The organism is Porcincola sp. LCP21S3_C12 (assembly GCF_052118625.1).
Lineage (GTDB): Bacteria > Bacillota > Clostridia > Lachnospirales > Lachnospiraceae > Porcincola.
Genome location: NZ_JBQKGW010000016.1, coordinates 1 through 57671 on the forward strand (window position 1 = coordinate 1; position 57671 = coordinate 57671).

48 protein-coding genes (1 of these 48 running past the window's edge) are annotated in these 57671 nt (G+C 53.7%); 5 read left to right on the top strand and 43 right to left on the bottom strand.

Annotated elements, in window-relative coordinates:
* Positions 1–92 precede the first annotated feature (92 nt).
* The 12 genes from ACTQ1N_RS09170 to ACTQ1N_RS09225 all read right to left on the bottom strand — a co-directional run bounded on the left by ACTQ1N_RS09170 (position 93) and on the right by ACTQ1N_RS09225 (position 15315).
* Positions 93–347 (bottom strand): response regulator, encoded by a 255-nt coding sequence (locus tag ACTQ1N_RS09170; protein WP_441956464.1) that lies wholly within the window; start codon positions 345–347, stop codon positions 93–95.
* 37 nt (positions 348–384) lie between these two features.
* Positions 385–2292, bottom strand: a complete 1908-nt coding sequence (locus tag ACTQ1N_RS09175) for a sensor histidine kinase (protein WP_441956465.1) — start codon at positions 2290–2292, stop codon at positions 385–387.
* A 133-nt stretch (positions 2293–2425) separates the two neighbouring features.
* Positions 2426–3043, bottom strand: a complete 618-nt coding sequence (locus ACTQ1N_RS09180) for a DUF624 domain-containing protein (RefSeq protein WP_441956466.1) — start codon at positions 3041–3043, stop codon at positions 2426–2428.
* Between the two features lie 87 nt (positions 3044–3130).
* Positions 3131–5176: a glycoside hydrolase family 31 protein gene (locus tag ACTQ1N_RS09185; protein WP_441956516.1), complete on the bottom strand. Its 2046-nt coding sequence runs from the start codon at positions 5174–5176 to the stop codon at positions 3131–3133.
* A 49-nt stretch (positions 5177–5225) separates the two neighbouring features.
* Complete coding sequence (locus ACTQ1N_RS09190; protein ID WP_441956467.1) at positions 5226–6110, bottom strand: carbohydrate ABC transporter permease; 885 nt, start codon at positions 6108–6110, stop codon at positions 5226–5228.
* The gene (locus tag ACTQ1N_RS09195) at positions 6107–7012 is read right to left on the bottom strand and encodes a carbohydrate ABC transporter permease (protein WP_441956468.1); all 906 of its coding nucleotides are present in this window, start codon (positions 7010–7012) and stop codon (positions 6107–6109) included. The genes ACTQ1N_RS09190 and ACTQ1N_RS09195 overlap by 4 nt, the downstream gene beginning before the upstream one ends.
* A 95-nt stretch (positions 7013–7107) precedes the next feature.
* Positions 7108–8430, bottom strand: coding sequence for an ABC transporter substrate-binding protein (locus tag ACTQ1N_RS09200; protein WP_441956469.1), 1323 nt, complete (start codon positions 8428–8430; stop codon positions 7108–7110).
* A gap of 295 nt (positions 8431–8725) precedes the next feature.
* Positions 8726–10771: a glycoside hydrolase family 127 protein gene (locus ACTQ1N_RS09205; protein ID WP_441956470.1), complete on the bottom strand. Its 2046-nt coding sequence runs from the start codon at positions 10769–10771 to the stop codon at positions 8726–8728.
* 89 nt (positions 10772–10860) lie between these two features.
* A complete protein-coding gene (locus ACTQ1N_RS09210; RefSeq protein WP_441956471.1) occupies positions 10861–12018 on the bottom strand; it encodes a LacI family DNA-binding transcriptional regulator in 1158 nt (385 codons plus the stop codon).
* Between the two features lie 59 nt (positions 12019–12077).
* Positions 12078–12926, bottom strand: coding sequence for a carbohydrate ABC transporter permease (locus ACTQ1N_RS09215; protein WP_441956472.1), 849 nt, complete (start codon positions 12924–12926; stop codon positions 12078–12080).
* Between the two features lie 14 nt (positions 12927–12940).
* Positions 12941–13846, bottom strand: a complete 906-nt coding sequence (locus ACTQ1N_RS09220) for a carbohydrate ABC transporter permease (protein ID WP_441956473.1) — start codon at positions 13844–13846, stop codon at positions 12941–12943.
* Between the two features lie 203 nt (positions 13847–14049).
* Complete coding sequence (locus ACTQ1N_RS09225) at positions 14050–15315, bottom strand: ABC transporter substrate-binding protein (protein ID WP_441956474.1); 1266 nt, start codon at positions 15313–15315, stop codon at positions 14050–14052.
* 848 nt (positions 15316–16163) lie between these two features.
* Between ACTQ1N_RS09225 and ACTQ1N_RS09230 the strand changes: the two genes are divergently transcribed.
* The gene (locus ACTQ1N_RS09230; RefSeq protein WP_441956475.1) at positions 16164–16649 is read left to right on the top strand and encodes a hypothetical protein; all 486 of its coding nucleotides are present in this window, start codon (positions 16164–16166) and stop codon (positions 16647–16649) included.
* On the opposite strand, the gene trhA is transcribed toward ACTQ1N_RS09230, so the two are convergent.
* Positions 16644–17285, bottom strand: a complete 642-nt coding sequence (trhA, locus tag ACTQ1N_RS09235; RefSeq protein ID WP_441956476.1) for a PAQR family membrane homeostasis protein TrhA — start codon at positions 17283–17285, stop codon at positions 16644–16646. The genes ACTQ1N_RS09230 and trhA overlap by 6 nt on opposite strands.
* 285 nt (positions 17286–17570) lie before the next feature.
* Between trhA and ACTQ1N_RS09240 the strand changes: the two genes are divergently transcribed.
* Positions 17571–18191, top strand: coding sequence for a DUF1836 domain-containing protein (locus ACTQ1N_RS09240; protein ID WP_441956477.1), 621 nt, complete (start codon positions 17571–17573; stop codon positions 18189–18191).
* 12 nt (positions 18192–18203) lie between these two features.
* On the opposite strand, the gene ACTQ1N_RS09245 is transcribed toward ACTQ1N_RS09240, so the two are convergent.
* The 6 genes from ACTQ1N_RS09245 to ACTQ1N_RS09270 all read right to left on the bottom strand — a co-directional run bounded on the left by ACTQ1N_RS09245 (position 18204) and on the right by ACTQ1N_RS09270 (position 24824).
* Complete coding sequence (locus ACTQ1N_RS09245; protein ID WP_441956478.1) at positions 18204–19349, bottom strand: guanosine polyphosphate pyrophosphohydrolase; 1146 nt, start codon at positions 19347–19349, stop codon at positions 18204–18206.
* A 301-nt stretch (positions 19350–19650) separates the two neighbouring features.
* Positions 19651–20364: a sugar phosphate isomerase/epimerase family protein gene (locus tag ACTQ1N_RS09250; RefSeq protein WP_441956479.1), complete on the bottom strand. Its 714-nt coding sequence runs from the start codon at positions 20362–20364 to the stop codon at positions 19651–19653.
* Positions 20321–21640 carry an ABC transporter ATP-binding protein gene (locus ACTQ1N_RS09255; RefSeq protein ID WP_441956480.1) on the bottom strand — a complete coding sequence of 440 codons (1320 nt, stop codon included), beginning with the start codon at positions 21638–21640 and terminating at the stop codon, positions 20321–20323. The genes ACTQ1N_RS09250 and ACTQ1N_RS09255 overlap by 44 nt, the downstream gene beginning before the upstream one ends.
* A 3-nt stretch (positions 21641–21643) precedes the next feature.
* A complete protein-coding gene (locus ACTQ1N_RS09260) occupies positions 21644–22591 on the bottom strand; it encodes a carbohydrate ABC transporter permease (protein ID WP_441956481.1) in 948 nt (315 codons plus the stop codon).
* Positions 22581–23468: a carbohydrate ABC transporter permease gene (locus tag ACTQ1N_RS09265; RefSeq protein WP_441956482.1), complete on the bottom strand. Its 888-nt coding sequence runs from the start codon at positions 23466–23468 to the stop codon at positions 22581–22583. Before ACTQ1N_RS09265 ends, ACTQ1N_RS09260 begins: the two co-directional genes overlap by 11 nt.
* Positions 23469–23564: 96 nt before the next feature.
* Positions 23565–24824, bottom strand: a complete 1260-nt coding sequence (locus tag ACTQ1N_RS09270) for an ABC transporter substrate-binding protein (RefSeq protein ID WP_441956517.1) — start codon at positions 24822–24824, stop codon at positions 23565–23567.
* A 233-nt stretch (positions 24825–25057) separates the two neighbouring features.
* Here ACTQ1N_RS09270 and ACTQ1N_RS09275 point away from each other — a divergent pair, with 233 nt between their 5' ends.
* Positions 25058–26314, top strand: a complete 1257-nt coding sequence (locus tag ACTQ1N_RS09275; RefSeq protein ID WP_441956483.1) for an MFS transporter — start codon at positions 25058–25060, stop codon at positions 26312–26314.
* A 57-nt stretch (positions 26315–26371) separates the two neighbouring features.
* Here the strand turns inward: ACTQ1N_RS09275 and ACTQ1N_RS09280 are convergent, their stop codons facing one another.
* The 18 genes from ACTQ1N_RS09280 to ACTQ1N_RS09365 form a co-directional block, all read right to left on the bottom strand.
* A complete protein-coding gene (locus ACTQ1N_RS09280; RefSeq protein WP_441956484.1) occupies positions 26372–27154 on the bottom strand; it encodes a nucleoside/nucleotide kinase family protein in 783 nt (260 codons plus the stop codon).
* Positions 27155–27237: 83 nt separating this feature from the next.
* Positions 27238–28818, bottom strand: a complete 1581-nt coding sequence (radA, locus tag ACTQ1N_RS09285; protein ID WP_441956485.1) for a DNA repair protein RadA — start codon at positions 28816–28818, stop codon at positions 27238–27240.
* A 70-nt stretch (positions 28819–28888) separates the two neighbouring features.
* Positions 28889–29302, bottom strand: coding sequence for an endosialidase (locus tag ACTQ1N_RS09290; protein WP_441956486.1), 414 nt, complete (start codon positions 29300–29302; stop codon positions 28889–28891).
* Positions 29303–29342: 40 nt separating this feature from the next.
* Complete coding sequence (locus ACTQ1N_RS09295; protein ID WP_441956487.1) at positions 29343–31871, bottom strand: ATP-dependent Clp protease ATP-binding subunit; 2529 nt, start codon at positions 31869–31871, stop codon at positions 29343–29345.
* Between the two features lie 42 nt (positions 31872–31913).
* Positions 31914–33407, bottom strand: coding sequence for a cadherin-like beta sandwich domain-containing protein (locus tag ACTQ1N_RS09300; protein ID WP_441956488.1), 1494 nt, complete (start codon positions 33405–33407; stop codon positions 31914–31916).
* Positions 33408–33413: 6 nt separating this feature from the next.
* Entirely contained in the window at positions 33414–34691 is a 1278-nt protein-coding gene (gene purD / locus ACTQ1N_RS09305) for a phosphoribosylamine--glycine ligase (RefSeq protein ID WP_441956489.1), read from the bottom strand.
* Positions 34688–35353, bottom strand: a complete 666-nt coding sequence (purN, locus tag ACTQ1N_RS09310) for a phosphoribosylglycinamide formyltransferase (protein ID WP_441956490.1) — start codon at positions 35351–35353, stop codon at positions 34688–34690. Before purN ends, purD begins: the two co-directional genes overlap by 4 nt.
* Positions 35354–35494: 141 nt before the next feature.
* On the bottom strand, positions 35495–36523 hold the full coding sequence (gene purM / locus ACTQ1N_RS09315) for a phosphoribosylformylglycinamidine cyclo-ligase (RefSeq protein ID WP_441956491.1): 1029 nt from the start codon (positions 36521–36523) through the stop codon (positions 35495–35497).
* Positions 36524–36545: 22 nt separating this feature from the next.
* Complete coding sequence (purE, locus tag ACTQ1N_RS09320) at positions 36546–37052, bottom strand: 5-(carboxyamino)imidazole ribonucleotide mutase (protein ID WP_441956492.1); 507 nt, start codon at positions 37050–37052, stop codon at positions 36546–36548.
* Positions 37053–37120: 68 nt separating this feature from the next.
* Positions 37121–39277: an aminopeptidase gene (locus ACTQ1N_RS09325; RefSeq protein WP_441956493.1), complete on the bottom strand. Its 2157-nt coding sequence runs from the start codon at positions 39275–39277 to the stop codon at positions 37121–37123.
* Positions 39278–39386: 109 nt separating this feature from the next.
* Positions 39387–39704, bottom strand: a complete 318-nt coding sequence (locus ACTQ1N_RS09330) for a DUF6142 family protein (RefSeq protein ID WP_441956494.1) — start codon at positions 39702–39704, stop codon at positions 39387–39389.
* Between the two features lie 124 nt (positions 39705–39828).
* Positions 39829–40275, bottom strand: coding sequence for a VanZ family protein (locus ACTQ1N_RS09335; protein WP_441956495.1), 447 nt, complete (start codon positions 40273–40275; stop codon positions 39829–39831).
* A complete protein-coding gene (gene pyrE, locus ACTQ1N_RS09340; protein WP_441956496.1) occupies positions 40272–40943 on the bottom strand; it encodes an orotate phosphoribosyltransferase in 672 nt (223 codons plus the stop codon). The genes ACTQ1N_RS09335 and pyrE overlap by 4 nt, the downstream gene beginning before the upstream one ends.
* A gap of 100 nt (positions 40944–41043) precedes the next feature.
* On the bottom strand, positions 41044–41967 hold the full coding sequence (locus tag ACTQ1N_RS09345) for a dihydroorotate dehydrogenase (RefSeq protein WP_441956497.1): 924 nt from the start codon (positions 41965–41967) through the stop codon (positions 41044–41046).
* 153 nt (positions 41968–42120) lie between these two features.
* Positions 42121–42960 carry a dihydroorotate dehydrogenase electron transfer subunit gene (locus ACTQ1N_RS09350; protein ID WP_441956518.1) on the bottom strand — a complete coding sequence of 280 codons (840 nt, stop codon included), beginning with the start codon at positions 42958–42960 and terminating at the stop codon, positions 42121–42123.
* A 147-nt stretch (positions 42961–43107) separates the two neighbouring features.
* Positions 43108–44178 carry an orotidine-5'-phosphate decarboxylase gene (pyrF, locus tag ACTQ1N_RS09355; RefSeq protein WP_441956498.1) on the bottom strand — a complete coding sequence of 357 codons (1071 nt, stop codon included), beginning with the start codon at positions 44176–44178 and terminating at the stop codon, positions 43108–43110.
* On the bottom strand, positions 44175–45551 hold the full coding sequence (locus ACTQ1N_RS09360; RefSeq protein WP_441956499.1) for a dihydroorotase: 1377 nt from the start codon (positions 45549–45551) through the stop codon (positions 44175–44177). The genes pyrF and ACTQ1N_RS09360 overlap by 4 nt, the downstream gene beginning before the upstream one ends.
* Before the next feature lie 42 nt (positions 45552–45593).
* Positions 45594–47186, bottom strand: coding sequence for a polysaccharide deacetylase (locus ACTQ1N_RS09365; RefSeq protein ID WP_441956500.1), 1593 nt, complete (start codon positions 47184–47186; stop codon positions 45594–45596).
* Between the two features lie 47 nt (positions 47187–47233).
* Here ACTQ1N_RS09365 and ACTQ1N_RS09370 point away from each other — a divergent pair, with 47 nt between their 5' ends.
* Positions 47234–47773: a DUF4364 family protein gene (locus tag ACTQ1N_RS09370; RefSeq protein WP_441956501.1), complete on the top strand. Its 540-nt coding sequence runs from the start codon at positions 47234–47236 to the stop codon at positions 47771–47773.
* Between the two features lie 106 nt (positions 47774–47879).
* On the opposite strand, the gene ACTQ1N_RS09375 is transcribed toward ACTQ1N_RS09370, so the two are convergent.
* From ACTQ1N_RS09375 to ACTQ1N_RS09390, 4 genes are all read right to left on the bottom strand, one after another.
* Positions 47880–49475, bottom strand: coding sequence for a cell wall hydrolase (locus ACTQ1N_RS09375; protein WP_441956502.1), 1596 nt, complete (start codon positions 49473–49475; stop codon positions 47880–47882).
* Between the two features lie 193 nt (positions 49476–49668).
* Positions 49669–50937: an SLC13 family permease gene (locus ACTQ1N_RS09380; RefSeq protein WP_441956503.1), complete on the bottom strand. Its 1269-nt coding sequence runs from the start codon at positions 50935–50937 to the stop codon at positions 49669–49671.
* Positions 50938–51355: 418 nt separating this feature from the next.
* On the bottom strand, positions 51356–52711 hold the full coding sequence (gene mgtE / locus ACTQ1N_RS09385; protein WP_441956504.1) for a magnesium transporter: 1356 nt from the start codon (positions 52709–52711) through the stop codon (positions 51356–51358).
* A gap of 460 nt (positions 52712–53171) precedes the next feature.
* Positions 53172–55451, bottom strand: coding sequence for a glycogen/starch/alpha-glucan phosphorylase (locus ACTQ1N_RS09390; RefSeq protein WP_441956505.1), 2280 nt, complete (start codon positions 55449–55451; stop codon positions 53172–53174).
* A gap of 200 nt (positions 55452–55651) precedes the next feature.
* Here ACTQ1N_RS09390 and ACTQ1N_RS09395 point away from each other — a divergent pair, with 200 nt between their 5' ends.
* On the top strand, positions 55652–56548 hold the full coding sequence (locus ACTQ1N_RS09395) for an AraC family transcriptional regulator (RefSeq protein WP_441956506.1): 897 nt from the start codon (positions 55652–55654) through the stop codon (positions 56546–56548).
* A 97-nt stretch (positions 56549–56645) separates the two neighbouring features.
* Here ACTQ1N_RS09395 and rsmI read toward each other — a convergent pair whose 3' ends face one another.
* Together rsmI and ACTQ1N_RS09405 are read right to left on the bottom strand one after the other, a co-directional pair.
* Positions 56646–57488 carry a 16S rRNA (cytidine(1402)-2'-O)-methyltransferase gene (gene rsmI / locus ACTQ1N_RS09400; protein ID WP_441956507.1) on the bottom strand — a complete coding sequence of 281 codons (843 nt, stop codon included), beginning with the start codon at positions 57486–57488 and terminating at the stop codon, positions 56646–56648.
* Positions 57489–57564: 76 nt separating this feature from the next.
* Positions 57565–57671: the end of a tRNA1(Val) (adenine(37)-N6)-methyltransferase gene (locus ACTQ1N_RS09405; RefSeq protein ID WP_441956519.1), read on the bottom strand. Its footprint extends 652 nt past the window's final position; the window shows 107 of its 759 coding nt (coding positions 653–759); the start codon falls outside the window, past its right edge — the gene reads right to left on this strand; it ends in the stop codon at positions 57565–57567.

Below are 57671 nucleotides of genomic sequence, written 5' to 3' on the forward strand. Positions count from 1 at the left end.
AACAATTCGCAGAAACAGTTACTTTTAAAGTGACTGACACATCTGTAGAAATCCAAAATCGGCGCGAAATAATCTGCCGGATGGGACATCATTTAATTTGCCGGACAACACACAAAATGCGTATGGTAATTCTGACTTCTTGTTGCCTCTATAAGTTCGATCCCGGACAAATATGGCATCTTGATGTCCGTAAAAACCACATCCGGGTGCTGTTCCTGAATCATTTCCAATGCAGTTCTCCCATTCCCTGCTAAACCAACAATCTGGTAGTTATCGCCGAGGGATCTGATCATTTCTCTCAGGCCTTCTCTCGCCCTTTGTTCGTCTTCTGCAATCACTATCTTCATTCATCAAACCCTTCATCTAACGACTAACCCACTACAGTTACTCATCCTCAGCATCATCCTGCAAAAAAGTATGAGGCAACGGCAGTTCAAGAAGAAACCGGGTTCCCTTCCCTTCCTCTGTCCAGAACTGGATCTCCAGTTTATTTCCGTAAAAGATCCTCAATCTAGCTGCAACATTCTCAAGTCCGATCCCAGTCCCTTCCATATGGATAAATGCAGCGGCTGATAACTTTTCCTGTACAGCACGGCTCTGTTCCGCGCTCATCCCGCAGCCATTATCTTCAATAAGGATTTCCATTCTGCCATCTTTTCCCATTCGTCCTGTTACACTGATAAAACAGCCCTTCTCCTTCTCTACAAATCCGTGTCGAATTGAATTTTCAACAAACGGCTGTAAAAACAGCTTGCAGCATGGCCATTCCAGATATTGATCTGGAAATTCAACCCGATAATCAAACCGATCCATTAGCCGAAACTTCTGCAACGCAAGGTACTGTGTAACCCAGTTTACTTCATCGCCGAGCGTTACTGCCCCTGTCGAGCTTGAATAAGCATAGCGCATAATATCGGACAGCTTTCTCAACATCACAGAAACTTCCTCATTTCCCTGTTCCGCCGCGCTCATATTAATCGCATTCAACGTATTACATAGAAAATGGGCATTGATCTGAGATTCCAATGCATGCATCTGTGCTTCCGCGGTCTTCCTGACTGCCTGAATCTGTTCTTCATTCTGACGGGCATTTTTTTCTTTCCATTCTTCCAATGCGTCAGCCATCTCATTGTAGTTCTCAGCGAGCTTCCAGATTTCATCCTCCCCTCTGATTTCAATACGCGTCTTCCACACACCCTTTCTGACGCTATTCATCGCTTTCTGGATACTTCGAATTGGAGAGAGTGCTCTTCTTGTCATAATAAATTGAACTGCACTGATTAACAGGATGGCCAGGAGCAGGACTGTGACGCCCTTACGGTATCGCATACGGATAATCCCGTTTAATCTTTCTACATCCAGCGCAATATTGAGGTTCCATCCTGTTTTATCAATTTCAGTCGATACAATTCGGTATTTTCCTTCTGGAGCGACATTTTCCAACTTCATCCCGATCATCCCGGATTCAGGAGCATACAGCAGATTCCCACTCTGATCCGTGATATAGGTATCTGTATAATTATTCGACATGCCTGTAATTTGACTGAAAAAAGCGCTTACAGAAGATAGTTCAAAACTCAGGACAAGGATGGAGTCAACCTGGTCAGTTGACGTATTCCCCGGAAGGGAGAATGCTATATTGATCATATTCCTGCAGGTATAAACAGATGCTTCCTGTGCATGAAAGATAAACTGATTCGGTTCAGTGGTCCATACACACTTCGGAACGGTATTCTGTTTCAACTGATCAATCAATTTGCTTGAAAGGTTTTCAAGCAATTGCTCGTTGTTCCGATTCCAATATGCTTCAGTCCCGGTCAAATTTCCAATCACTCGGTTCTTTTGGAAAAGGATATTTCCGTCGGCAGTCATAATCAGGACGTTAATCAGTTCTCCGCCACTCTCTTTAAAAGTCTGCTCTAGTTCATGTCTCAACGTCAATTTTGAGAGTGTATCATCTGGATCATCCTTCAACGCAGTAGCTGACTCTATCAAATCAGCATTCAAGGACAACTTTGCCCCAACCTGGATGACATTATCGATATTCCTCCGGATTGTACTCTCCTCAGTATTGAGCAGGACTTTATCTGTCTGTGTAGAATTTTCAATCAGATACTGCAGATATTGAGTTTGAAGATAAAACAGGAAAGCCAGCGACGCTCCAACAAGCGAAAACATCATAATGATGGATACTCTCAGAAAATAATTGGTACGGAGAGCCTTTATAAATCGTTTCAGAAACCCACCTGGAATTCTGATGATATTACTTCCAGATACACTCTTCCGTTTCACCTGCCCCTCCCATTTCTGCAGTCAGTCATAGGATTCTTATTCTAATGCAATTTCATCAATTGCATTTATCGTAGTACAATGATGATACCACTTCTGCTCGATTGATTTCCTATGATCCTCTATACACTCCACATTATTCTTGTTCGCCCCGAAAAGACTGGATTTTCTTTTCAACCAATGCGTTCAAAAACCAGGTGAAGACCCCGGGGACCAGAAGAATTGTCAGCGGAAATCGATACACCGAATAATATCCTGCCAGCAGTAATACAGTCCCTGCTATTGTTTGCAAGGGATAATGAAAGGTACAGAATACTGCCGGCTTTAAGTACCATCCAAATGACATGCGATATCTCGATATCAGTGGAAACAAAAAGCAGCAGACTGCCATGACCGCCAGAAACAATACCAGGTAAAGTGCACACAATAACCACTGCACATGCCCATGAAATAATTTACTGCTTATCCCGAAATTCAGCAGGAAGAGAACCGACAGCAAAAAGCTGGCAAGTCCGTGCAGACTTCCCATTTTTAACGAATTTTTCCACGTAGTCCAGAAACGTTCGGTCACGCTTTCTCTGTCTTCCACGACAGACCTGGTAACCGCATCATAAATTGCCGCTGCTGATGCCCCGATTGTGACGATCGGCAAACTTCCCAGAATCCACCAGATCGAGACAAGCATGAGATCGAACATTTTGCTTCCCCATGTAAATACCGGGCCGCCATATGAAAAAACATTCTTCTTGAACATACTGCTTACCTGCTAAAAGAAGGGATTCTCATCCATCGTATTTTTTCCCACACATACAGAAAGATGAGAATCCTCGCATCATTTATGTTATTCGAAGCAGAACCCTTTCCTTGTGAACACCGGAATCTGCTCAAGCGGAGCTGGAACCTCTACCCTTGCTCCTCCCTCATAGATTTCCCCTGTCCAGTAGTTTTTCCATGCCACTCCTTTAGGAAAGTACACTGAAAGTTTTCGTTCTCCCTCATGCATGACAGGCGCAACCAGAATATCCGGTCCGAACATGTATTCCGTCTCGCAGTCCCAGCATTCCTGATCAGACGGGAAATCATAAAAGAGCGGCCGCATGACAGGTGTACCTTTATCATGTGCATCCTTCATTACTTCAGTGATATACGGTTTCATTGTTTCGCGAAGGAACAGATACTTCTTCAGAATCTCATATACTTCCGGTGTATAGCTCCAGACTTCATTTGGTGCTCCGGACACACAGGTTGCACCGCCACTTGTCCCAACCTGTGGCTGCATCGGCCAGCGAACGCCATGAAGACGCATAACCGGACAGAACGTTCCATACTCAAACCATCTGATGAGGAGTTCATGGAATTTCGGGTCATCCACCCAGGCGCCAAAAAAGCCGCCGATGTCGGTTGTCCACCACGGAATCCCGGCAATTCCCATGCTTAATCCAGCAGCAAACTGATTCCGTAGACTTTCAAAGGACGACATGATATCACCAGACCAAACCAGTGCCCCATACTTTTGAGATCCAGCCCACGCACAGCGCAGCAGATTAATAATATTGTTCTGACCTTCCGCCTTCATTCCGTCAAAGAAAGCCTTTGCGTACATCACCGGATAAATATTGCCAACCTCCACATCCGGCCCAAGGAAGTACCGGTAATTGTCGTAATCATAGTAGGTGTATTCCGGCTCTGCCTCATCAAGCCAGAATACTCTGATTCCTTTGTCGTAATAGTTCTGCTTTGCCTTTCCCCAGACATATTTCCTTGCATCTGGATTCGTCGCGTCAAAATGAAGCGTATTTCCCTGGAAATCCATCGAAATCGGATACCCACGGTCTACGCGGATCAGATACCCTTTTTCATTCATTTCCTGGAAATTCTCACTTCTGTAGTCCACAGTCGGCCAGATCGATACCATCAGCTCGATTCCCATCTCCTTCAATTCCCTGATCATTGCATCAGGGTCCGGCCAGTAAACCGGGTCAAACTTCCATTCACCCTGCAGTGGCCAGTGGAAAAAGTCAATCACAATCACAGAGATCGGGAGGCCTCTTTTCTTATATTCGCGGGCAACATCGAGGAGTTCTTCCTGTGTCTGATAACGCAGCTTGCACTGCCAGAATCCCATCGCATAGTCAGGCATCATCGGAACTTTTCCCGTTACTGAAGCATACGCTTCCTCTATTTCTGAAGGTGTATCCCCCGCTGTAATCCAGTAATCCAGTTTCTTTGTCGATTCCGCCTCCCAGGTTGTAATATTCTTTCCGAAGTTTACTCTCCCTACAGCAGGATTATTCCAGAGGAATCCATACCCCAGAGACGAGATCATAAACGGAACTGAAGACTGTGAGTTTCGATGCGCCAGTTCCAGATCCATCCCCTTCTGGTTCAGATAGGGCTGCTGGTATTGCCCCATACCAAAAATTTTTTCTTCCGGATTTGACACAAATCTCGCCTTCAGATGATAATCTTCACTTCCAATGATTGCTTTGAATTCACGTGCATCCACCATCAGGGAACTCGTCGTACTGCTCTGCATATCATTCTTGTTTCGAAGATACTCCTCAAGCAGAAGTTCTCCTTTTGCATTACGAAATTCGATTTTTCCGATGTTGTTGATAATGGCAGTGATTTTACCATTTGTAATCTGAGCCTCCAGTTCTCCAATCCTGATCTCTGAATGACTCTCTGGAACTTCCTCAGTCAATGCCCATCTTTCCTGTGGCATCTCTGCACACTTTGTAGCCGTCACTCGAAAACTATTCTGTCCCCATGGCGCAATCACCAGTTTCTCCGCTCCAAGCCTGTAGCAAAGAGCATTCGTTTCCGTAAAATAATACCCGAACCTGCGCCTGGTCTGTCCGGCAACTTCCGCAGACGCTGTTCCCATAGAATTTATGATAGCCTGTTCTCCCATATATGTTTATCCTTTCTGTTCATTATTCCTTTACTGCTCCGGCCGTCATTCCCCCGACAATATATTTCTGAAGGAAGATAAACATGAGTATGACCGGAAGTACCAGAATCGCTCCATAGGCCATGATACAGTTCCATTTCGTCCCATATTTGCTCTGGAACTTGTGAATGTTTGCAGTTAGCGGCCGCATCTCCGGTTTAACATTAAATGTCATGGAATACATCAGATCGTTCCACCCGTTCAGGAAGGAAATCGTGACGATTGTGATAATCCCAGTTTTAACCGCTGGAATCATTACCAGGAAAAAGGCCTGCAATGCGTTACAGCCATCGATTCTTGCCGCTTCGTCAAGTGTAACGGGAACACTTTTAAAGTATGGCCTGAGTGTAACAACTGCAAAAGGTACTGCCCCCGCCGCGATTGCAATCGGTGGCGCGGCATAGGTTCCGAGAAGGTGCATTTTGCTGAATGTCAGATACATTGGTGTCAGCATCAGGGATGCAGGGAGCATCTGTGCTACAAGAAATATAAGCAGAAATGCCTGATAACCTTTGACCTTATAACGCCCCATTCCATATGCTGCCGGAATCCCGAAAAGCATCGTCAATACCATCGTAAATAGGCCATTTAAAAAACTATTTCTCAAGGATGCGATGAAGTCCTTGTCCCCCAGATTCGCCATCCACGGGTCAATTGTGAATTCATGCGGGAAGTAAGTCAGCACCTTGCCGAATGTTTCCATATCCGACTTGAAGGAAAGCTGAAGCATCCAGTAAATTGGAAACAGAAAAACCACCGCGATGATGACTGCAATAACTGACAGTCTGAAATTTCTATGCCATTCCCTCGAATGCCTGCGCCTTTCGGAAGCAGGCAAGGCTCTTATCCTGTCAGACTCCTGATTCATGCCTCTTCCTCCTTGTCATCTTTTCTGAGCAACAGTAAATACAGAATTCCAATCAGCAGCAGGCAAAGAAACAGTACAATTGCGACTGCCGACCCCTTTGAGAATTGATACTGTGTAAAGGAAAGCATATAGGAATAGGTTCCTAAAACATCCGTCGAATTCAGCGGACCTCCCGCCGTCATGATAAACATCAGATCAAATGCACGGAACGTATAAATGAATCCAAGCATCAAAACTGCAAGAATAGAATCCTTCATCAGCGGCATCGTGATCTTCCAAAACTGCTGCATTCTGCTGGCCCCGTCAATTGCAGATGCTTCATAGACATCTTCCGATATATTCGACATTCCGGATATCAGCAGAAGCATATTGAACGGAATTCCAACCCAGCAATTCATAATCACGACAGCAATCATTGCAGTTGACGTAGAAGTCAGCCATGCCGGCCCTGCTATACCGATCTTTGACAATAAGTTATTAATCAGGCCGCCATTCAAAAACAGATTCTGCCCGAGCAGACCGGTGACAGCCATCGGCATCATGTACGGAATCAGCATGAGTCCTCTGATCGGTCCGGACAGCGTAAATTTTTTATAGAAAAAAAGTGCCAGTAAATACCCGATCGTAAACTGGAAGATCAGGCTTCCGATTGTGAATACGAATGTATTCTTCAGAACCAGAATAAATGTCGGATTATGGAACAGCTCTATATAGTTCTGAAGCCCAATGAATTTTGATGTCCCGGTCGCAAGGTTACGGACACTGGTGTCTTTGAAACTCAAAATAAAATTGTATATAATCGGGTATCCTACCACCACGAGCATATATAGAACTCCCGGAAGAATAAAGCCATATGCCTCCCTCGTCCGCCTGCCATTTGATCTTCTTTTTTTTGAAGTCATGTCTTTTCTCCCCGTCTTTCCTGGTACAGTCCTGATATGGAGATTGCCGGCCTCCTCTGAGAGGAGAGCCGGCAACCTCCGAAATGACTTTTACATTACTGTTCCGGAAGCGGGTCGCTCTCCAGAATTGGTGCAATAACATCATTTGCAGCCTTCAAAGCATCTGCTGCAGAGTCACCGTTCAGGAACACCTTCTGCGCAGCAGTGTAAATCTGCTCGGAGATCGTCGGCCACTGATCATGCGGTCCGCGTGCAAGCGCGGTATCCATCTGTTTCTGGAAGATCTTGAAGTTGTCCTCCTGATAAGTGTAAACCGGTGCCGCATCCGATCTGGTAGCAAGCTTGCCGGATTGTACCGCCCAGCGCTCCTCACTGTCCTTTGACATGAACCACTTCAGGAAATTCACTGCTTCATCAACATCTTTACATCCGGTGCAGACACCAAAGTTCTCACCGCCAATTGTGGAACTGGAGGTTCCCTCGTCACCGGTCGGGAGAGTCGTGATCTGGTACTCAAAAGCGCCATTCACATCATTATCAATTGATGCCAGATGCCATGTTCCGATTTCGGCAAATGCAGCTTTCCCCGCGCAGAACTGATTGTAAGCATCTGCCTGTGTCCAGTTGACACACTCGGGACTCATCTGACCATTCTTTACAAACCCTCCGAGTACATCCAGCCCGATCGCGGCCTTCTCATCTGTCAGATTCGTTAAGGATGTCTTTGTTCCGTCATGTGTTGCGACAATCCACGGAAGGAGCTGGAAAGTCCCTTCCTCCGTTGAGATTGCACACATTGCAAATCCAAACTGACTCTTGTCCGAATTCGTTGTCTTCTCGACATCTTCCTTGAACTCATCAAGGCTTGTCGGAAGTTTGTCAATTCCGGCCTCCTTCAGCGCATCCATATTTGCGGCCAGTGTCAGGCAATTGGAATTCTGCGGAAGACCATAGATTTTACCGTCTGCATCCTTGCAGGACGAAAGCGGTCCAGGGAAAAACTTATCCAAATCTTCCCAATCACCAAGCTGTTTTGTAACATCTTCGAATACACCAAGCGAAATATAAGATTCCATATCCGGAGAATCGACCATTCCGATATCCGGAAGTTCTCCCGAAACCGCCCCGATCGTGTACTGGTTCATCAGTTCCTGCCGTGCAACATATGTTGGATTAATATATACTTTATCTTGAAGTTTGTTGTACTCGTTTGCGAAGTCGATAATTGCTTTTGCGTCAGCTGATGCATCAAAATAATGCCATAACGTCAGCTCCTCCGCATTTTTTGTGTTTGGGTTCAGTGTCGCTCCTCCCGTTGCCGCAGCTTCCGTCTCCCCGGCGAATACAGGTGTACAACCAACTGCAATGCTTAGTGCCATCGCTCCTGCTAATACAACAGATGCAGCTTTCTTTTTCATATTTATCCTCCTTTTATTGTGCATATTGCACATTGTTCTTTTCTTTTAAGCAAAGATTATCATTATAATAACGTTTAAACAACTTATATTCTTGGAATTGCGGGGACTATTTTCGGTTATAATTTTAATATTAGAGGGATAATTTTAATATTTTTTGCCATTTTAACGATTCTGTAATGGATTGTCTTTTATCATTTAGCTTTTATCATTTGCGAAAAATACCAAGACCGCATTCAAAAAGAGCTGCCGTTTTCCTGCACGGCAGCTCTTCTCAAACTTAATCAGAACACAATGTTTATTCTTCCCGCATCCATACCTGCATCTCTCCCTTTCCCCGGTTGTTCCAGCAGGCATATGGAATGGCCTTCAGCCGGCACGGCTGATACACCGGCCGCTTATCGCTGTAAAGCGGATCATCGCTGCCGACGCTCTTGTAATCAATCCGGCTTCCTGAGACAACTGCGCACAGCGTTCCGCCCAGCAGTTCCGGGTTCTCCTCCTCACAGATCGGTGCCGAGGTATCGATCCTGCAGCCAGCAAGATATGCCCCGTTATCAGCCTCCTCGAAGCAATAGACGGACGGTCCTCTCATGATGCAGACCTTTCCGATGTCATCGCGCACTTTCGGATTGCTGTATACAAAACGGAACGCAACATCCAGATCCAGCTCGATCAGATCACCGTCCTGCCAGCTGCGGCTAAGGTAGAGATATCCTCTGCGGTACACTGCCCGCTCCCCGGAATCGAGGTCTTTCCGGTCTATTTCTCCATGATCTGCATCATTCTTTCCCACAGATACCTTCTGTCCGTTGACCAGGAGTGTATATCTTTCCACAGAATAAGCCGGCAGCCTCAGGGCGACCACCGCATCCTGCCTGCCCTTCTCTGGCTGTACACGGATCCGGATACTTCCGGACGCCGGATAATCCGCCTCGACCGTCAGCCGCAGGGTTCCATCTGTCAGCGGAGCCTCGATCTCTCCGGCGATATACAGATTCAGGTAAGCAGTATTGCCGCCAACATGAAACATATAGTTTCCCATCGATGCGAGTGTCCGTGTGATATTCGGCGGGCAGCAGGCACAGCCGAACCAGAGCTGGCGCTCTGTCTTCACGTGCCGCATCGTCGGATTATGTTCCGCTACTTCCGGAACACATTCCAGCGGATTGACATAGAAGAAATGTCTTCCATCGAGCGCGATTCCGGACAGCAGGGTATTGTACAGCGCCAGTTCCACAACATCCATATACTTTCCGTCTCTTGTGATCTGGAAGAGACGGTTTGAAAACATCGCCAGTCCGATTGTCGCGCAGGATTCCGAATAATTTGTATTGTTCGGAAGATCATAATCTGTGGTGAACCGCTCTCCATAAGCCGCCGACCCGATGCTCCCGGTCACATACATCTGTCTGCGGGCAATATTCTCCCAGAACGCCTCACACTGCCTGAGCATCCGTTCATCACCTGTCTCAGCTGCAACGTCAGCCATTCCGCTGTACAGGTACACAGCCCGGACAGCATGTCCTTCCGCCTTGTCCTGCTCCGCCAGCGGTCTGTCCGCCTGGCAGTAGTCCATCCCAAAATCCTTGAATTCCTTAAAGATAAAGGTCCCGTTCCGATAATTGCTTTCTGACTGAAAGTAGCACGGCTGCTGCCCTCTGACATCCAGAAAATACTGTGCAAGGTGAAGATAATCCTTCTTTCCTGTATACCTGTATAATTTATACAGCGCCAGTTCAATCTCAGGATGTCCCGGGTATCCGTGCAGTTTTCCTTCTTCCGGCCCGAACACCGAGCACAGATAATCCGCCAGCTTCGCGCAGGAGTTGACAAATTTCCGTTTTCCTGTCGCTTCCGCATAGGCAACCGCCGCCTCGATCATATGGCCGGCTGTGTACAGTTCATGTCCCTCAAACAGATCATAGAAACGTCCTTTTCCCAGAATGGTATTGTAGGTATTGAGATATCCGTCCGGCTCCTGTGCCCCTACAATCAGGTCGATCGCAGCATCCGCTGTTCTCTCCAGTTCCGGATCCGGCTTCTTCGCAAGAGAATATGCTGCCGCCTCCAGCCATTTTGCGACATCGGTGTCCTGAAAAACTTCTCCCTTATGAGTTCCCTTCTCGAGACCGCCTGCAACCCGGAAATTCTGCATACAGTAGCTCTTTTCCGCTCCTGGGACGCGGTCATTAATCAGCTCCCATTCGAAGGGGAGAATCACGCTGTCTACAAGACCGATATATTTATCCCAGAACGGATCCCGAATACGAATGTTCCGCAGGGGGATGTTCTGAAGCCTCTTCTCATCCATCGTGTACTCCTTTTCTGTGTCTGTCGTCATCTTACATGCTGAAAGCCTGCCGGCAGGCAGCTCCGTTCTCCGGTATCTCCTTCGCTGCCCATCTGGCAGCGGACAATATGATCTTGCTGTCAGTCATCGTGCACATCCGGCGACCTGTCATCTTCCGCCGCACCGCCCCCTGTCCGGAGGTCACAGACAGATCCTCCTTCTATGATCCTGCACGGGTAGATGATATTCGTCACCTGCTCGCTCTCATCCTCTATCCGCTCCAGCAGCATGGACAAGGCAGAGTACCCCATCTTATGGAGCGGTCTTTGAGCCGTCATCAGCGGCGGAATCAGCTGCTGGGTAAACTCGGCATCATCAAAGCCCGTCACCGACAAATCATCCGGCACGCGAAGCTCCAGCTCTGCCGCGGCATTATAGACGCCAAGTGCCATCTCATCATTCATTGCAACTATAGCAGTCGGCCGTTCCTGCTTAGGAAGGAGATCCTTTTTTGTTCCACCGTCCTTTCCCGTCAGGATTCGGATTGCAGCGGCTTTTCCCTTTTGAAAGTCATATTCTCCGCATTCGTCCCAGCTTTCCGGCAAGGTAATTCCCGCTTCCTGCAGCGCCTTCAGAAATCCTTTCCGCCTCAGCCTTGCAGGTTCGGAGGTCGCGTATCCCCCGATCAGCGCAATCCTCCGGTGTCCTCTGTCTATTACATTTCTTGTAATCCTGTACTCAGCCTTCTCATTGTCGTAGCGCACGGAGGAAGCCTCGCCATCGGCGGTATAACAATAGCAGTAGACGACGGGCTTCCCTGCCTTTCTGAGCACGTTATCCATCAGCCGGTCATGCATACCGATATAGATGATCCCATCTACCTGCAGCCCCAGAAGAGTCTGTACAGCTTTATCAATGTCTTTCTGGAATCCGGTCAGTTTGTCAAAGCTGTTGTCAATCTTGCGCACCATCTGCAGGTTGCTGAGAATCGTATAACAGTTTTTCTCATCAGCCATCCGATTGATTCCATCTATGATATATGGCGTATGCCAGACTGTGATATCCTCAACCAGGATCCCGATCAGTCCTGTTCTGTTTTTTCGGAGACTCCCCGCCAGTTTATTCGTCCGGTACCCTGTCTGCCGGATGATATCCTGTACCTTCTTCCTTGTCTCCTCGCTGATGTGTCCGGAGTTGTTGATAACATAGGAAACTGTAGCGGTTGAAACACCTGCCCGCTGTGCGATCTCTTTGAGCGTCAAAGTTTTCACCTCTCTGTCTGATTCCCGACGATCCATACCTTTTCATACCTCATACATCCCTCTTTGTACAAGTACTTTCCGGAAGAAACCGTCTGTTATCCCTTCAGACCGGAGGTTTTGATTCCTCCCTCAAGATGTTTCCCGGCTGTCAGATAGAGAATCATCGGCGGAATAATCATCAGAGAGGATGCCGCCATGATGGAGGGCCAGTTGATCACGAAAGCATTCCCGGAGGTGTACATATAAGATGTCATGAGCGCGATCGTAAGCGTTCTCCATTTGTCCGAATTGATATAGAATACAGGCTGTGTCAGTTCATTCCACCAGAACACAGAAGAGAGAATCCCGATTGTGACAAAGGTCGGCTTTGAAATCGGAACGATGATTCTTGAGAACACCTGGAACTTCGAGCATCCATCCATAATGGCCGCCTCATCCAGCTCCTTCGGAATAGAGCGGAAATACTGGCGAAGCAAAAACACGTTGTACGGATACGCGAAGAAAGAGGGGACGATCATCGGTAGCAGGGAATCCAGCCAGCCGATCTTTCCGAACATAATATACTGCGGAATGATCAGCGCGATGTTCGGAATCATCATAGTTGCAACGATGATTGAGAATATGACATTCTTCCCCCTGAACTCCAGCCTTGCAAGCGCATAGGCAACAAGGGAGGAAGACAGCAGCGTTCCTACGGTATTGCCGATGATCAAAAGCAGCGTGTTCCGGATATAAAGTCCGATTTTTGACTGTGTGAAGATATAGATGTAGTTTTCAAAGGTCGCTTTCTCTGGAATGATCTTAGCACTGGTTGTAAATTCCGTGAGCGTCTTAAATCCGCCGGAGAAAATCCAGACAATCGGGGCAAACATGATCACAGCTACAAGGATCATCACTGCGTACAGGGCGATTCCTCTTCCTGTTTTCTTATGTGAAGCTTTCATTACATGGCTCCTCCTCACGTCTCGTAGTAGACTGTCTTCTTTGAGATCGCGAAGATCACAATCCCAAACAAGGCGGCAATTACAAACAGTACAACCGACAAGGCACAGGCATACCCGACTTTCATATTGCTGAAGGCTTCTTTATAAATCAGAAGACTCAGCACCTGCGTCATACCTTTCGGATCCCCATTTTCCCCTGAAAGCGGATAGAGAAGCGCAAAGGAGCCGTTCAATGCGCTGATGGCGCCGTTGACAGCATTGAACAACACAAGCGGAGATATCATCGGAAGCGTGATATGCCAGAATTTCGTCCAGGATCCAGCTCCGTCGAGCTCGACAGCCTCATAAAGATCCTTCGGCACATCGGCAATTCCGGAGCGGAAGATCAGCATCATCTGCCCGGTATTATAGGTAAAGAGTGTCACAAAGAAGACCGCAAGATAGACTGTCTTTGGATCCATCAGCCAGTTGATCGTCACGTTCTTTCCTGACAGACTCCCCAGAATCGCATTCAGAAGGCCTCCGTCTTTCCCGAACATCGTTCTGAATGCATATGCCAGAGCGACCGTCGGTACTACAGACGGAAGGAAGTAGAAGAACTGGAACAGACCATTCAGCTTTATTTTATTGTTCAGCAGGATCGCCAGAACCAGCGCCCAGACGGTCGTAATTACCAGCATGACAATGGTGTAAAACAACGTAACTCTCAGTGAGTTCCAGAACACCTTGCTCTTGAACATATTCCGGTAGTTGGCCAGTCCAACAAAGCTTGATGTCCCCGTCAGCTTGCGATTGGTCAGGGAATTATAGATCATGAACCCAATTGGAAAAAGCGTAAAGCACACAAAACCGATCAACCATGGCAGGCAGAACATATAAGCGATCTGAAATTTTTTCTTCGTCCCCTTCATATCCGACATCCTTCCCTTCCTCACAGAACGCTCCTTTATATCCCTGTGGGAAATCGGGCAGGGCAGATAAACTCTGTCCTACCCGATGCGGCGATTCCACTGTCATCTCGTGCTCCGCACTCGATCATGAGCAGTCGCCTTCATAAAAAAGGGGAGCGGGTCTTCACCCTGGCCCGCCCCTCTGAGCACTTCCATTATCTGACCGGGATGAATTAATACCCAATCGTCTCAGCTGCATAATCCGACGCGTTCTTGACTGCATCCTCCGGGGACTCCTGTCCCAGAAGCGCATTGTCAAATTCTGATACCGCGTTGCTGGTTACTCCGGCTGGCAGGCAAGTATACCCGAATACACCTGACTCGAGAGCGTCTGTGATTGCATCCCAGTTTTTCACTGGAGCTCCTTCCACCTTCCAAGCACCTTCAGCCGCGATCGACTTGATGGCAGACATATTGCCGGAGGCTTTGGAATTAATCGTCTGGCCCTCTTCTCCCATCAGATACTCGATAACCTTGAAGGCCGCATCTTGTTTTTCGGAATTTGCATTGATGGTATAAAAGCCAGTGTGAAGGGTATTATACTTGACCTTATTGGTTGGAATCGTCGCGATATCCCAATTGAACCCAAGTGTATCCTTATAGCTTCCGATCATCCAGGTTCCCTGCCAGCTCATAGCCGCTTTCCCAGCGCCGAAAAGATCTGAGGTATCAGAAGACGGTTCCGGCATAATTCCATCCTTCACCATCTTTGCACAATCGCTTACAAACGAAACGGCACCATCTCCAATCACCAGCTTTCCGCTTTCCGGATCATATACCTGGTCGCCGGCACCGCCGATCCCGGCCCACCACGTCTGGGTGTTCGGAAGATCCATGCCATAGACAGCGGTCGTCCCATCCTCATTCTTCTGTGTCAGTTTCTCTGCCGCAGCCTTGAAATCCTCGTAGCTCCAGTCATTCGTCGGATAATCGATTCCAGCCGCGTCAAACATGTCCTTGTTATAGTACATAATTTCCGCAGCTGCGCACCATGGAAGGCCATAGGTTCCGCCCAGTCCTTCCGTCAGCTTTGAGACCGCATCGATCATGTCCCCTGTGTTAATGGATGAATTTTTCAGATCGTCATCCAGATTGATGATGCCGCCCGTCTCCGCAAAATTCTTGATATCGGTCTCCCATACCACATAGATATCCGTGGATGAGTCCTTCGTGGCAACCATCTGATTCAGTTTGGACGAATAATCGCTTTCCGGAATAACGGTCACATCAACCTGAATGCCTGTTGCCTTCTCGCACTGCTTGTACATATTCAGCGCGTCATCCTTGTTTGGCTCATTCCAGACTGCCAGCGTTACGCTCTCACCCGTGCCGGCAGCTTCAGATGACCCTTCTGTGGATGCAGCCAGTGCAGATCCGGAAAACATACTGACCGCAAGTGTTCCTGCAAGTCCGATTGAGACAAGTTTTTTCCTCATCATGGATTTCCCCCTTCAGAACATAAAGAATGTATCGTGATAGGTTAATCGATTAACTTTGCTGTTGATATCATAGTCTTCCATATCAAGTATTGTCAATATGACGTTTTTGCCATATTATTCAAGTATACGTTATGCAATTTGACGGTATTATCTTCTGATAGTTCCATCTCTGACGCCTTTACCCTTGTTTTGGACATTTCTATCGCAATATTCAAGTCATGCGCCCCTTTTATAAAGCTTTCATTTCATTGGTTATTGCGGCATGTCAGTTAATCGTTTATTCTATATAGATCTCAGGCAGCACCCAAAAACAGGCCGGAACTGCGGATTTTCTCCGTGGTTCCGGCCTGTTTTGTTATCGTGACAGGAAGTCCCTTACACTTATGATTCTTGGGTCTTCACTGCGCGTTTTTCTCTCTTCTGGACTTCGTGATCCACTCCGCAATGTCATCCTCAGATTAAAAATCAGCTTTTACCGCTTCTCCCTTCATCTGATTCTGCAGGCGCTTCAGCGCATACACAGCAAAGTTCATCATCCGGATTTCATTCCCGTCTACAATAAAATATGAAAAGAGAACATTCGGCAGGTACGAGGGTGTATATCTTCAGTATCACGACCTCAAGATCAACAAGGACAGCAAGGACAACCGGATTTTCAATCAGAGAATCTATCTTCTGTGTCCGGAGGAATACCGCATCATTACCATATTCATCGGGGACGACGTATCAAGGGAAGATGCCTTCAAAGTGGCAGATCATCTTGTGATTACCGAGACGAACAAGATTCGGACAGGATCCCGGAATCATGGAAAACTGCCGTTGACACGGATAGTCATATCAAAGACAACATGCTCTACTACATCCAGTCCGGCAACGGAATCGACACCGCAGACAAGGTCATCAAAACAGAAAGCGTGAAGCAGAAACTCGTCTATGTAACCATAACCTGTACCAACAACACAGACCATGAGCTTCGCCACATTCTGTATTGTGGCACCCTGATGCTTCTGGATCACAAAGGCGGCCAGTATCAGATAACGGACCCGGCAAAGCTGTCGGGAACGGACTGCGACTATGTTAACTGGGATGGCGTTTCTAATACGGAAACGATGGCCTATTCCGATGTTTACGAGGATTATGGCAATGGAGGAAATTATATCCCGTCACTGGCCCCAGGAAAAAGTATACAGATTCATATGGCATGGATTGTCAACGAAAACCTGTTGGATCACCTGTATCTGAACCTGAATGGAGATTGCAACGCCTACGCATTCTCGGATACGCTGACCAAATCCGGAGTTGTGGACATCCGGCCTGCGGTCCCCCTCTCATAGAAGAAACATCATCACAAAGTGGCAGAAGCTCCCGGCCATGACAAACAGGTGAAAGATCTCATGGTTTCCGAAGTTCGGATGACGGCGGTTGAAGTTCTCCATCTTCAGGGCATAGATGATGCCGCCGATGGTGTAAACGATGCCGCCGGCGACAAGCCAGGACAGGGCGGGCGTCGAAAGGCAGCCCGCCAGCCGCGGGAGCGAGAAGGCAGCCATCCATCCCATCGCGATGTAGATCACCGCGGAGATCCACTTTGGGAAATGGCGGACAAACAACGTCGCGAGAATGCCGGCCAGGCCGATTGTCCAGATGACTGCCAGAAGTTCGTAGCCATACGGTTTGTCAAGGGATATGACACAGATCGGTGTGTAGCTTCCTGCGATCAGCAGATAGATACTCGCGTGGTCAAACCGCTGAAGGTGCAGTGACGAGCGCGGGCTGGCGCAGATGGCATGAAAGAGCGTACTGGCAAGGTACAGGGTTGCCATGCTCCACACAAAGACGGTCAGAGCGGCTTTTCTGTCCGGTGTAAATCCTGCCACACGAATCAGCGGTCCTGCTGCTGCCAGTGTCAGGATCAGTGCAACCAGATGTGTCACCGCGCTTCCGGGTTCTCTCAGCTTTCGAATCGTCATAACCGTCTCCTCCTTTCAGCGCCTCCTCTTTCGGAAGGCGCTTTCCATTTCACGTTTCATATCATATTTTCTTCTTCATTCACAACTTCATTCACAACCGATATGCCTATGATAAGATTGTTCTCTCTGCATGTCAAGTTTTTAATAAACCGTTCACAGGATTTTCATACTTGCTTGCAAGGCTTGTATATTCGTTTTACAGGATTGTGATGATTATGTTATGATGGGAACCGAGAATGAAGGAAATAGCCGTTTTAAATTTCGATCGAACAGGAGCAGACTTCCATGCTGAAATTCCAGCTTCCTGCTTACCAGGAAATCCCGAACGTCGGGCTTTACCTGGAGCAGACATTAAAGTATATCAACGATACGTTCTCCGCTTTCCGAAGCGTCGAGCTTACCAAGTCCATGATCAGCAATTATGTGAAGCTGGGCTATCTGCGCCGACCGGTGAAAAAGCAGTATGACCGGGAACAGATTGCCGCGCTTCTGTTCATTGCCGTCAGCAAACAGGTACTGAGCATGGACAATATCGGAAAGCTCTTCCGGATGCAAGTGGAACTTGGTTCGATGGAGGTAAGCTATACAGCCTTCAAGGCGGATTTTGACTATCTGCTCGACAGTATCTGGAATCAGAAGGTGATGGACAGCGGCCAGGTCAGCGCATTCATGCAGCCGCAGGGTGCATACATGGCATACGAAGAGCAAAGGGAGGAAGGACAGGGTTCTTGCAATAAAAAAGGAGACAGGCCTCAGGATGGTTTTCCATCCAGCCCTGTCTCCCCTGAGGAAGCTTATATGCTGCTGTGGCAGGTTGCTTCCGCGGATGCCTACAGCATCTATCTCAACGAGCTGTTCAGCCACATGTCTGAAACGCCCCCGCAGAAGGACAGCACGGATCACTGAGCATCTTTTTTCTCACCCAACCAGGTCGTTCTGGAACCGGGAAAGGTGCTCGAACGGCAGAATGAGCCTGCCGTGATACAGACCGCAGCCGTCATTCATGAGTTCGTTATTGTATGCGGTGAACATGTTGACGTCAATTTTTGAAAGATCCAGACACTGCAGTGCCATGCCGCGCTCGTATGCTTCGTCGAACAGCGGACATGCCCCCTCCGGGACTGCGCCCCTGCGGCGCCGGATGATGTTCTGCTCTTTTTCATACTGGCTGTGGTTCGCTGTCCCGATCTCCGCGAAATTGTCCATCTCATGGGTACGCAGCTGCACCTCGATATAACTGGACGCTGCCTCGTCAAAGAAGGCGATGTGAAGCGACCGGTATCCGGACTCCTTCGGGTGCGCGACATAATCCCGGTAGTACGGGCGAACCTGCGGTTTCAGGCCAGAAGGCATGCTGCCGGAAACTGTCTCTTCAGGCGTCTCGCAGGACAGCACTCCTTCTAGGCTTGCAGCCGCCCCGGATCTGCCGCCGGCAGCCTCGATTCCGTCTTCAGCCGCTTCCCCGCCTCGCCGAATGGCCGGCTCTGCCGTGAACGACCGCTTCTCGAGGAACGCCGGCAGGGCGTTGGCAATCTCATAGAGATAGCGGATCTCCTCCTGTTCCCTGTCCTGTCCCGGGCGCAGGTGGCATGCCGGCATGGACAGCACAATCCGGTATGCAATGAAGTCCCGGAAATGATTCAGCTGCCTCTGCAGCCCTTCGATCGGCGGAAACGTATGGTGCTTCACGTAGTAGTCGTAGATATACTCTGTGATGTACCCGTTGAACTTCTCCTCCGACCGGATGACGGACTTGATCCTGCCCCTGAAGGTGAAGGCTAAATAAGGATATTCGGAGGCCATGTACTTGTAGAACTCCCGGATCCGGTTGGACTGGAAGGTCAGGAAGTCATTGTGTTCCAGCTGATACAGGATTCCCTCCAGGAAACGGCTGTGCTGAAAGTCGATGGCGGCCCGTCCGAACGCTGTATCCACCGTCTGACTGCCATCCGGGACACATCCCTGCATGCGCATTTCCGCGTCCGCGCCAAGGTCCGCCGAATACCGCCTTAATATCTTCAGGACCGTATCCCCGGCATACAGATAATCATTCAGACTGATCATGCCGTCCACCTCCCTTACAGCAGCTTTCTAACCATCCAGCGCAGGGGCTGTTCATCTGTGCTGGTTTCTCTGCGCCGGTTTCTCTGCGCCGGTTTCCCTGCGCTGGTTTCTCCGCGCTTCACCACGTGATAAAACACCCTCAGTATATGCGAAATCGTGTTATCAGGCAATGCCAGGGCTCTGCCCTGCCCGATTCGGCGGCTCTGCCGTCATCTCGTGCGCCGCACTCGATGATGACAGGCCGCCTTCACGAAAAAGCAGCCGGTTTCCCGGCTGCCAGCTCACTGGTTCGATATAGTTTTTATTCCGCCCACTTCAGCAGCTCTTCCAGATCTGCCCGGATTCCCGTCTCATCCGGTTCCACCTGTGCCGCGTACTCCACAACGAGATCCACGGGGTTTCCGATGTCTCTGACCATTCTCAGAAACCGATCAAAATCAAGTGTGCCGTCATGGATGCGCCGGTGGCTGTCATGAATCCCGTCGTTATTGTGCAGATGATAGGCGTGAATCTGGCCTGAAAGTTCCCGGCAGACATGGCCGATGTCCCAGCCATTGGCGTGCGTATGCCCGATATCAATCAAAACCGGGTACTTTTCCTCCTTGCACAGCCGGATGAACGCTTCCTCATCAAGCAGCACATTCCCCCTGGAATGGACGCCGACATTCTCGACAAGAACCGGAATACCGGCCTGCATCGCCATCTCTTCCGCCTTCCGATACTGCCGGCAGGATCTTTCAAGCATCTGCGCTCTCAAAGACGGGTCATCCGGCACCCTGCAGTTGTTGTGGTGAAAAACGATATGCCTGGCCTTCAGCTTTTCGGCTGCACGGACGGTCTTTTGAAACATCTCATCTGTCCGCTCACAGACCTCTGAGCCTTCCGGTGCAGTGTGGTCTGCCTGATAGTACGGCTCATGAAAGGTTACCGGAACCTTCTCCAGTTCCGGAAACAGTCGATTCAGTTCCGCTTCAAAGTCCCGGTCGTGAAAAAGCGGGAAGACTTCGACTCCCACGGCCCCCTGGAAATAATCCAGATACCGCTGAATTCTCGGAAATGTCTTCGTGCTGTACATATTCGTGCTGAGCAGGATACTCATCTGGTCCTCCATTTTCCATGACGGTTTCAGAAACCTCCCGCCTGCAGGAAACCGGCCAGCCGAGGCTTTTTCCATCCTCCGGGCTGAACAGATGGAAGTTTCTGAAATCGATCTTCAGCGATACCAGCTCGCCTTCCCTCGGCGGACGGCCATTTTCCATCACCACCAGATCCTGTGTCAGTCCCTCCGGCCGGACGTACACCGCCGCCTGATTTCCGTAGTTTTCGATATACCGGACCTGACCGCGGATCAGGCTGGAAGCCGTCTCTCCTTCCAGGTCCGCGTCCTGATCCTGGCGTTCCCACTCACCCCGTCCTGTCCGGATCAGCTTCAGATGTTCCGGGCGGATTCCGACGGTATAGGTGGAATCCGGATGCTGTTCGACAACCTCTGTCCGCCATTCATCCGGCAGATAGACGCGCGATGTCCCGATCACCAGCGATTCCCGGTTGTAGGGAACCTTCTCGATGATGTTCATCGGCGGAGATCCGATGAATCTGGCGCAGAACACATTGGCCGGGAAATGATAGATGTTTCCCGGTGTGTCCAGCATCTCGATGCTGCCCGCGTTCATCAGTGCAATCCGCTGGCCGACCGTCATCGCTTCCACCTGATCATGCGTCACATAGATCATGGTCGGATGATATTTCTCATGGATTTTCACCAGCTCCTTGCGGGAATGCATCCGCAGCTGCGCATCCAGGTTGGAAAGGGGTTCATCCAGCAGGAAATAGTCAGCCTGCTTGACCACTGCCCGCGCCAGCGCCACGCGCTGCCGCTGACCGCCGGACAGATCCTTCGGCTTTCTGTCCGCATACTCTGTCAGCCGCAGCATATCCAGCACCTCGTCCAGGCGCCGTTCGATGACTGCGCTGTCCAGATGACTGACCTTCAGTCCGTAGGTGATATTCTTCCGGACGGTCATGTGCGGGTAGATCGCATAGTTCTGAAAGACCATGGATACATTCCGTCTGCCCGCCGGCACATGGTTGACAATTCTGTCCCCCATCCGGATCGTTCCGCCTGTGACCGGCTCAAGCCCGGCGATCATCCGAAGCAGCGTCGACTTTCCGCAGCCGGACGGTCCGAGCAGGATCAGCCGCTCACCCTCCCGGATCTCCATGCTCAGATCCTCGATGACCGTTGTCTTCCCGTATTCCTTATGAACATGTTCCAGTGTAAGATTCTTCATGATTCAGCCCTTCACGCCTGTCATGGCAAATGTACTGATGATGTATTTCTGGAAAATCAGGTACAGCACAAGCGGGATCAGCATCGTCAGCACCGACACTGCCATCGCCAGCGGGAAATCTGTCCCGCCCTCCGCGCTGATGTACATCTGAAGCGCCAGCGGGAGTGTGTAGTGTTCCACTGACTTCAGAATCAGCACCGGCCAGACATACTCATTCCAGGAGTTGATGAAAAAGATGATGCCCGTCGAGATGACTGCCGGGCGGACAAGCGGCATGATGATGTCCTTCATAATCTTCAGATCCGGGATGTTGTCCAGCTTGGCCGCCTCGACCAGGGACTTTGGAATTCCTCTCATCGCCTGCCGCAGCAGGAAGATCCCGAGCACATCGGCCATCTGCGGAAGCGCGACGCCCCAGATATTGTCCCGGAGCCCCATTTGCGTGATCAGAAGATAGTTGGGGATCATCGTAACCGTAAACGGCACGAACATCGTGATCAGCATCAGGAAATACAGCACCTTCTTCCCCCTGTACTGAAAGAAGACGAACGAATATGCCGCCAGAAGGGAGGTCAGGGTCTTGCAGACTGTCACGGAGGCCGCGATCAGGAAGGTGTTGAGGGCGATTCTGAATAATGGGAGCTTCGCGAACACCTGCCTGTACCCGTCCAGTGTCGGTCTGCGCGGAATCAGCTCCAGGATCGTATTGTAGGCATCGGAGGAAGTCTTGAAGGAGTTCGACACCGCAAAGGCAATCGGAAACAGGATAAGGATTGTATAAAGAATCAGAAACACGTGCCACCCGGCTGCCCCGGCCCGGCTTGTCTCACATCCCTGCTGTATCCGGTCTGCTCCTCTGTTTCCGGATGCTTTCTCTGCTGCACCCGCCAGCTCCCCGTTCACTCCTGTAGCCTGGACGGAACCCGCCCTGTCTGCACGGTCAGTTCTCATAGTAGACGTTCCTTTCAACGAAGCGGAATTCCAGAAGCAGAAGAACCACGAAAAGCAGCATCGTAAGAACGGACGCCGCGGACGCTGTCCCTGTTTTGAACAATGTGAATGCATTATGGTAGGACATATAGATCAGGTTCGAGCTGGCGTAGTTCGGTCCGCCCTGCGTGATGACCTTGATCGGTGTGAACACATACTGAAGTCCCTGCACGATCGTGATGATGAACACATAGATCCCCGTCGCGGAGCTCATCGGAACAACGATATCAAAGAAGATGCGCCTGAGCGGAACGTTGTCGAGCCTGGCTGCCTCGATCACTTCGGGCGACACTCCCGAGATCCCCGCCAGCAGCACAATCAGGTTGTAGCCGAATGTCTTCCACGTCGTGATGATGCACAGTCCGGCGATCACCCAGCCGTCCGTTTTGGTCCAGAAGGGAAGACGGATGCCCAGCGGTTTCAGAAGAATCGCCACCGGCCCCGACACCGGGTTCAGGATCCAGGTATACAGGATCGACCCGACGACGAGTGAGATAATGCTGGGCAGGAACAGAGCTGATTTGTAAAATCCGCGCAGCCGGCTCACGGCAAACGACAGGACAAAGGAAACCAGGTATGGCAGCGCCCAGTTGAGGATCAGCAGAATCACGATATACCAGAAGGTGTTCCCGAGAATCTTCCAGGTATTCGGATCCCGGAGCAGCGTGACGTAATTCTGAAATCCGACGAATTTCTTCTGCGGCTGTATCATGTTCCAGTCAAAGAAACTCAGATAAACCGTATAGATGAGCGGATAAAACATAAACACGCAAAATGCCGCAAGTGACGGAATCAGGAACACATATCCCAGAACACCCTGCTTTTTCTGATCTTCCATGAGCGCAATCCTCTTCCTTGTCTCTTGTCTCCATCCTGAAAACCTGTGATGAGCCGCCCCTCCCGGAAACGGCCCCATCACAGACATCTTTGTCGCTTACTGTGCGTTCAGCAGTTCATTGATCTGATCCTGTGTCGATGTCATCGCATCCTTCGCGGAAGCCTGACCGCCGAGAATCTGGTCTCTCATATCAAGCAGGAGCTGCTCCGCCTGAAGTCCCGCATCGCCCGGGAAAGCTGTCCACGGAACGACACCATCCATCTGCTCAATTGCCGCGTTCATCATCTGATTCTCAGCCAGGAAGTCCTTCAGACCGTTTTCCGCATCCGCAACGTCCTTCCTCGGCGGTACATACCCGGTACCGATCGTCCAGGCTGCCATCGATTCAACGCTGTAGAGATATTTCTCGAATTCCCACGCTGCCTGAATCTGGTCATCGCCCTGCGCGGTGATGGCCAGGAAGCATCCGCCGGCCGGAACCTTTCTGTCCTTCCCTTCCCAGACAGGAGACTTGACCGTTGCCACATCAAACTTCGCCCCGGCCTGTACAGAAGCTCTCCGGGCGATCGTGGTGTAAAGCATCGCGCAGTTCCCGTCGATGAAGCTCTGGCAGCCCTCGTCCCAGCCAACATGAAGCGCTGACCCGTCCTTCACCATGTCGGCCACAAGCTGCATGGCCTCAGCGCCTTCATCGGAGGCAAATGACGCCTGCGCCTTCCCGTCCGCATCCTTCGTCAGCATGGAGGCGCCGTTGCTCTCGATCAGCGCCTGCTGTGCCCAGAAGTCCGCCGGCTCCTGCATATAGAAGCCGTACTTTCCGGTCTTCTCCTTGACTGCCTTCGCAAACTGCTCGACTTCCTCCCAGGTTGTCGGTCCATCCTCGCTGATCCCCGCTTCCTTCAGCAGGTCTTTGTTGATGTAGAGAACCGGGTTGCTCAGAGAATACGGAATACCAACCTGATCACCCTTGCTGTTGACAGCGAGGTTCAGGACATTTGGAAGAAAATTGTCGGAAAGAAAGGTAGAATCTTCAGAATCAAACTTGTCGATAGCGTCCTGAGGAGACGTATATGAGAAATTGTTGGAGAAATAATCAAGAAACGCCCAGCCAATCTGCACAACTGCCGGATAATTGCCGGTCGCTGCCTCTGCCTGGAGGTTCTGCATCAGGCCCTTGTACATATCCGGGTTGTATTTTGCCGTGACCTCGATGTGGTCGTTGCTCTCGTTGAATTTCTGGACGAGTTCATCGACCGTCTTGCCGCCCTGTTCCTCGGAATTGCAGTGCCAGTACTCGATCTTGACCTTGTCTGTATCCCCTGCATAGGAGACCGCCGGGACAGCCATCGCCGCCATCGCACCGGTCAGGATCATTGCAGCAAATCTGGTACCGTTTCTTTTCATGAATTCCTCCTTCTGTAAGCAATGGTTTATAATAATCAGCTAACAGCAAGGAGGATATCAAAATTGTCTGTAAAGTGCTATCTGATTTCAGAGGAATTCCGGTAAGACTTTTGTAAATTGAAACACGGCAGGGTATAATCGAAAACAGAATTTCATCAACGAAAAAAGGGAGATCCTATATGACCATGAAGCATCGTGCCCGGGCTTCCCGGGACCTGACATTCCCTTATGCACGCCTGCAGATGTTTTACTGGATGAACATGGCGGTGACGGCAGGCTATGCAAGTTTCTTTCTTCTCGGGGCAAAACTGACCAATTCTCAGATTGGACTCCTGCTGGCGGCGGGAGGACTTCTGTCTGCCCTGATTCAGCCTCTTCTGGCAGCCTTTGCTGACAAGTCTTCCAGCTTGTCCGTCCGCTTCCTGATGATGCTGATGTCTGCCCTGCTCCTGGCCTGTGCCCTTCTGCTGGCGTTTCTCTATCATGGAGGCGCGGCAGCCGTCTCCGTGATCTACCTGCTGGCCTACCTGATTATGCTGCTGCAGCAGCCGTTTTTAAATGCAATCGGCGCTGAGAGCATCGATGCCGGCAGGCGCCTGAATTTCGGCCTTTCGAGAGCCTTCGGCTCCGCCGGCTATATGGCGGCTGCTTTCCTGCTTGGACAATTCTCCGTGCATACTGGCCCTGTTCTTGTACCGGCCGGTATCGCAGCCGCCTCCTCTGCTCTGCTTCTGGCCTCCGCTGCCTATCCGAAGGTTCAGAAGCACAGTCAGCAGGTCGGCGACGCTTCCGGAAAAAATGATGGTGCTGCACAGTCAGAGACTCTCCCGGCAGCATCACGTTCCCGCGCCGAAGGCAGCATCTTCTCCTTCTTCACCCGCTATCCGCAGTATGCCATAGCGCTCGCCGGACTGCTGCCGGTCTTCATCGGGCACATCTACATCAATAACTACCTGTTGCAGATCGTAGAGAGCAAGGGGGCCGGAAGCAGCAGCATGGGAAACCTCATGTCCGTCGCAGCCCTGCTGGAGCTGACCGTCATGCTGATCTACGGGAAACTCCGGACATGGAGACCGGATCCCTTCTGGTTCCGGATTTCCGGTATCTTTTTCACGCTCAAGGTTCTGCTGACGCTCCTGGCTCCCACGATTGGCTTCCTCTATCCCGTGCAGCTGATTCAGCCGCTCGGCTGGGGACTCTTGTCCGTCTCCTCCGTCTACTATATCAGCGAAACGATGGCCCCGTCTGACAAAGTCAAAGGCCAGGCCTTCTTCACCGCCGTCTTCACGCTCGGCAACGTTCTGGGCAACCTGACGGCAGGACTCCTTCTGGACCACGGCGGCGTCTTTTCCATGCTGCTGTGCGGGTCGGTCGTCTCTGCCTCCGGCGCCGCGCTGCTTCTGCTCTCCGGCAGGCTCCCGGCAAACAGAGAAAATACATGATGCAGCGCTGATACAAAGCCGCGTCATCCCGCGCCGGCATGCACAGACTTTGTCTATTCACCCGGAAAAGCCGCCTTCGACAACCCGGAATCCATCCCTCCCGGATTCCAGGACCAGATCTGCGTCCAGTGAATGCCGGAGCACCAGCCGCGCATTTGCCATGTCACTGTAATCGACAAACCGTTCGGCCTCCGGCCGCGGTGTACCCGTCCGAATCCGGCGCTCCAGAAGCCGTTCCCTGAGCACTTTCTCATCCGCAACCAGTTTCATCGTGAAATCTGCGTAGTTCCTCAGATCCCGCCAGCCCGGCTGATCCAGCAGCAGGTAATTTCCCTCCAGCACCACGATTTTACTGGAAGCGTCGATCCGGAATACATCCTCTCTCGGATTCTCAATCGTGCGGTCATAATCCGGCCAGCTGCAGTCCTCCCCGGCCGCAACCTTCCGGATCCGCTCCTCAAGAAGCGCCCTGTCAAATGTCTCCGGCGCACCCTTCACCTTCGCCATCAGGATTTCCTGCCCGTCCCGGACGGTCGTATGCGTGTCCAGGTAAGTCTGGTAATGGTGGAAGCCGTCAATCCCGATTGTGGTGATTGGCGTCAGCCTTTCCGTGGAAGGCACTCCCGTCAGAATTTTCCCACGTGACAGCTCTCTAAGAAACGCAAGAAGTGTGCTCTTCCCCGTCCCTGGAGGCGCCGCAAGGAAGACCAGGACCCTGCGTCCCTTCCTCTCCTGCATCGCCTTCCACTTTTCAAGAAGCGGGATGAAAATCTTCTGAACATCTTCATCCCGATACTGAACGGTTCCCCTGATTCCATTAATGGATGCCTGAAACTCCATATATATCCTTTCCTGCTTCTGCATGCTTCCTGTCTGATCATCACAATCCTGTGACAGAAAGCTCAACTCGCTACTGGTAACGGTTATGACCTGCCACTGACTGCAGCGACGACGTCCCGGACCGTCCGGACGCCGATCAGGCGGATTCCCTCTGTCCGGCCGACACTCTTCATGCACGCCTGCGGAAGGATCACGGTTGAAAAACCAAGCTTTTCCGCCTCTCGCACGCGCAGAGGCGCCTGACTAACCGATCGGATCTCTCCGGACAGGCCGACCTCTCCGAACACAAGTGTCCGCGGATCGATGACGATATCCTTATAGGAGGAGATCACCGCGATGATGATGCCCAGATCAATCGCTGGTTCCTTCATCCGGACTCCTCCGGCAATGTTCACATAGACGTCCGCCTGGGACAGCGAAAGCCCCAGCCGCCTCTCCAGCACCGCCAGCAGCAGGTTCACCCGGTTCAGGTCCGCGCCGTCGACTGTCCGCCTGGGATACGCAAGGTTGGAAGGCGCCGTCAGTGCCTGCACCTCGATCAGAATCGGCCGTGTTCCCTCGATCGAGCAGGCGACAACAGAGCCGGAGGCGCCCTCCGGCCGCCCCTCCAGCATGAATTCCGATGGATTGAGGACCTCGCGAAGCCCATTTCCTTTCATCTCGAACACGCCGATCTCGTCGGTGGAGCCGAAACGGTTCTTGACGGCGTGAAGGATGCGGTAGCTGGCATGCCGGTCTCCTTCAAAATACAGGACCGTATCGACCATATGCTCGAGCACCCTCGGCCCGGCGACCGCTCCCTCCTTCGTCACATGGCCGATGATGAAGATGGTGACGCCAAGTCCCTTGGCGAGCTGCATCAGGACGCCCGTCGCTTCCCGGACCTGGGAAACCGAACCCGGAGCCGAGGAAACGGTCTCGCTGTACATTGTCTGGATCGAGTCGATGATGACAACCTGCGGCTCAAGAACGGCGATCGCCTCCTGAATATCGCTCAGATTTGTCTCGCACATCACCAGCAGGCTGTCCGAAAAGTCTCCCATCCTGTTTGCGCGCAGCTTGATCTGCTGCTGGGATTCCTCTCCGGAAACATAGAGCACGCGCGCCGGAAATCCGCCCATCTGCTTTTCATCTGTCAGGTTTCTGCACATCTGAAGAAGAAGCGTGGACTTTCCGATACCCGGATCGCCGCCCACCAGCACCAGCGAGCCCGGCACGATGCCGCCTCCGAGTACCCGGTCCATCTCTCCGATGCCGGATGAGACCCGTTCCGCATCGGAAGCCGTGATGCGGCTCAGCGGAAGCGCCTTCGACCGGGAAGTACGGCGCGCCGAGGCCGAAAGCGGCTCCTTCTGCCTGCCGAAGCCGGATGCAGCATCGGATGCGCCTTCCGCGCCACCTGTCCCGCCCTGCGGAATGGCCGCCGGCTTTCCGGAACGAAGTGAATATGCACCTGTCTTCCCTGTTCTGTCCCCCAGCGTCTCCCACTTCACGACGCCCGCCGTCGGCTTTTTTATTCCTGAAGACGAAGTGGATGCGACCTGTGCAACCGGCTCCTCCACGAAGGTATTCCACTCGTGGCATGCCGGGCACTGTCCCATCCACTTTGCAGATTCATAGCCGCAGTTCTGACAGAAGAATGCCGTTTCTTTTCCTTTTGCCATATTGTTCTCCGAAACAGTCTCCCCACTGCCTGTCACTGTCCGGCGGCAGGCTCCGCCGCCGGACACTTTCTCAGTCCTTCTTTACCTCAACCAGCACGCTCCCCGCTGCCTGAAGCTCCACGGACAGAACCAGCTTTCCGCCCATGCCGGTTTCCATAATGCCCTGATCTTCTCCGTCGATGCAGACGCGATAGGAAGCATTGTCGGCCAGTCCCAGAATAATCTGCGCATCCTCAGGCCCTTCCACCCTGAATGTCACGCCCGTCTCATCTTCCTGGAAATGAGAGACCGCGGTTCCCGGTTCGGATTCATATACAAGCATGTCATTGCACTCAAGTCTTGTGACTTCTCTGAAGGTTTTGACCTTGTAGCTGTCCCCGTGAACCTCCACGTCACTCTTCTTGGTCTTCTGAGAAAGCTCATAATCTCCGAAGCTGATGCTTCCGTCTTCCTCTGGTCTGATCAGTTCCTTTACGACTGCCATAATGGCTCCTTTCCTCGTACCTTTTCTGTCTTTTCTGTCTTTACTCTGTTTCCTGGTCTGCCTGACTGACTTTTTCTGACTGCGCCGGCTTTCCTGTCTTCCTGCTCTTTTCCCTGTCCGGTGCCTGCCGGAAGGTGATTTTCCCATCCTGGTAATCACAGAAGATGGTCTTTCCCTTTTTCACGCCGCCCTGCAGGATCTCCTCAGAAAGTGTATCCTCAATCTCACTCTGAACAGCCCGCTTCAGCGGACGTGCGCCGAACTTCGGATCAAAGCCCTTCTGAGCGATATAGTCCCGGACAGCCGGCTTCACCTTCAAAATGATTCCTGTCTGACTCTTTGCCCGTTCGATCAGTCTGTTAATGATCAGATCCGCGATCTGGCGGATCTCCGGCTTCCGGAGCGGATGGAAAACGATGATGTCATCGATCCGGTTCAGAAACTCCGGTCGGAAGATGCGGTTTACTTCTCCCATGACGGAGCTCTTCATCGCCTCATAGTCCGCCTGCTCATCGTTTCCATTGCCAAATCCAAGTTTCTTCGGGGAAATAATCTGCTGCGCTCCGGCGTTCGATGTCATGATGATCACCGTATTGCGGAAATCAACCTTCCTGCCCTGCGCGTCTGTGAAATTCCCTTCATCCAGCACCTGCAGCAGCACATTGAATATGTCCGGATGCGCTTTCTCGATCTCATCAAACAGCACAACAGAGTAAGGATGCCGCCGCACCTGCTCGGACAGCTGTCCGCCCTCGTCGTACCCGACATAGCCGGGCGGCGAGCCGATCATCTTCGAGACGTCGAACTTCTCCATGTACTCCGACATGTCGACACGGATGATATTCTTCTCACTGCCGAAGACTGCCTCCGCCAGCGCCTTTGAAAGCTCCGTCTTTCCGACCCCGGTCGGCCCCAGGAAGAGAAATGAACCTACCGGTCTCTTCGGATCCCGAAGCCCCGCGCGTCCGCGTCGGATGGCCCTGCTGACCGCCTCGACGGCCTCATTCTGGCCGACGATTCTCTTGTGAAGTGTCTTCTCCAGGCCAACCAGCTTCCTGCTTTCGCTCTCTGTCAGTCTTGTGACCGGAATCTTCGTCCACTCGGAGACCGTGACGGCGATGTCCTCCGCCGTGACGGTTCGCGCGCGTCCGCCGGCGCCCTGAGTATGCCGGGCCGCCTTTTTCTCCAGTGCCTCGATTCCGGCGTGGATTTCCCTCGCCTTCTCAAGATCACCCGCCGACAGGGCTGCTTCCAGTTCTCTTCTGAGGCCGGCAAGATCCCCCGTCTCCTTCTCCGGCTGCCCGTTTTTCTGGTAATAGGACTGAAGCTGCCGCCTGGAGCAGGCCTCATCCATCAGATCAATCGCCTTGTCAGGCAGGAACCGGTCTGTCACATACCGTCTGCTCAGCCTTACGCAGGCTTCGATCGCTTCATCCGAAATCTTCACCTCATGGTGCTTCTCGTATGCCGGCCTGATCCCTTCGAGAATCCGTACACACTGCTCCGGTGTCGGCTCCTCGACCAGAATCGCCTGAAAACGCCGCTCCAGTGCGGCATCCTTCTCGATATGCTTTCTGTACTCATCGACCGTGGTCGCCCCGATCACCTGAATTTCTCCGCGCGAGAGCATCGGCTTCATGATATTCGCCGCGTCCAGCGCACCCTCCGAGCTCCCCGCACCGATGATGGTGTGAATCTCGTCAATGAAAAGCAGCACATCGCTGCTGTCCGCCGCCTCCTGCATGGCACCCTTGATGCGTTCCTCAAAATCTCCCCGGAACTTGGCGCCGGCGACCATCCCCGCAATGTCCAGCATGACCAGCCGCTTTCCCTTCAGCGGGTCCGGGACATCTCCCCGGACAATCCGCTGGGCAAGTCCCTCGACGATCGCAGTTTTTCCCACGCCCGGCTCTCCGATCAGGCAGGGATTATTCTTCGTCTTCCGGCAGAGGATGCGGCAGATCCGCTCTGTCTCCTCCTCCCGGCCGACCACCGGGTCGATCTTGCCGGACCGGACATCCTCCGTCAGATCCCGCGAGTACTGGTCCAGCGTCGGGGTCGCGCCCGTCTGTCCCTGTGCCGTCTGCAGAACGTTGGACAGATAATCGGCCGCCATATCATCGGGCACGCCGATGATGTCGAGAATCCGCTGGTACATCTCCTGGAAATCGACATGCAGCGTATGCAGCAGTTTTGCCGCGTTGCAGTCGATATCCCGCATCAGTGCCAGCAGAATATGCTCCGTCCCGATATCAGAGGAGTAAAAGTACCTTGCCTGCACGCCGGAGGCCTTCAGCGCCGCCACGGCCCGCGGCGTATAGCTGTCCTTCTCCGTCGTCTCCGCGCTGCCTTCTCCGATCAGCTTCTCCACCAGGTCCGAGAGACTCTCCTGTGTGACGCCGCAGTCCTTCAGGACAACCGCGGCTGTCCCCTCGCTGCGGGAGAGAAGACCCAGCAGGATGTGCTCGGTTCCGACACTCTGCACATGATATTTTTCTGCCAGCTTACGCGCTTCCTTCAGCGCAAGTTCTGCCGGCTTCGTATATTTGTTGTTACGGATTGTATCCATATCCTGTCTTTCTGATTGCCTGTCTGTTCCCGTTTCAGACACTTACAGGTCGATCATGTCTACCTTGACGCCGTCCTCCTTCTGATCCGGACTGAGGCGGTCAGGCGACGGTTGTCCCTGCGTCTGTACGGATGGCTGTCCCTGCGGCGGCTGGCTCTGTATCTGTACGGACGGCTGTCCCTGCGGCGGCTGTGCCGGAGCCTGAGGCTTTTGTGATGGCTGAACCGCCGGTTCATGTGACTGTCCCTGCGCCGGCATCACGCCCGGATACCCCTGCCGGACGGCATACGGATTCTCTCCCGGTGCCGGAGTCTTCCTCCATCTGCTTTCCTGCTCTTCCTTCTTCGCCCTTCTGGCTTCCTTCTCTGCCCTTCTGGCAGCGGCCTTTTCTGCCCTTGTCAGCTTCTTTCCCGGAAGGACAATCGTCTGATCCCCCGGTGTCGGCGTCTTCTTCGGCCCTTCCGCATGCTGCAGGACACTGTAACGCCTTGTCTCATCCATGGAAGCACCGCCGGCGCCCTGCGTTCCACGCCCGCCTTCCGGCTTCGTCTGCCCGCCGGTCTTCGCATATCCATTGTACGGGGTATATTCCTTCGGCATCATGACCGGGGTTCCGACCTGCTGCTGCGTCCAGGACGTCTGAGCGTTCTGACGCGCCCCCGGCGCCACCGGCGGAACGTCCATGATCAGGTCGTCCGTCTCGCCGTAGCTCGGGACGGTCATCCCTCTTTTGTTCTTCTTCTGTTTCCTCGAAGCCCTCTCATCCGGCTCATCATCCAGCCAGCCATCCTGCGGGATCACATCGCCGGTATCATCGAAGCCCTCCGGAAGTTTCCGCTGCTTTTTGTAGGTATTCAGCTCGGCAGCGATGTCCTTCTTCCGGATCAGGAGATTCACAACCAGAAACAGCAGAACAACGCAGCCCGCAATCAGCGCGTAGATCACATATGTGAAGGTATGGCTTCTGTCCTTGTACACCTGCAGGTCGCTCTGGAGCCTGGATATGGTATCCTCCGCATCCTTCAGTGTGTTCTTGTCCACCTTGACATAGCGCGAATCCTCCGTCTCCGTGACCGGCTGCGTCTCAGACTGGGTCTGCGCCTGCGTCTCCGAAGCGCGCTGGGATTCCTTCTCCGAAATGGCTGTCGCCGGATCCACATTCGTGTCAGCGGCGGTCGTCACGTTCAGGGTATACGCCGTCATGGCACCGCTCGGCGCTGTGACCGTGATGGTGACCGTGCCGGATCCATTTGTAAGCGTCGTTCCGTTAATGCTGTTGATGGTCGCGTTCGGGTTGGACAGAACCGGATCCAACTCAAGCTCGGTGGTTCCTGCCGGGACGACCACATCATAAGTCAGATGATCATATGAAAAATCAGGACTCACCGTCACACCCTGTGTCGTAATCCCAAGGCTGGAAAGTGAATTGTCATCGCTTTGGCCTTCCGCCCACACTGCCAGCTGAATGCTGAAAGTCAGCACGATGACAGCAACCAGCGCCATCAGCCCTCTGGCCGTCTTCCGTCCGCATTTCATGTCTGTTTATTCCCCCATTATCTCTTTCTTGCCAATATCCCGACGATACATCTCATCCTCAAAGCTGACCTCGGAGACAGCCCTGTAGGCGCGCTCCCGTGCCTCTTTGAGGTCCTTTCCAAGCGCTGTGATTCCCAGCACCCTTCCGCCATTGGTAACCACCTGTTCATCTTTCAGCGCGGTTCCGGAATGGAAACAGAAGCAGCCTTCCTTTCCCCGGAAATGCTCAAGTCCGCTGATCGGAAGCCCTTTTCTGTACTTCACCGGATAGCCGCCGGATGCAAGCATGACGCAGACGGCAGCTTCGTCTCTGAATGTCAGCTCAACCTGATCCAGCCGCCCGTCGATGCAGGCTTCAAAGACATCGACGATGTCGTTCTCCATCCGCGGGAGAATGACCTGGGCTTCCGGGTCGCCAAAACGGCAGTTGTACTCCAGTACCTTCGGCCCGTCCTTCGTCAGCATCAGGCCGAAGAAGATGACGCCGACAAATGCTCTTCCCTCCGCCCGCATCGCATCCACGGTCGGCTGGAAAATCTTCTCCTCACAGAAGGCACGGACCTCATCCGTGTAAAACGGGCTCGGGGAGATATTCCCCATCCCGCCTGTGTTGAGCCCGGTGTCATCGTCTCCGGCGCGCTTGTAGTCCTGCGAGGAGGACATCTCCCGGAAGGTCTTCCCGTCACAGAAGGTCAGGACAGAAACCTCATGACCGGTCATGAACTCCTCGATGACCATCTGGCTGCCGGCATCGCCGAACTTCCTTTCACCCATGATCTCCTCCGCGCCGCGGAGCGCCTCCTCCAGGTTCTGGCAGATCAGGACGCCCTTGCCGAGCGCAAGACCGGATGCCTTCAGGACGATCGGGAAGGCGGCCTTCGTCTTCAGATATTCGATGGCGGCTTCCTTGTCCGAAAAGGTCTCATATGCGGCCGTCGGAATGTGGTATTTCTTCATCAGATCCTTCGAGAACGCCTTGCTTCCTTCCAGGATCGCTGCCTTCTTCTCAGGCCCGAACACGCGAAGGCCTCTGGCCTTGAAGACATCGACAATTCCGCCCACAAGCGGATCGTCCATGCCGACGACCGTCAGGTCGATCTTCTTCCCGCAGGCAAAGTCTGCCAGTTTTTCAAACTCCATCGCACCGATCGGCACGCACTCTGCAAGCTCTGCGATGCCAGCATTCCCCGGCGCACAGTAAATCTTTTCAACCCTGCTGCTACGCGAAATCTTCCATGCAAGCGCATGTTCTCTTCCGCCGCTGCCTACAATCAGAATTTTCATACCTGGCTCCCTTTCTGCGAACAGCTTCCCTCCTCCTGCTCCAGGACGGTCACCTTCCGGCCGTCCACCTTCACCTTCCCGTGCGCGATCAGATCAATCACCCTCGGCAGAATTTTCCACTCCGCCTGCTCCATGATCCTCAGCTGAAGCGACTTCGGCGTATCATCCGGAAGCACGGCAACCGCCTTCTGCATGATAATCGGTCCTGTATCGGTCCCGCTGTCCACAAAATGAACGGTAGCCCCCGAGATCTTCACGCCGCGCTCAAGTGCGGCCTCGTGGACCTTCAGTCCGTAATAGCCCTTTCCGCAGAAGGACGGGATCAGAGACGGATGGATATTGATGATCCTGTTTCTGTACACCTCGACCATCTCATCCGGAATCGCACAGAGGAACCCGGCCAGCACGACCAGATCCGGCTGACGATCCCGCACGCACTCCAGAAGCGCCTCGTTGAAGGCCGTTCTGGATGCATATGACTTCGGTGAAACTACCGCTGCCGGGATCCCGCGCCTGCGTGCCCGCTCCAGCGCAAAGGCGCCCTCGTTGTTGGACAGGACAAGCACGATCTCTGTATCTGTGATTGTCCCCGCATCGATGGCATCGATGATGGCCTGCAGATTTGTCCCGCCTCCGGAAACCAGTACCGCTATCTTGAACACCGCCGTCTCCTCATCCTTCCTGCCGCCGCCCGCGGCTTGTTCCCTGGCCTGCCTCATCATATGCCCATGCGGAAGAGCGTCAGCCCGCCCGGACCTGGATGAAGGTGTGGCGGGCCATCTTCTGCCTGATTCGCAGGCTGCTCAGATGACCTCCGCGCACTTCTGCATGCTTTCCTCAACCGATCCGATGACATACGCGCGCTCGCCCGCACGGCTGACCGCCTCAATCGCGGCATCCGCATCCTTCGGATCCAGGGCGAGCACCATGCCGATGCCCATATTGAAGGTGTTGTACATGATCTTCCCGGAGATATCCCCCTCCTTCTGAAGAAGGCGGAAGATCGGCGGAACCTCGTAGCTGTCCTTCCGGATGACAGCCTTCACGCCCTCCGGCAGCATGCGCGGCACATTCTCATAGAAACCGCCGCCCGTCACATGGCTGCAGCCCTTGATTCTCACGCCCGCGTCCTTCACACTCCGAAGCGCCTTCACATAGATCTTCGTCGGGCGCAGGAGCACCTCTCCCAGCGTCGCGCCGAGCGATTCATGATAGGTGCCCAGCGTCTTTTCATCACAGGAAAAGACGGAGCGCACCAGGGAGAAACCGTTGCTGTGCACGCCGGAGGAGGCAATCCCCACCAGCACATCACCCGGCCGGATGTCCGCGCCTGTGATCAGGTCCTTTTTATCTGCCACGCCCACCGAGAAGCCGGCCAGGTCATATTCATCCTCCGGGTAGAAGCCCGGCATCTCTGCCGTCTCACCGCCGATCAGCGCCGAGCCGGACTGGACGCAGCCCTCCGCCACACCCGAGACAATCTTCGCAATCTTCTCCGGATGATTCTTCCCGCACGCAATATAGTCCAGGAAGAACAGCGGCTCCCCGCCCGCGCAGGCCACATCGTTGACACACATCGCAACACAGTCGATTCCAACCGTATCATGGCGGTCCATCACGAAGGCCAGCTTCAGCTTCGTTCCGACACCGTCCGTCCCGGACAGAAGCGTCGGGTGTTCCATTCCCTTCACCGCATCCATCGAAAAGGCACCCGAGAAGCCGCCAAGGTCGGTCATGACCTCCGGTCTCATGGTGCGTGCGACAAACTGCTTCATCAGCCTGACAGACTCATACCCCGCCTCGATGTCAACCCCTGCGCTTCTGTAATCCATAAAGGCCCCCTATTCTCCCGTATCAGTACTCCTTGTACCCGACTTCCTGCAACCTTGCATCCTTCTTCTGAACGGCTTCACACTGCTTTCCGGCATACGCCTTCAGCTTTTCCAGAAGCGCCGGACTGCTGATGGCCAGCATCCGGACGGCGAGAAGCGCCGCATTCTTTGTTCCGTCGATCGCAACCGTTGCCACCGGAATGCCGGACGGCATCTGAAGGATCGAGTACAGACTGTCCTCCCCGCCCAGCGTCTTTGAGTAAAGAGGGACACCGATGACCGGCAGCGGGAACAGCGCCGCGCACATCCCCGGCAGATGGGCTGCCATGCCGGCACCGGCGATGATCACCTTCAGGCCTCTTGCCTCCGCGCCCTTTGCGTACTCAAAGAACACATCCGGCTCCCTGTGAGCGGATATGACTCTCATCTCATACGGGACTCCGAATTCTTCCAGAATCGCCGCAGCTTTCGACATGACTGGCAGATCCGAGTCACTGCCCATCACAATTCCGACAACCGGCTTCTCCATCTTCCGTTTCCTCCTGATTTTTTACCGCTTTATCCTACCTTAATTGGGTCGCTTTCGCAAGCCATGCCTTATGCATCCGCATCAAGCGGCCCGTTCAGCTCCTCTGTCCCCTCCAGCACAAACCGGCCATCCCGGATGATTTCCTTCCTGCAGCTTCCATCCTCGTTCTCCACCTCGATCAGCCCCAGCTCCTCGTAGGGAATCGTGATATCCGTATGGCAGTTGAAATAGGCCTTCGAGACATCCTCCTTCCGGAGTCTCGAGAAATCATTCTCCCGGGCGACGATCTTCTTTCCGTCCGGATTGCGCGTCACATTGTCCTCATCCCAGCTGTAGCAGGTGTCGCCCACCGCAAAGTGCGGACCTGTCTTCTCAGCGATCAGGATGTCCATCTTCGGTCCGATCTGATACTTCCGGATCATCGCGTAGGCGGTCGTATTGGTTCCGATCGCAAACTCGCCCATCGGCAGCGTCTTGTGATGGAACAGAATGTTTTCCTCGATGTATGCCCGGTTTTCCTCCTCCGACTCGAAGTTGGAGCAGGAATAATCGGTGATGCAGCCATCCCTGAAATGAAGCTCCAGATCCCGGAAACTCAGTCCCTGCAGATAAACCTGGCTGACAAACAGCACACCGTCCGTCCCCTTCAGAACCGGAGACGTGAACACCTCGCCCACCGGGATGTTGACGTCCGCGCCGCAGTTCTCAAAGATGGTCTCCTGCGCCGGATCCTGAAGCCTCCACAGCTGCACCGTCAGATCTGTATGGTTCCTTCCCCTCCCGAGGATGTGAACCTTCGTCCCCTTGTCGAGCGCATCAATCATCACCTGCTGGATCGCGCTGTATTTCTTCGCATCCAGCGTGTTGACCTTCATCGTCTCCCGGAAGATCTCCTCATATCGTTCCTCGTCGATTGTCGGAACCGGGAAGGAGATAATCGTAAAGGAACGCTCCTTTCCGTAGATGGCATCATTGACGATACGGGCTGTCTCATTTTTCAGCTTCACAGAAAGCGCCTGCTGCTTCTGGGAGTATTTCAGCGCCTCCTTCTTCGAGACCGGGTCAAACGAAGGTTCCCCGAAGACTTCCAGCACAGCAGGCCCGCCGTAGCGGTGCGCCTGCTCGAGGAATTCGCCGTACACCGTCTCCGTCACTTCGAGCTTCCGCTCCACAAACCGGGCATCAAGAAACAGGGCCGCATCCTCGCGGTGATCATAATCGTACTGCGGATTCGGAGACGCTCCCGTAAAGCCTCCTGTCCTCGACATACCCGTCACGGCAGACACCCCGCAGCGGACAATGGTCGGGCGAAGCCCCATTTTCAGGAAATTCCGGACCGCTGCCTGCATCATCCGCTCAAATCCCGCATGATAGATCAGCGAGACCGTCCGCTTTTTATACAGCGGCTTCTCGCCTAGAATAAAGCCTTCCCGGTATCCTTCTGTGAATGTGTCCGCCATCCGCTCTATTTCCGCTTCCGGGAGCGATGCCAGATACCGGAACGTTCTCAGCTCGTTTTCCGTAATATATTCTCCGCTCCGGTAAAGGGAAGACGGATCACTGGTATCGAGCGTCATCAATGTATAAACCGCATCGTCACAGGCCGGATCAATCTGTCCCCGGATCCGGTTTCTGAGAATCACATCTGTATTGTCGCTCTCAAACCAGTACAATGTCTCCCGGACATCCTCCGGCTTCGGCAGTCCCTCCGCAAACAGTCCGTACACCTGAATGAAGAGCTCCATGTGAGCGGCCAGCTCCTCCACCTTGTCCTCGAACACATAGGCGATCAGTCCGCGCTCCTGCGTGTACAGAAAACACAGGAGGGAACCGAAATCAGCTCCAAGCATGCGCTCTGCACAGGCGGGATTCGCAAAGCTCTGCTCATAGTGGTCCGGAAGGATATCCTCATACATCCGCCTGTTCATCTCCGGCCACTTTTCCGGATGGCTGTCATAGTACCCGCTCTTCAGGCCGGCTCTGATCCCGCACAGCTCCACAATAAAGGACGCGGTGTCTCTGAAAAATGCTTCAAATGCCTCCGGCAGCGAATGGACGGCATGCGGATCCGCTCCCGGCGCACTGGTGCCTTCCCCTTCTCCGGCTGCAGAATTCGTCCCGGGGGCTCCCAGCTCCGCTGCAATTTCCCGGATCCGACCTTCCGCCAGTCCGTACCGCTCCTCGCAGAGATCAATCGCATCATAATCTACCCAGATATTCCCCATATCTCTTTCCTCATCTGAAATGTCCTGCCGGCTGCTGAATCAGTCCGCCGGCTGAAACATCCTGCCGGCTGCCGAATCAGTCCGCCGGCTGAAACATCCTGCCGTTCCCTCAGGCGGCAAGCCCCCGGCAGAACAGGATAAACCAGACGGCCACCATGATTCCGTTGATGATCGTCCCTGTCTTGCTGAACCCATAGGACGGCTGTCTGTCACGAAAGCTCCGCAGTCCTGTGATCACACCGGCCAGAGCAGCCATCATGCCTGAAAAGCCGACCGCTCCTGCCCACAGACCCGCCTTCCCCTTCAGCGCCGTGCAGGCTGTCAGAAGTCCGAGAAACAGGATGATTGTGATGCCTGAGAGCACCACACTCAAAACACCCTTCCTTCCTGCCTTTGGATGGATCTTATATGTATATGCCTTTGCCATCTGAATCTCTCCTCCGTACCAGTTAAGTCCGCCGTGCCAGCTCTACAGTCTCTGAACTTCGGTCACGCGATGACGATCTGCCACTCAATAACGGTGTTCCGGTGTCCTGCTGCCCCGGCGCAGCTCACCGCGCCAGCCTTCTGCTCAGGGCAAACAAAAGATACCCCAGCAGTCCGCCCAGCGTGTTCAGGATCACATCGTCGACATCACAGCTCCCTCTCCTTGTCACCAGCTGCGCCAGCTCGACGCCGCAGGAGAACAGAAAGCTCAGCGATACGGTTCGGTACGCACGCCTGAAATACCGGTGCATTGCCGGAAGAAAGAAGCCAAATGGAAGAAAGCCGATGATGTTTCCGTATACGTTCAGGAAGACAGCCCGAAACCCGAGGGTTTCCCGGTAGACGAGGAACCGCCGAATCTCCACGAAGGGGACCAGGTTGTAGCGCATTTCCACGCTGGGGGCCCTGCCATACTCATCTGCAAAAAACAGAAAATAAATGAGCACCGCCAGGTAAAGAAAAAAAAGCACACCCGACACGCTCTGAATGTGCTTCTTCCTCCGTGGTGTCATACACCGTACTCCTTATAGTAAGCGTCAATTCTCGCCTTGACGTCGTCGTCGATCAGGACTCTGCCGCCGACCTCCCGGTTGTAGAGATAAGAGACGACTTCCTTCATGGTGACAATCGCCGTCGTCTTCAGCCCGTATGTCTCCTGGATCTCCTCCAGCGCGCTTTTTGTTCCGGTTCCGCGCTCGCAGCGGTCGACGGAGACGACTAGTCCGCATACCTGCGCATCCGCCGTGTCCCGGATGATCGGAAGGGTCTCCCGGATCGAGGTTCCGGCTGTTGTGACATCCTCGATGATCACGACCTTGTCGCCGTCCTTGATCGGACCGCCGAGCAGGATACCCTTGTCGCCATGATCCTTGATCTCCTTGCGGTTGGAGCAATACCGGATCTCCTTCCCGCAGTCCTCGGAAAGCGCAATCGTCGCCGCAACCGAAAGCGGAATTCCCTTGTAGGCAGGTCCGAACAGAACATCAAAGTCTGTCCCGAAGGCATCCTCGATCGCCTTCGCATAGTACTCGCCAAGCTTCTTCAGCTGGCCGCCCGTCCGGTAAAACCCTGTGTTGACAAAGAACGGCGTCCTGCGCCCGCTCTTTGTGACAAAGTCTCCGAACTTCAGGACCTCACAGTCTACCATGAATTCAATGAATGATTCCTTGTACTTCTCCATAACCTCTCCTCACTGCCGCTTCTCCCGGCACTCTGATACCGGCCCTGCCGCCGCACTGGCCGCTTATTCTGTCTTCCTGCGCGCCTGTTCCTTGTGCCCGTTACCTGACACAGCCGACCAGCTCCCTGACCGAACCGATCTGATTCTCCTCCAGATACGCTCTGATCCCGTCGATGACGCGGATCACCGTTGTCTGATCCCGGAAATTCGCCGTTCCAACTGAAACAGCGCTGGCACCTGCCATGATCATCTCCAGAGCACCCTCCGCATCGGCGATGCCGCCCATCCCGATGATCGGAATCTTCACACTCTGTGCGCACTCCCAGACCATCCGGACAGCCACCGGATGAATCGCCGGGCCGCTCAGCCCGCCGGTCCGGTTCGCCAGCGCAAAGGTTCTTCTTCTCACATCGATCTTCATCCCGGTGATGGTATTGATCATCGACAGCGCATCCGCACCGCCTGCCTCCGCCGCCTTTGCAATCTCCCGGATATCGGTCACGTTCGGACTCAGCTTCATGATCACCGGCTGCCGGGCAGCCTTTTTCACCGCCGCTGTGATCTGCTCGACCGCCCGGGGATTCGTCCCGAACGAAATGCCGCCCTCCTTCACGTTCGGACAGGAAATGTTGATTTCCAGAAGGTCCGCGCGCTTTTCGTCCGCGAGTCTCCTCACGCAATCGACGTACTCCTCGGTGCTGTGTCCGCAGACATTCACGACCACCTTCGTGTCAAACTGCTCCAGGAACTTCAGATCCCGCTTCGCAAATGTCTCTTCCCCTGGATTCTGAAGGCCGATGGCATTCAGCATCCCAGAAGGCGTCTCGCAGATTCTCGGGGTCGGATTCCCCGGCCACGGAACGGAGGCCACGCCCTTTGTCACGACCGCACCGAGTCGGTTCAGATCGACAAATTCTGAAAACTCCTGTCCGGACCCGAAGGTTCCGGACGCCGTCATGACCGGGTTCTTCAGCAAAACTCCGGCAATCTCCACACTCATATCCGGCTGCATATTTCTGTTCATCCTCTCCAGCGGCGCCCGCCTTCTGCGGGCACTCCTATCAGTCTGCCCGCTGCCATCCCGGATTCCCGGCACGATCCGGTCTCTCCGGATGCCTTCCTGACTCCCAGGACTGTCCGGCTTCTGCGGACGCTCCGCTCTGCGGCTTGCGTTTCATCACAATTCGACATCAATCGAATTGAATACCGGTCCCTCCGTGCAGACTCTCTTGTTTCTTACCTTGGAATGTTCATCGACATCAGTCGATTTGCAGACGCAGCTGAGGCAGGCGCCGATCCCGCAGGCCATCTTCTCCTCGAGTGACAGCCAGCACTCGGTTCCGGTCTCCTGCGCGTACGCCCGAAGCGCACGCAGCATGGGAGTCGGCCCGCAAGCACAGATCACATCTGCCTTCAGGTTTCTCCCGCGGATTGCGTCGAGCACGTTGCCCTTCGTCCCGCAGCTGCCGTCCTCCGTTGCAATGACCACTTCCGAGCAGGCTTTCAAATCGTCCACAAGAAACAGCTCGTCCCGGAATCCCAATACCGAGATCAGCCGCGGCGCACCCTTTTCACCCTTGCCTGCCGCCAGTGTCCTTGCCAGCTGCACCATCGGCGGAATCCCGATTCCGCCCCCGATGAGAAAAACCGTCTTCCCCGACAGCCCCCTCAGGACAGACTCGGGAAATCCATTTCCAAGCGGTCCGGTCAGATCTACTCTGTCTCCAGCTGTAAGACGGGAAAATTCCTCCGTTCCCTTTCCGGCAACACGAAATACCAGCCGCAGCTCCCCGCTCTCCGGGTCTGCGCTGCAGATGCTGATCGGGCGCGGAAGAAGACGGGAGCGATCGTTGCTGTAAACCGAGACAAACTGCCCCGGCCTCGCTTCTGCTGCAATCTGCTCTGTCTTCAGCCTGAGATCATAGATGCCTCCCGCAATCCTCGTATTCTGAAGGACCTCCGCCTTTTCTCTGAACTTTCGAACCGCTCTGATCCCCGTTTCCTGTCCGGCCTGCATACCCGTCTCCTGTTCTTTCACAACACGTTTCCTGTGTTCGCCCAAAATCCCCGGAACGATCACCCTGTTTTTCCTGATTTCCCGGAATACTCTGTCCTATTTTGCGCCGGCATCTTTGATCTGGCCGGGCGGCAGTCCCCGGTTCAGTCAGCCGATGGCTTCCCGGATGTCCTTCCGCATCGCCTTGACCGCGGCGCGGCTTGCATCCGCGAAATTCTCCGGCATGTATTTGTCGCAGTATGGCTCCTGTTTATAGGCTGCGATAATGCCCCTGCTCGAGTTCACGATCGCGCCGAGTCCGTCTTTGTTGAAGAAATGCGTGAGGTCCTTTCCTTTTCCACCCTGGGCGCCATATCCGGGAACCAGGATGAAGGAGTGCGGCATGATCTTCCGGAGCACCCTTCCCATCTCCGGGTAGGTCGCGCCGACAACTGCACCCACCTCCGAGTAACCGCTCTTTCCCATCAGACGCGGTTCCCGCGCCCATCGGGCGACTTCCTCCGCCACAATCTCATACATCGGGCGAAGCACATAGTTGCGAAGCTCGTCCTTCCCGGCTGCATGCACAATGCTCTCAAGCGAAAGACCGCCCTTGCTTTTCTTTCCTGTAAAGAAGGCTGTGTCGATGCTGCCGTCTCCGTCCTCATCAAACTCCTCCGCCCTGACCAGCACCGGCCTGTCCTGGAACTCTCCGCTGGAAGGGTTTGAGGTCTTGACCAGCACGAAGATGCCCTTGTCCTGCGCATCGCAGACCTTCAGGAAGGGGGCCACGCCGTCCGAGCCGAGGTACGGGTTCACTGTCGCAAAGTCCGCGTCAAACAGCTTGTACTCACGCTCTCCGACCATAACCCTTCCAAGGTGAGCATCCGCATACGCCTCTGAGGTCGATCCGATGTCGCCCCTCTTGACATCCCCTATTACAACCAGTCCCTTGGACTTGCAGTAATCAATGGTCCGCTGATAGGCGGCCAGCCCCGGAATTCCAAAGCGCTCGTACATGGCAATCTGCGGCTTTACAGCCGGAACCAGGTCACAGACCGCATCGACAATCGCCTTGTTGAAACGGAACAGGATCTCGCCCGCAGCCTCCAGCGTCTCGCCCATCTCATCGAAGACAGGGTTCTTGACCTCGTCCGGAATAAACTTCATCTGCGGATCCAGCCCGACAACAATCGGTGCCTCCGTCTTTTTGATTCCCGCAACCAGCTGATCGATCATGATGTTTGTCTCCTTTTGTCTGTGTACACAATCTCGCCGTCACAAATCGTCACCTTCACCCGTCCGCGCACCTTCCAGCCCTCGAACGGGGTGTTCCTGCCCTTCGACAGAAACTTCTTTTTATCAATCATCCACTCCTCATCCGGCCGGACGACCGTAATATCCGCCGGATTTCCAACTTCAATCTTTCCGTCCCCGTACTGGCGGGTCAGGTCTGCGACCTGCGCCGGCGCGGTACTCATCACCCGGGCAAGATCAAGCGGGCTCAGGATTCCCGGCTCGACAAGCCTCGTGACCGCCAGCGGAAGCGCTGTCTCCAGTCCGACAATGCCGAATGCGGATGTCAGCATCGAGCCGAATTTCTCGCTGACCGCATGAGGTGCATGATCCGTCGCAATACAGTCGATTGTTCCGTCGCGAAGGCCCTCGATCAGCGCCTCCCTGTCCGCGGCCGTCCGGACCGGCGGATTCATCTTGAACATCGGGTCGTCCGCCGGAATATCGTCTGAACAGAGCGTGAAATGATGCGGCGTGACCTCCGCGGTCACATGGATACCCTTCGATTTGGCAAACCGGATCATCTCCACCGACTCCCGCGTTGAGACATGGCAGAGATGGAGATGCGCGCCGGTCTCCCGCGCCAGCAGGATGTCCCTCGCCGCGATCACGTCCTCGGCACTGTCCGGAATCCCCGGAAGACCCAGGCGGACCGCATTCTCATCCTCGTTTACGACGCCTTTTCCAGCCAGCTTCTTGTCCTCACAGTGATCAAACACCGGAATTCCGGCCTTCACTGCCTCCCGCATCGCCCGTTTCATCAGCGCTGCATTCTCAACAGACCGGCCGTCCTCGGATATGGCCGGTGCGCCGGCATCTGCAAGTCCGGCAATGTCGGAGAGTTCTTCCCCCTTCTCGCCCTTTGTGATCGAGCCGATCTGCATCACATGAATCGGGGAGACCGCCGCGCTCTTGAACCGCACATAATTCAGCTTGTCCGGATTGTCGATGACCGGTTTCGTGTTGGGCATCGCGCAGATCGTCGTGAATCCGCCGCAGGCTGCCGCCTGTGAACCTGTCCCGATATCCTCCTTGTATGTCTGCCCCGGATCACGCAGATGAACATGGAGATCGACAAATCCCGGCATCACCCAGCACCCGGAGGCGTCAATCGTGACAGCCATATCGGTCGAAGCCTCATCAACCGTTCCGCCCGAGACGGAGGCCTCCTTGACGATCTTCTTCTTTTTCGGAGCAGGGAATGTCAGCCCGTCCCCGATCTGCGTCACGCACCCATCCTCAATCAGGACATCTGTGACCTTGTCGGTTCCCGAAAGCGGGTCCAGCAGCCGTCCCCCGCGGATCAATATCTGCATATTTGACGCCCCCTTTTCATTCATATTCACACCTGTCAGTCCTCATCCCATCTTCGGAACCGGTGTCGGCCGGTTGGAATCCCAGACTGACTTCACATCAAACAAATCGGACAGCAGATCCGGATTGTAATACATGCGGTAGCCGTCCAGGTTCCGTCTTGCCTGTCTCATATAGTCCGGACCGAACTGCACCCAGCTCTTGACCGAACCGTCGACGTTGCAGTAGATACTGAACTTCTTCGATTTGAGATAGTCAAAGTACGCGTTGTCATGGGTGTACGGATGCCAGTCTCCGATATCCGCTCCGAAGGCGAAGATCAGCACATCCGTATCTCCGACAATCGGTGCGACATTGTTCAGCCAGCGCTCCGTATCCTGCTTCACCGCGTCGAGCGAATACTGCAGCGGTGCGATATGCCCCCAGGTGTGGGACGCGAATTCCCAGCCCTCCGCCTTCATCGCATCCGCGACAGCCCTGGCATCGGCGCAGTCCTTGTCATAATCAAAATCCGGGTTCTCGTCAAAGAACTTCTGCTGGTACTCTGTCACCCTGGCCGGATCCCGGGTCTTGTAAACCTCATCTGTCCGGTACCCGAGCACGCCCTCATATCCGGTCAATGCCAGGATTCCCTTGCGCCCATGATATGAAAAATCCGGATGCTGCTCCACAAATGTATCAATCAGCGGCACGACATCGTAATCTCCGATGCTCACTGTCCCGTCATCCTGAATCAGGGAATTCTTGACCTTCCCGTCCTCCGTCACAACCAGCTTCTGCGGAAAGCCGTCATCCTTCATATAGTGGTAGTAGCTGCAGTCATCCTGCGACAGCACAAAGGGTTTCTTTCCCGGCGGCAGCAGAATTTCCTTTTTCGAGACCGTTCCGTCGTCCGCCACCTCGCACATATCGTGGAGGCTGACCATTACATACCCCTTGTCATACATCTGCTGGATGATTCCGTTGAACTCGGAGATGGTGGTCATAACCTGGTTGTACCCGGCTGCGGTTGCATCCGAGTCAAATGCCTTTGCATCATTGACAACCAGCGAGTGGAAGAACACATGCGTGATCTGGTCAATCGGATACGGCTGACAGCTGTCCTTCGTCTGCTGATAGGAATTGACAAGTGCCTTGAGCTGGTCGTTCTTCCCGAAGTCCTTCTGAGACTTGAGCAGATTGATCGCACCGTCATAATCATACTGCGTGGCAAGCAGGTTCGCCTGCGCCTTCACTCCCTCAAGATCCGAATCGCTGCCGGCGCTGCTCTCCTCCTTCGCCGACGCAGCCTGTTTCTCCTCCAGCGCCTTCGCATATGGATTCGAATAGGTCTTCATCTTTCTGGTTTCATAGATAAGAAGTCCGGCCAAAAGCGCCAGGATCACAATCAGCAGGGCAATCATGCTCCTGAGGAGCACATTGCTTCGTCTCCTCCTGTATGCTCTCTCTGTCAGAGTTGAATATTTCTTCTTCACTTTCTTTCCCCTTGATGACCTTGATGACACACGCTCCCCATGGATTTCCGGCCCCTCCGGCAAATCCATCTTTCGTGTCATTGAGAGTTTATCATACTTTGCAAAGCGGTAAAAGGAGTAGACGCGCCGTTTGTCTCCCGCGTTTGTCTCCCGTTCTTTCATATGCTAAGATAGGCCTGTTTCCGAATTATAACCAATGAAATGGAGAGATGATGGCTGACCAGCTTCAAGTTCTTTATAAGCTCATGACACTCTACACGCTGAGCCGTGTAGATTTTGCAATGACCAATAAACAGATCGCCGGGATCTTCACGGATCTCGGCTATACGAACTATTTCAATGCCCAGTACACCATCAGCGATCTGGTGGACGCCGGGCTGATCCACGAGGAAGCCTGCCCGGACTGCTTCTACTACTCCCTGACAGATGCCGGCCGGGCAAGTCTTGACGCGCTGAAGAATGACCTCGGACCGGATATCCGCTCCGATATCGATGCCTACCTGAAGAAAAACAGGCTGAGTTTCCGCGAAGCCGTCAGCACCCGTGCGCAGTACTACCGGACAACCTCGGGTGACTACGCTGCCGCATGTGCGGTTCTCGAACACTCGGAACCCCTGATGGAGCTGACGCTCACCGTCCCGACCGAGCAGCAGGCAAAGATGATCACAAAACAGTGGAAGGAAAAGAGTCCGGAGATCTATTCCTACCTCTTCCGGACTCTGTCCGACTTCACCGACGAGGACTCCTGAAACGGTATACAGAAACGGAAAGCGGCACCACCGGGGAGGTGATGCCGCTTTCCATATAGTTGATTTTGTAACATCCCAGACCGCTTGCGCGGCCCGGGGGATTACCTTATGAGAAATAATGCGCACCCAGCTTTGTAGTGCCGCTGTGGGTGTTGAAATACAGCGCACCCGGAACAGGCTGTGCTCCGTTCAGTGCATCCTGCGCCGCCTGGTAGCAGGTAGAATTGACACCGGAAGCAAGTGCGCTCTGCAGGGTCCCGGATGAATACGGGGTGAACTGTCCCGGCTGCTCGAGCACTTCCGCGATCGTGTTCGGGAAGCTGGAGCTTGCGACACGGTTCATGACAACCTCGCCGACCGCAACCATGCCGTCATACGGCTGGTTCCCGGCCTCGCACCAGATGATCGCCGCCAGCAGATCCAGATCACTGTAGTCTGCGTAGGAACCTGTCTTTCCGGAAGAAGATCCCGTACTCTGGGAAGATCCTGTCTGCGGCGCTTCTGTCTGGGGTGCTTCTGTCTGAGGAGCCTCCGTCTGAGGCGTCTCTGTCTGAGGCGCTTCCGTCTGAGCCGGTGCGGAGGTCTCCTGCTGAACCGGCTGGGTATCTGTCTGCCCCTGGGATGAGGAAGAAGTGCCATTCGCTGCCGCTACATATGCGTTATACGCCTGAACAGCCGCTGCCGCCTTGTCCTTGGCATCCTGCTCGCTCGTGCAGTTCATCGCTGCGTTCTGTGCGGCGATATAGGCATCATAGAGCGCCTGCACATTTGGATCGCTGCTGACTGTCTGGCTAGCGTAGGTTTCCTGTGAAGAGGACGCCGCATCACTGCCAGATGCACCCACAGCGGCAGAGTCCGTATCCGTTGATACGGAAGCCGTATCAGATGCCCCCGAGTTGTAGGAAGCAGACGCATCGGAGTACCCGTCACCTGCATCCGATGCCGCGGAGCTGTCCGAATATCCCGCATCCGATGCGGAAGACGCATCCGCGTCGGTTTCGTCTGCAGCACTGCTGATGTCCGAAGAAGAGTCTGATGTCGCGGCAGCCCCATTCGTTCCATCTGCAGGAGCCGCAGCTGTTCCGCCAAGATTCTCCGTATAGGTCGAGGCAATATCCTCACCGTCTGCCGGGACAGCGGTGTCAACCAAAAGCATCCTGGACGCATCGTCCTCCGACACGTATCCGGCGCTATCCGCTCCCTGCTGCACCAGCAGCCAGTGTCCTTCGTCGGACACCAGCGGGAACGCAGTTCCATCCGATACGGTCCTGGAAACGGAGCCTGCACTCTTGTCCGTGAAGACATTCACGTCGTTCCAGTTCGCCACAACGCCTTCCTTGCCGTAGTAATCCGCAAGGCCCTTCGCTGCTTCTCCGTAGACCAGGTAATCATTCATCACGTAACCGGTCACGGCACCGGACTGGATCTGTGTCCAGGCATCACCCTTATCCAGGACATTGACCGCAGCACCTCTGTACAGATACCCCACAACATCCGAATCTGTCGACGCGGAGGAGCGGATGATCGCACCGGATGTGACGGTGTCATCGTTCGTCATCGCAATGCTGTTCCAATCCTGCTGTGACCAGTTCGCCACATCCAGACTGAAAGCCTTGTCTGCTGCGAATGCACTCACACCGCACACTGCACTGAGCGCCATCCCCATCGAAAGAACTGCTGCTATCTTTCCGGCGTTCCTCATATCCGTCAACCTCCAAAATCTTGAACAAATCTTTGAATCTTATTTCTTTTTCGTTTCAAATATTACAAAATTATTAAAATCTGTGCTTATAATATTACAGACTCTCGACATTGTCAAGAGTCTGTCGGATCACAACGATGCTGGATGATTCAAAGCCAGCTGTCCTCTTTCTACGTTCAGCGTTCAGAAGTTTTCAGTGCCACACGACCCATATGAACAGGTATCCTGCCAGCACCGCCGTCAGTGTAAGCGGGACTCCGATCCTGGCAAAATCGCTGAATGACACACGCTCTCCGTTTTTCTCCAGAATCCCGATGACGGTGATATTGGCGGAGGCGCCGACCGGTGTCAGGTTCCCGCCAAGTGTGGCCCCGGTCAGCAGACCGAAGTAAAGCAGGTAGGGCTCGATCCCGAGCATCGTCGAGACACCCTGCATCACAGGAAGCATCGTCGCAACATAAGGGATATTGTCGATAAATGCAGAAATCGCAACACTTCCAAAGACGACGACCGTATACAGAAGAAACAGGCTGCTTCCGCCGATCCTGCTGATCGCCGCCGCAACGTCGTCGATGATCCCCACCGCCTTGATCCCTCCGATGACGGTGAAGAGGCCGATAAGCAGATAGATCGTGCTGAAGTCAATCCCCTTCAGTGCCCTGACAAGCCCCTTCGTCTTTTTCGTCCGAATCAGATCATAAAGGATGGAGACTCCGGCCATGCAGCAGCAGATCAGGCCGTTGGTGATGTCCGGTTTGCCCGGAATAAAGGATGCCGTAATCAATGCCGCGACAACGCTGAGCAGCATGAAGGAAGGGACGAAGTCCGACACCTTTGTCATTTCGTCAGCATGAACCGGCTCCTTCTGTTTCCGGAAGAGCAGCATCAGGACCGGGATGGTTGCGAGTGCGCCGAGCTCCACCGCCCAGAAGATTCCCGGACGCCCCTTCATAAAGAAGAAACTGGTGAAGTCCATGCGGGCGTAGGCGCCGAGCATAATGGAGGTCGTGTCCCCGACCAGCGTTGCCGCGCCCTGGAGATTAGAGGAGACGGCAATGCTGATCAGCATTCCGACCGGACTGATCTTCAGCTTCCTGCAGACCGCAAGACCGACCGGGGCAACCATCAGAACCGTCGCGACATTATCAATGAAGGCGGAGATGACGCCCGCAAACAGAGACATATAGATTGTCACCCACATGACATTGTCAGCCTTGTCCAGCAGAATGTCCGCGATGCGGTTGGGCATCTTTGATTCAATGAAGTAATCGACAACCACCATCGTCCCGGCAATCATCAGAATGACATTCCAGTCAATTTCATTGAATACGCTCCGCACCGGCAGAATTCCCGTAACCAGAAAGATGGCTCCCGTGATGAGGGCAGCCAGCGTTCTCCACTTCGGCCGTACAATCATGACGACATACATTGCGACAAACAGGATAATGGCTGCAGTTTTCAATTCAAATTCTCCTTCTGTATGTGTGTCCTGCCCCCGGATTTCGATCTTCAGGTCTTCAGACGCCATCAATTGTTCACAGGTTCAGCACAGTCTGTACACATTCTGCCTCTATAGTATAGCCATCAGATGAACAAAAAGCATTTGATAACACTTTTCATACTCATGCTGGTCGGCGAAAGTCGGCCGGCATTCCCTCCCAGAATACAACTTCCGCCCGGGCGGTGATCCATCCGATCGCCGCCCGGGCGTTTTTTAGAAGTTTCCGGGATATCCCCAGTTCTGCAGGCTGCCGCATACCGCCCGAACCGCCTCATCTGCTCGTCTGGGTGGGACTGGAACTGCATACCGCCCGAGTCTCACGCTGGGATCGCCCGGAATCTGCATGACGCTCGAGCATCGCCCCGGAATGATCAGGGCTTCACCCCGGGATGTGCAGCAGTGCCCGCGAGATGCTGAGGAAAATCAGCAGCGAGCAGGAGTCCACGATGGTCGTGATCAGAGGGGATGCCATCATGGCCGGATCGAGGTGGAGTTTTGTCGCGATCAGCGGCAGGACACCGCCAATCACCTTCGCCATGACAACCGTGCAGAGCATCGCAATCGCGACGGTCAGCCCGATCAGCTCATGCCCCGGGTACTGAATCAGAATACGGATATAGTTCAGGGCGCCCAGAATCAGTCCGCAGATCAATGCAACCCGCAGCTCCTTCCAGATGACCTTCAGCGCGTCCTTCACGCTGATTTCATGCAGCGCCAGCGACCGGATAACCAGCGTGCTGGACTGCGCGCCTGCATTACCGCCCGTGTCGGTCAGCATCGGGATAAATGTGATCAGTACCGGAATTGCCGTCAGCGTATCCTCGAATTTCCCGAGAATTCCGCCGGAGACCATGTCCGCCATCATCAGCACGATCAGCCAGATAATCCGGTGACCGACCATCCGGATGACGGGTGTCTTCAGGTATGGCGCCTCCTCGGGGGTGGTTCCGGCCATCTTCTGGAAGTCTTCCGTAGCCTCCTCTGTCATGACATCAATGGCATCATCGACCGTGATGATGCCAACCAGCCGGTTCTCCGCATCCAGCACGGGCATCGTTGTAAAGTCATAGCGGTCAAACAGCTTCGCCGCGTTCTCCCGGTCCTCCGTCGTATGAACCGAGATGACATCCTTTGTCATGATGTCGCTGATCTCAGCATTCCGCTTGCACAGAAGCATCTCACGGACTGTGACAACACCCAGCAGTTTCTGGGCGGTGTCCGTCACATAACAGGTGTAGAGATCCTCACTGTCCTCACCGTTTGCACGGATCCAGCGGATGGCTTCCATGACCGTCATATTCGGGCGCAGCCGGACATACTCAGTCGTCATGACCGCTCCGGCACTGTCCTCCGGATATTTCAGCAGAGCGTTGATGTCCTTGCGGTCTTCCGGTCTGACCTTGCTCAGCACCCGGCGCACAACATTGGCCGGCATCTCCTCCAGCATGTCAACAGCGTCATCCGTGTACATCTCCGCCAGGACATCCTTGACTTCCTGATCGGTAAAATTATCCAGGAATTTCTGCTGCTCCTCCGGCTCCATCTCGCTGAAGGTATCGGCGGCCTCATCCTTGGGCAGAATCCGGAACAAGACGATCCTTTTCTCATCCGGGAACTCCGACAGGATCTCCGCGATGTCAACCGGCTCCATGTGATTGAAGGCTTCCTTCAGCCCTGCAATATCATGTTTTGCAAGAAGAGCCGTTATCCTCTCTACTCTCTCTTCAATTGTCATATTCTGTCTTTCTCCTTCAATTTTTTGTTGAATCAGATACCATAATGCTTCTGAAGAAGAAGACTGATGTTGTCAGATGTAACTGCTCTTCCGGGAATGAAGAATGAATATGTACAGAAATGAAAATCCGTCCCCTCCGGGGTCAGATGTCAGCACACAGAAAGGCTGTGCGCCATGTGACGTCTGCCCGGCTCATCTTCACGCAGACAGAAGAACAGAACCATATTCGAACACCGTCTCCGTCCATAAACGCGCACTCCTTTCCTCAATTGATCTGACTGTTGCTTCGAAAACCGGCACAGTGGCCGGACGAATACAGTATACCCTCTCATCATCCCGGGTCAAGCCCATTTTCGCCGCCTGTGAATGGTTCCCTTCTCTTCCAGAAAAGACCCCCTCAGGGACTGCCCGTGACTCACAGACAGTGCCCGAGGGGGTCTGATATTCTTCCGTCAGAAGCTTACTGCACCTGCCAGATGTCTCTGTTGTACTCCTCGATCGTGCGGTCGGAGGAGAAATAACCGGCCTTTGAGATGTTGATCAGGCACTTTCTCTCCCATGCCTTTCTGTCTGCATAGTCTCTGTACGCCTGCTCCCTGATCTTCGAATAAGCCTCGAAATCCGGGAAGGTCATGAACCAGTCCTTATTCAGGAGCTCGTTCTTCAGACGATTCAGACGCTCGGCATTGCCGATCTCCATCATCCTGCTGCCGGTCAGATAGTCGACTGCCTCACGCAGCACTGCATCCCTGTTGTACCAGTCACGGGAGACATAATCTGCCTTCTCATAGTGGCTGATGACCTCCGGGCTTCTCATCCCGAAGATGTAGATGTTGTCATCCCCGACAAGGTTGTGAATCTCGACGTTCGCACCATCCTCTGTCCCGATCGTGACTGCGCCGTTGAGCATGTATTTCATGTTTCCGGTTCCGGACGCCTCCTTGGATGCGAGTGAAATCTGCTCGGACAGATCGCAGGCCGGAATCAGCTTCTCCGCAACCGTGATGTTGTAGTTGTCGACCATCACGACACGGAAGACCTTCGAAACCTCCGGATCATGCTCGATGATATCCTGCAGGCAGAGGATCGCGTGGATAATATCCTGTGCGATGATATATGCCGGTGCGGCTTTTGCAGCAAACAGGACCGTCACCTTCGGATCATCCAGCGCCTGACCGGCTTCGACCTTGCGTCTGAGATCCAGATAATGGTGGATGCACCACAGAAGGTTCATCTGCTGCCTCTTGTACTCGTGCAGACGCTTTGCCTGGATATCGAAGATGGAGTCCGGATCGATCTCGATCTTCCGGGTGTCCTTCAGATACTTCGCAAGACGTACCTTATTTCGGCTCTTGATCGCCATCAGATCGCTGAGAACCTGCTCATCATCCGCATACTTCCCGAATTCCTCCAGCTTCTCCGAGTGGCGGATGAAGTCACTTCCGATCTTCCCGGAGATGTAGCGGCCAAGATCCGGATTGCAGGAGAGCAGCCATCTGCGGAAGGTAATCCCGTTCGTCTTGTTGTTGAACTTCTCCGGGTAGATGTTGTAGAAGTTTCTCAGCTCCGTCTGCTCAAGAATCTCCGTGTGAAGCTTTGCAACACCGTTGACCGACTTTCCGTAGTGGATATCAATGTGCGCCATATGCACCGTGTCATTTTTATCGATGATCACGACCGACGGATCGTCATACTTTCTTCTGACACGGTCATCCAGTGCCTCGATGATCGGCACCAGCTGCGGAACAATCTCCTTCAGATAGGAAATGGGCCACTTTTCAAGCGCTTCCGCCAGGATCGTGTGATTCGTGTACGCAGCACACTTTGAGACAATGGCAACAGCCTCATCCTCGCTGATGCCTCTCTCCTCCAGCAGGCGGATCATCTCCGGAATGATCATGGTCGGATGCGTATCATTGATCTGGAAGACTGCGTAATCCGCCAGATCATGCAGGTTGCTGCCTCTTGCGACGCACTCGTCCAGGATCAGCTGCGCACCGTTGCTGACCATGAAGTACTGCTGATAGATGCGAAGCTTGCGTCCGTCATCGTCGGAATCGTCCGGGTACAGGAACAGGGTCAGGTTCTTTGCGATATCCTTCTTGTCAAAATCAATTCCGTCGTGGACGATGCTTTCGTCAACTGTGTCCAGATCGAACAGATGCAGCGGAATGGTCTCGCTCTCGTATCCCGTCACATACAGGTCATAGAGCGTGGAATGGTAGGTCTTCCCGGCCATGGTCACATCGTAGCCCCTGGAGGTCTTCACTTCCCAGCCGGACTTCTTCAGCCACGGGTTCGGCTCTGCCTTCTGCTGATGATCCACGAATTCCTGGCGGAACAGTCCCAGATGATAGTTCAGCCCGACACCGCAGCCGTTCAGGTTCAGCGTTGCGATGGAATCCAGGAAGCAGGAAGCCAGACGGCCAAGTCCGCCATTCCCGAGCGAGGGCTCCTCCTCGATCTCCTCGATTGCCGTGATATCCTTTCCGTTCTTCTCCAGAAGCTCCCTCGTCTCATCGAACAGTCCGAGATTGATCAGGTTGTTCGAAAGCAGCTTACCAATTAAGAATTCCGCAGACAGATAGTAGATTTTCTTCTTTTTTTTGCTCTCGAAAGGGAGCTTTTTCTCTGCCTCCGCCTGTGTGACTGCCAGAAGTCCCTTGTACAGCTCCTCGTTCGAGGCATCTCTGACGCTCTTGCCCATCTCCTTCGTCAGCCTGCTTTCCAGTTCGCTCATGTTCATTTACCCCTTTCTGGTTGCACCTTTATCGCAACGATTCATCCGGCTTTCTGCCGGCATATCTCCCTCATTTCTTGTTCGCACCAATACCATACCCCATTCCGAAAGCCAGGGCTTGTCGATACCGCTTGAAAAGTAGTACAATCCTATTAATTCTAGTGTCGGAAGGCACCATCGCAAAAAGGGGACTGTTCAAAATGGATATGGACCAGTATCAGGGATATCACGAGACAAAGGTGCACACAAGCGAGGACTTTCCCTACAACACCTTTCCTTGTACAATTCCACTGGATTTCACCTCCGTCCCGCTGCACTGGCACAACACGGCGGAGATCATCGTTGTCAAGAAGGGCTCCGGCATCATCGGACTCGACATGACCGACCTGGTCTGCAGGGAAGGCGATTTTGTGCTGGTGCTGCCGGGGCACCTCCACTCCATCCGCCCGCTGAAGAACGAAAACGGATACGTCCGCATGGAGTACGAGAACATCATCTTCTCGACCTCGCTTCTGCTGGCGAGACAGCCGGAAATGACCAGCTCGCTGATCGAAACCTTTCTGCAGGGGGACTACCTGCCGGAGGTGCTTCATTTTACCAGAAAGGAACGCTGGCATGACAATGCCCGGCTCATCATCGAGGAGACCGATCTGCTCTGCAGCCAGAAACCGGAAGGGTACCAGATCGCTGTGCGCGGCAATCTGCTGCGGCTGTTCTATCTCATTGTTTCGCGGACCGTCCGGACTCCCGGGAAGCTGCGCCCCGGACGCCTTGAGAAGGTGAAACTGATCGTCAAGTACGTGGAAGACCATTTTTCAGAACCGATCAGTATCCATGACATGGCTGAGCTGTCCGGGTACAGTGAATCCCATTTCATGAAGTTTTTCCGGGACACGATGGGCATGAGCTTTGTCTCCTGGCTGGAGCGCTACCGCCTTTCGATGGCCGCCCGCATGCTGACGCTCACCGACGACCCCATCCTGCTCGTCAGCGCAAACGCCGGCTATCCGAACCTCTCTTACTTCAACCGCTCCTTCAAGGCACGATACGGTATGACTCCCAGCAGCTACCGGCGGCAGTCCGCCGCATCACACTGACCGCGCCGCCGCATCACACTGACCGCGCCGCCGCATCACACTGACCGCGCCGCCGCATCAAAAAACCGGGCGCATCCGCTCCCGGTTTGTCCTGTCCTCAGGTCATCAGCTGGCTGTATACATCCCTCCGGCTGATCCCCCTGTCACGGGCGACGGCCTTCATCGCCTCTTTTCTGTCCATGCCCTGGCTGACATACTTCTGAAAATGCTCTTCCACCGTCATGCTCTGGGCAACGGTGTCCTGTTTCTCGCGCTTCAGCTCACTTCTGCTTCTTCCTTCGATCACCAGAACATACTCGCCTCTCGGCTCTTTTTCTCCGTACGCCCTGAGCGCCTCTCCGATCGTCGTCTCCTCGATCGTCTCATGCTTCTTGGTCAGCTCTCTTGCCAGCGTGATGTGCCGGTCTCCCAGTGCACCGAGCAGCTCCCCGAGCGTCCGGACAAGCCGGTGCGGTGCCTCGTACAGCACGATGGTTCTCGTCTCCGTCTTCAGCTCCTCCAGGATCTCTGCCCGTTCTTTTTTATCCATCGGTAGAAAGGCTTCAAAGCAGAACCGTCTCGTCGGTTTGCCAGAGCAGACAAGCGCATTCACCGCCGCACAGGCTCCCGGGACAGGAGAAACAGTAATCCCATTCTGAAGTGCCATGCGGACCAGATCTTCCCCGGGGTCGGAAATTCCCGGCGTTCCTGCGTCTGTCACGACAGCAACATTCTCCCCCTCAAGCAGACGGTCGATCAGGGCATGCGCCTTGCTGAGTCTGTTGTATTCATGATAGCTCGTCATCGGGGTATGGATGTCAAAATGATTCAGCAGCCTGATGCTTCCCCGCGTATCCTCCGCAGCAATCAGATCCGCCTCTCTCAGCGTTCGGACCGCCCGCGGCGTCATATCTTCCAGGTTTCCGATCGGCGTCGCGACCAGATAGAGTATTCCCGCCATCTTTCCCTCGCTTTAACGTACACTGTTGTCCGGCAGGCTGTTCATGCTCTCCCTGTCAGGGCCGGATTTCGTGCCGTCATCCGTACAGCGCCCGCACCTCGTCTGTGTAGACACCCGGCCGCTCATAGATGACCAGCGGCCTTTCCACTGCCAGCCTCGGTCTTCCGCCCCTGACGGCCTCGA

Excerpts from the sequence above, each read along its gene's own strand:
- ACTQ1N_RS09170 (WP_441956464.1), bottom strand. The coding sequence starts at position 347 with ATGAAGATAGTGATTGCAGAAGACGAACAAAGGGCGAGAGAAGGCCTG.
- ACTQ1N_RS09180 (WP_441956466.1), bottom strand. The coding sequence starts at position 3,043 with ATGTTCAAGAAGAATGTTTTTTCATATGGCGGCCCGGTATTTACATGG.
- ACTQ1N_RS09185 (WP_441956516.1), bottom strand. The coding sequence starts at position 5,176 with ATGGGAACAGCGTCTGCGGAAGTTGCCGGACAGACCAGGCGCAGGTTC.
- ACTQ1N_RS09190 (WP_441956467.1), bottom strand. The coding sequence starts at position 6,110 with ATGAATCAGGAGTCTGACAGGATAAGAGCCTTGCCTGCTTCCGAAAGG.
- ACTQ1N_RS09195 (WP_441956468.1), bottom strand. The coding sequence starts at position 7,012 with ATGACTTCAAAAAAAAGAAGATCAAATGGCAGGCGGACGAGGGAGGCA.
- ACTQ1N_RS09200 (WP_441956469.1), bottom strand. The coding sequence starts at position 8,430 with ATGAAAAAGAAAGCTGCATCTGTTGTATTAGCAGGAGCGATGGCACTA.
- ACTQ1N_RS09205 (WP_441956470.1), bottom strand. The coding sequence starts at position 10,771 with ATGACGACAGACACAGAAAAGGAGTACACGATGGATGAGAAGAGGCTT.
- ACTQ1N_RS09210 (WP_441956471.1), bottom strand. The coding sequence starts at position 12,018 with ATGGATCGTCGGGAATCAGACAGAGAGGTGAAAACTTTGACGCTCAAA.
- ACTQ1N_RS09215 (WP_441956472.1), bottom strand. The coding sequence starts at position 12,926 with ATGAAAGCTTCACATAAGAAAACAGGAAGAGGAATCGCCCTGTACGCA.
- ACTQ1N_RS09220 (WP_441956473.1), bottom strand. The coding sequence starts at position 13,846 with ATGTCGGATATGAAGGGGACGAAGAAAAAATTTCAGATCGCTTATATG.
- ACTQ1N_RS09225 (WP_441956474.1), bottom strand. The coding sequence starts at position 15,315 with ATGATGAGGAAAAAACTTGTCTCAATCGGACTTGCAGGAACACTTGCG.
- ACTQ1N_RS09230 (WP_441956475.1), top strand. The coding sequence starts at position 16,164 with ATGCTCTACTACATCCAGTCCGGCAACGGAATCGACACCGCAGACAAG.
- trhA (WP_441956476.1), bottom strand. The coding sequence starts at position 17,285 with ATGACGATTCGAAAGCTGAGAGAACCCGGAAGCGCGGTGACACATCTG.
- ACTQ1N_RS09240 (WP_441956477.1), top strand. The coding sequence starts at position 17,571 with ATGCTGAAATTCCAGCTTCCTGCTTACCAGGAAATCCCGAACGTCGGG.
- ACTQ1N_RS09245 (WP_441956478.1), bottom strand. The coding sequence starts at position 19,349 with ATGATCAGTCTGAATGATTATCTGTATGCCGGGGATACGGTCCTGAAG.
- ACTQ1N_RS09255 (WP_441956480.1), bottom strand. The coding sequence starts at position 21,640 with ATGAAGAATCTTACACTGGAACATGTTCATAAGGAATACGGGAAGACA.
- ACTQ1N_RS09260 (WP_441956481.1), bottom strand. The coding sequence starts at position 22,591 with ATGAGAACTGACCGTGCAGACAGGGCGGGTTCCGTCCAGGCTACAGGA.
- ACTQ1N_RS09265 (WP_441956482.1), bottom strand. The coding sequence starts at position 23,468 with ATGGAAGATCAGAAAAAGCAGGGTGTTCTGGGATATGTGTTCCTGATT.
- ACTQ1N_RS09270 (WP_441956517.1), bottom strand. The coding sequence starts at position 24,824 with ATGGCGGCGATGGCTGTCCCGGCGGTCTCCTATGCAGGGGATACAGAC.
- ACTQ1N_RS09275 (WP_441956483.1), top strand. The coding sequence starts at position 25,058 with ATGAAGCATCGTGCCCGGGCTTCCCGGGACCTGACATTCCCTTATGCA.
- ACTQ1N_RS09280 (WP_441956484.1), bottom strand. The coding sequence starts at position 27,154 with ATGGAGTTTCAGGCATCCATTAATGGAATCAGGGGAACCGTTCAGTAT.
- radA (WP_441956485.1), bottom strand. The coding sequence starts at position 28,818 with ATGGCAAAAGGAAAAGAAACGGCATTCTTCTGTCAGAACTGCGGCTAT.
- ACTQ1N_RS09290 (WP_441956486.1), bottom strand. The coding sequence starts at position 29,302 with ATGGCAGTCGTAAAGGAACTGATCAGACCAGAGGAAGACGGAAGCATC.
- ACTQ1N_RS09295 (WP_441956487.1), bottom strand. The coding sequence starts at position 31,871 with ATGGATACAATCCGTAACAACAAATATACGAAGCCGGCAGAACTTGCG.
- ACTQ1N_RS09300 (WP_441956488.1), bottom strand. The coding sequence starts at position 33,407 with ATGAAATGCGGACGGAAGACGGCCAGAGGGCTGATGGCGCTGGTTGCT.
- purD (WP_441956489.1), bottom strand. The coding sequence starts at position 34,691 with ATGAAAATTCTGATTGTAGGCAGCGGCGGAAGAGAACATGCGCTTGCA.
- purM (WP_441956491.1), bottom strand. The coding sequence starts at position 36,523 with ATGGATTACAGAAGCGCAGGGGTTGACATCGAGGCGGGGTATGAGTCT.
- purE (WP_441956492.1), bottom strand. The coding sequence starts at position 37,052 with ATGGAGAAGCCGGTTGTCGGAATTGTGATGGGCAGTGACTCGGATCTG.
- ACTQ1N_RS09325 (WP_441956493.1), bottom strand. The coding sequence starts at position 39,277 with ATGGGGAATATCTGGGTAGATTATGATGCGATTGATCTCTGCGAGGAG.
- ACTQ1N_RS09330 (WP_441956494.1), bottom strand. The coding sequence starts at position 39,704 with ATGGCAAAGGCATATACATATAAGATCCATCCAAAGGCAGGAAGGAAG.
- ACTQ1N_RS09335 (WP_441956495.1), bottom strand. The coding sequence starts at position 40,275 with ATGACACCACGGAGGAAGAAGCACATTCAGAGCGTGTCGGGTGTGCTT.
- pyrE (WP_441956496.1), bottom strand. The coding sequence starts at position 40,943 with ATGGAGAAGTACAAGGAATCATTCATTGAATTCATGGTAGACTGTGAG.
- ACTQ1N_RS09345 (WP_441956497.1), bottom strand. The coding sequence starts at position 41,967 with ATGAACAGAAATATGCAGCCGGATATGAGTGTGGAGATTGCCGGAGTT.
- ACTQ1N_RS09350 (WP_441956518.1), bottom strand. The coding sequence starts at position 42,960 with ATGCAGGCCGGACAGGAAACGGGGATCAGAGCGGTTCGAAAGTTCAGA.
- pyrF (WP_441956498.1), bottom strand. The coding sequence starts at position 44,178 with ATGATCGATCAGCTGGTTGCGGGAATCAAAAAGACGGAGGCACCGATT.
- ACTQ1N_RS09360 (WP_441956499.1), bottom strand. The coding sequence starts at position 45,551 with ATGCAGATATTGATCCGCGGGGGACGGCTGCTGGACCCGCTTTCGGGA.
- ACTQ1N_RS09365 (WP_441956500.1), bottom strand. The coding sequence starts at position 47,186 with ATGAAAGAACGGGAGACAAACGCGGGAGACAAACGGCGCGTCTACTCC.
- ACTQ1N_RS09370 (WP_441956501.1), top strand. The coding sequence starts at position 47,234 with ATGATGGCTGACCAGCTTCAAGTTCTTTATAAGCTCATGACACTCTAC.
- ACTQ1N_RS09375 (WP_441956502.1), bottom strand. The coding sequence starts at position 49,475 with ATGAGGAACGCCGGAAAGATAGCAGCAGTTCTTTCGATGGGGATGGCG.
- mgtE (WP_441956504.1), bottom strand. The coding sequence starts at position 52,711 with ATGACAATTGAAGAGAGAGTAGAGAGGATAACGGCTCTTCTTGCAAAA.
- ACTQ1N_RS09390 (WP_441956505.1), bottom strand. The coding sequence starts at position 55,451 with ATGAGCGAACTGGAAAGCAGGCTGACGAAGGAGATGGGCAAGAGCGTC.
- ACTQ1N_RS09395 (WP_441956506.1), top strand. The coding sequence starts at position 55,652 with ATGGATATGGACCAGTATCAGGGATATCACGAGACAAAGGTGCACACA.
- rsmI (WP_441956507.1), bottom strand. The coding sequence starts at position 57,488 with ATGGCGGGAATACTCTATCTGGTCGCGACGCCGATCGGAAACCTGGAA.